This window comes from Drancourtella sp. An12 (assembly GCF_002160935.1).
Classification (GTDB): Bacteria; Bacillota; Clostridia; order Lachnospirales; family Lachnospiraceae; genus Sellimonas; species Sellimonas catena.
On record NZ_NFLO01000001.1, the window covers coordinates 345,316 to 402,986 of the forward strand.

The 57,671-nt window shown below is 45.7% G+C and carries 56 protein-coding genes (2 of these 56 only partly in view); 39 read left to right on the plus strand and 17 right to left on the minus strand.

Going from position 1 to position 57,671, the window contains the following annotated elements:
• The 4 genes from B5E64_RS01705 to B5E64_RS01720 form a co-directional block, all read left to right on the plus strand.
• A protein-coding gene (locus B5E64_RS01705; RefSeq protein ID WP_087166786.1) for a PRD domain-containing protein crosses the window boundary here: on the plus strand, positions 1-441 show its 3' portion. 399 nt of this gene lie to the left of the window's left edge; only the last 441 of its 840 coding nucleotides appear in the window; its start codon lies beyond the left edge, outside the window; it ends in the stop codon at positions 439-441.
• A 144-nt stretch (positions 442-585) separates the two neighbouring features.
• Positions 586-2,499, plus strand: a complete 1,914-nt coding sequence (locus B5E64_RS01710; protein ID WP_087166787.1) for a beta-glucoside-specific PTS transporter subunit IIABC — start codon at positions 586-588, stop codon at positions 2,497-2,499.
• A 24-nt stretch (positions 2,500-2,523) separates the two neighbouring features.
• Positions 2,524-3,981: a glycoside hydrolase family 1 protein gene (locus tag B5E64_RS01715; RefSeq protein WP_087166788.1), complete on the plus strand. Its 1,458-nt coding sequence runs from the start codon at positions 2,524-2,526 to the stop codon at positions 3,979-3,981.
• 114 nt (positions 3,982-4,095) lie between these two features.
• Positions 4,096-5,181: a Xaa-Pro peptidase family protein gene (locus B5E64_RS01720; protein ID WP_087166789.1), complete on the plus strand. Its 1,086-nt coding sequence runs from the start codon at positions 4,096-4,098 to the stop codon at positions 5,179-5,181.
• A 73-nt stretch (positions 5,182-5,254) separates the two neighbouring features.
• On the opposite strand, the gene B5E64_RS01725 is transcribed toward B5E64_RS01720, so the two are convergent.
• From B5E64_RS01725 to B5E64_RS01745, 5 genes are all read right to left on the minus strand, one after another.
• On the minus strand, positions 5,255-5,902 hold the full coding sequence (locus B5E64_RS01725; RefSeq protein ID WP_087166790.1) for an ABC-2 transporter permease: 648 nt from the start codon (positions 5,900-5,902) through the stop codon (positions 5,255-5,257).
• On the minus strand, positions 5,899-6,762 hold the full coding sequence (locus B5E64_RS01730; protein WP_087166791.1) for an ABC transporter ATP-binding protein: 864 nt from the start codon (positions 6,760-6,762) through the stop codon (positions 5,899-5,901). Before B5E64_RS01730 ends, B5E64_RS01725 begins: the two co-directional genes overlap by 4 nt.
• A 4-nt stretch (positions 6,763-6,766) precedes the next feature.
• Entirely contained in the window at positions 6,767-7,141 is a 375-nt protein-coding gene (locus B5E64_RS01735) for a GntR family transcriptional regulator (protein WP_087166930.1), read from the minus strand.
• Positions 7,142-7,212: 71 nt separating this feature from the next.
• On the minus strand, positions 7,213-7,944 hold the full coding sequence (locus B5E64_RS01740) for an ABC transporter permease (RefSeq protein WP_242958913.1): 732 nt from the start codon (positions 7,942-7,944) through the stop codon (positions 7,213-7,215).
• On the minus strand, positions 7,941-8,792 hold the full coding sequence (locus B5E64_RS01745) for an ABC transporter ATP-binding protein (protein WP_087166793.1): 852 nt from the start codon (positions 8,790-8,792) through the stop codon (positions 7,941-7,943). The genes B5E64_RS01740 and B5E64_RS01745 overlap by 4 nt, the downstream gene beginning before the upstream one ends.
• Before the next feature lie 180 nt (positions 8,793-8,972).
• On the opposite strand from B5E64_RS01745, the gene B5E64_RS01750 reads away from it, so the two are divergent.
• Genes B5E64_RS01750 through B5E64_RS01765 form a run of 4 tightly spaced genes read left to right on the plus strand, consistent with a single transcriptional unit; the run spans position 8,973 to position 13,575 of the window.
• Entirely contained in the window at positions 8,973-10,982 is a 2,010-nt protein-coding gene (locus tag B5E64_RS01750; RefSeq protein ID WP_087166794.1) for a TIM-barrel domain-containing protein, read from the plus strand.
• Positions 10,983-10,996: 14 nt separating this feature from the next.
• Positions 10,997-11,638, plus strand: coding sequence for an endonuclease III (nth, locus tag B5E64_RS01755; RefSeq protein WP_087166795.1), 642 nt, complete (start codon positions 10,997-10,999; stop codon positions 11,636-11,638).
• A 17-nt stretch (positions 11,639-11,655) separates the two neighbouring features.
• On the plus strand, positions 11,656-12,597 hold the full coding sequence (locus B5E64_RS01760) for a putative ABC transporter permease (protein ID WP_242960055.1): 942 nt from the start codon (positions 11,656-11,658) through the stop codon (positions 12,595-12,597).
• A gap of 18 nt (positions 12,598-12,615) precedes the next feature.
• The gene (locus tag B5E64_RS01765) at positions 12,616-13,575 is read left to right on the plus strand and encodes a DMT family transporter (protein WP_087166797.1); all 960 of its coding nucleotides are present in this window, start codon (positions 12,616-12,618) and stop codon (positions 13,573-13,575) included.
• 59 nt (positions 13,576-13,634) lie between these two features.
• Here B5E64_RS01765 and B5E64_RS01770 read toward each other — a convergent pair whose 3' ends face one another.
• On the minus strand, positions 13,635-14,498 hold the full coding sequence (locus B5E64_RS01770) for an AraC family transcriptional regulator (protein ID WP_087166798.1): 864 nt from the start codon (positions 14,496-14,498) through the stop codon (positions 13,635-13,637).
• Positions 14,499-14,661: 163 nt separating this feature from the next.
• Here B5E64_RS01770 and B5E64_RS01775 point away from each other — a divergent pair, with 163 nt between their 5' ends.
• The 8 genes from B5E64_RS01775 (at position 14,662) to B5E64_RS01810 (ending at position 23,739) form a co-directional block, all read left to right on the plus strand.
• A complete protein-coding gene (locus B5E64_RS01775) occupies positions 14,662-17,946 on the plus strand; it encodes a DUF5107 domain-containing protein (protein WP_087166799.1) in 3,285 nt (1,094 codons plus the stop codon).
• Between the two features lie 13 nt (positions 17,947-17,959).
• Positions 17,960-18,373: an ureidoglycolate lyase gene (locus B5E64_RS01780; RefSeq protein WP_087166800.1), complete on the plus strand. Its 414-nt coding sequence runs from the start codon at positions 17,960-17,962 to the stop codon at positions 18,371-18,373.
• A gap of 277 nt (positions 18,374-18,650) precedes the next feature.
• Positions 18,651-18,863: a FeoA family protein gene (locus B5E64_RS01785; protein ID WP_087166801.1), complete on the plus strand. Its 213-nt coding sequence runs from the start codon at positions 18,651-18,653 to the stop codon at positions 18,861-18,863.
• A 47-nt stretch (positions 18,864-18,910) separates the two neighbouring features.
• Positions 18,911-19,129, plus strand: a complete 219-nt coding sequence (locus B5E64_RS01790) for a ferrous iron transport protein A (RefSeq protein ID WP_087166802.1) — start codon at positions 18,911-18,913, stop codon at positions 19,127-19,129.
• A gap of 59 nt (positions 19,130-19,188) precedes the next feature.
• Positions 19,189-21,375, plus strand: a complete 2,187-nt coding sequence (gene feoB, locus B5E64_RS01795; RefSeq protein WP_087166803.1) for a ferrous iron transport protein B — start codon at positions 19,189-19,191, stop codon at positions 21,373-21,375.
• A 127-nt stretch (positions 21,376-21,502) separates the two neighbouring features.
• Positions 21,503-21,679 (plus strand): FeoB-associated Cys-rich membrane protein, encoded by a 177-nt coding sequence (locus B5E64_RS01800; RefSeq protein WP_087166804.1) that lies wholly within the window; start codon positions 21,503-21,505, stop codon positions 21,677-21,679.
• A gap of 260 nt (positions 21,680-21,939) precedes the next feature.
• Positions 21,940-22,302 (plus strand): heavy-metal-associated domain-containing protein, encoded by a 363-nt coding sequence (locus B5E64_RS01805; protein ID WP_087166805.1) that lies wholly within the window; start codon positions 21,940-21,942, stop codon positions 22,300-22,302.
• 234 nt (positions 22,303-22,536) lie between these two features.
• A complete protein-coding gene (locus tag B5E64_RS01810; RefSeq protein ID WP_087166806.1) occupies positions 22,537-23,739 on the plus strand; it encodes a class I SAM-dependent rRNA methyltransferase in 1,203 nt (400 codons plus the stop codon).
• Between the two features lie 288 nt (positions 23,740-24,027).
• Here B5E64_RS01810 and B5E64_RS01815 read toward each other — a convergent pair whose 3' ends face one another.
• A complete protein-coding gene (locus B5E64_RS01815) occupies positions 24,028-24,246 on the minus strand; it encodes a helix-turn-helix transcriptional regulator (protein ID WP_076780376.1) in 219 nt (72 codons plus the stop codon).
• A gap of 80 nt (positions 24,247-24,326) precedes the next feature.
• Here B5E64_RS01815 and B5E64_RS01820 point away from each other — a divergent pair, with 80 nt between their 5' ends.
• The 11 genes from B5E64_RS01820 (at position 24,327) to B5E64_RS01870 (ending at position 35,646) form a co-directional block, all read left to right on the plus strand.
• On the plus strand, positions 24,327-24,575 hold the full coding sequence (locus B5E64_RS01820) for a hypothetical protein (protein ID WP_087166807.1): 249 nt from the start codon (positions 24,327-24,329) through the stop codon (positions 24,573-24,575).
• Positions 24,576-25,325: 750 nt separating this feature from the next.
• Positions 25,326-28,481, plus strand: a complete 3,156-nt coding sequence (locus tag B5E64_RS01825; protein WP_087166808.1) for a hypothetical protein — start codon at positions 25,326-25,328, stop codon at positions 28,479-28,481.
• A gap of 163 nt (positions 28,482-28,644) precedes the next feature.
• Positions 28,645-29,625: a nuclease-related domain-containing protein gene (locus B5E64_RS01830; protein ID WP_162610114.1), complete on the plus strand. Its 981-nt coding sequence runs from the start codon at positions 28,645-28,647 to the stop codon at positions 29,623-29,625.
• 176 nt (positions 29,626-29,801) lie between these two features.
• Positions 29,802-30,017 (plus strand): hypothetical protein, encoded by a 216-nt coding sequence (locus tag B5E64_RS01835; protein ID WP_087166810.1) that lies wholly within the window; start codon positions 29,802-29,804, stop codon positions 30,015-30,017.
• A 14-nt stretch (positions 30,018-30,031) separates the two neighbouring features.
• A complete protein-coding gene (locus B5E64_RS01840; protein ID WP_087166811.1) occupies positions 30,032-30,229 on the plus strand; it encodes a hypothetical protein in 198 nt (65 codons plus the stop codon).
• 4 nt (positions 30,230-30,233) lie between these two features.
• Positions 30,234-30,452, plus strand: coding sequence for an HNH endonuclease (locus tag B5E64_RS01845; RefSeq protein ID WP_087166812.1), 219 nt, complete (start codon positions 30,234-30,236; stop codon positions 30,450-30,452).
• 598 nt (positions 30,453-31,050) lie between these two features.
• Entirely contained in the window at positions 31,051-31,683 is a 633-nt protein-coding gene (locus B5E64_RS01850; protein ID WP_087166931.1) for a CHC2 zinc finger domain-containing protein, read from the plus strand.
• Positions 31,610-32,977 (plus strand): phage/plasmid primase, P4 family, encoded by a 1,368-nt coding sequence (locus B5E64_RS01855; protein WP_087166813.1) that lies wholly within the window; start codon positions 31,610-31,612, stop codon positions 32,975-32,977. Before B5E64_RS01850 ends, B5E64_RS01855 begins: the two co-directional genes overlap by 74 nt.
• Before the next feature lie 240 nt (positions 32,978-33,217).
• Positions 33,218-33,418, plus strand: coding sequence for a helix-turn-helix domain-containing protein (locus B5E64_RS01860; RefSeq protein WP_140398806.1), 201 nt, complete (start codon positions 33,218-33,220; stop codon positions 33,416-33,418).
• Between the two features lie 91 nt (positions 33,419-33,509).
• Entirely contained in the window at positions 33,510-34,652 is a 1,143-nt protein-coding gene (locus B5E64_RS01865; RefSeq protein WP_087166933.1) for a site-specific integrase, read from the plus strand.
• A 121-nt stretch (positions 34,653-34,773) separates the two neighbouring features.
• Positions 34,774-35,646: an aldose 1-epimerase family protein gene (locus B5E64_RS01870; RefSeq protein WP_087166814.1), complete on the plus strand. Its 873-nt coding sequence runs from the start codon at positions 34,774-34,776 to the stop codon at positions 35,644-35,646.
• Positions 35,647-35,813: 167 nt separating this feature from the next.
• On the opposite strand, the gene B5E64_RS01875 is transcribed toward B5E64_RS01870, so the two are convergent.
• From B5E64_RS01875 to B5E64_RS01890, 4 genes are read right to left on the minus strand one after another with little or no spacing between them, the layout of a single operon-like run.
• Positions 35,814-36,362 carry a DUF308 domain-containing protein gene (locus tag B5E64_RS01875; protein ID WP_087166815.1) on the minus strand — a complete coding sequence of 183 codons (549 nt, stop codon included), beginning with the start codon at positions 36,360-36,362 and terminating at the stop codon, positions 35,814-35,816.
• Entirely contained in the window at positions 36,363-37,307 is a 945-nt protein-coding gene (locus B5E64_RS01880; protein WP_242960056.1) for a radical SAM protein, read from the minus strand.
• Between the two features lie 48 nt (positions 37,308-37,355).
• Positions 37,356-38,126: an HAD family hydrolase gene (locus B5E64_RS01885; RefSeq protein WP_087166816.1), complete on the minus strand. Its 771-nt coding sequence runs from the start codon at positions 38,124-38,126 to the stop codon at positions 37,356-37,358.
• Positions 38,127-38,139: 13 nt separating this feature from the next.
• Positions 38,140-38,841 (minus strand): helix-turn-helix transcriptional regulator, encoded by a 702-nt coding sequence (locus tag B5E64_RS01890; protein ID WP_087166817.1) that lies wholly within the window; start codon positions 38,839-38,841, stop codon positions 38,140-38,142.
• Between the two features lie 209 nt (positions 38,842-39,050).
• Here B5E64_RS01890 and pepT point away from each other — a divergent pair, with 209 nt between their 5' ends.
• The 12 genes from pepT to B5E64_RS01950 all read left to right on the plus strand — a co-directional run bounded on the left by pepT (position 39,051) and on the right by B5E64_RS01950 (position 51,364).
• Positions 39,051-40,271 carry a peptidase T gene (pepT, locus tag B5E64_RS01895; RefSeq protein WP_087166818.1) on the plus strand — a complete coding sequence of 407 codons (1,221 nt, stop codon included), beginning with the start codon at positions 39,051-39,053 and terminating at the stop codon, positions 40,269-40,271.
• A gap of 13 nt (positions 40,272-40,284) precedes the next feature.
• The gene (locus B5E64_RS01900) at positions 40,285-41,790 is read left to right on the plus strand and encodes a YfcC family protein (RefSeq protein ID WP_087166819.1); all 1,506 of its coding nucleotides are present in this window, start codon (positions 40,285-40,287) and stop codon (positions 41,788-41,790) included.
• A 57-nt stretch (positions 41,791-41,847) separates the two neighbouring features.
• On the plus strand, positions 41,848-43,224 hold the full coding sequence (gene pepV / locus B5E64_RS01905) for a dipeptidase PepV (RefSeq protein WP_087166820.1): 1,377 nt from the start codon (positions 41,848-41,850) through the stop codon (positions 43,222-43,224).
• Between the two features lie 180 nt (positions 43,225-43,404).
• Complete coding sequence (rpiB, locus tag B5E64_RS01910; protein ID WP_087166821.1) at positions 43,405-43,860, plus strand: ribose 5-phosphate isomerase B; 456 nt, start codon at positions 43,405-43,407, stop codon at positions 43,858-43,860.
• A gap of 20 nt (positions 43,861-43,880) precedes the next feature.
• A complete protein-coding gene (locus B5E64_RS01915; protein ID WP_087166822.1) occupies positions 43,881-44,303 on the plus strand; it encodes a hemerythrin family protein in 423 nt (140 codons plus the stop codon).
• Between the two features lie 443 nt (positions 44,304-44,746).
• Positions 44,747-46,201 (plus strand): aminotransferase class I/II-fold pyridoxal phosphate-dependent enzyme, encoded by a 1,455-nt coding sequence (locus B5E64_RS01920; RefSeq protein ID WP_087166823.1) that lies wholly within the window; start codon positions 44,747-44,749, stop codon positions 46,199-46,201.
• A gap of 3 nt (positions 46,202-46,204) precedes the next feature.
• A complete protein-coding gene (speE, locus tag B5E64_RS01925; RefSeq protein ID WP_087166935.1) occupies positions 46,205-47,068 on the plus strand; it encodes a polyamine aminopropyltransferase in 864 nt (287 codons plus the stop codon).
• A complete protein-coding gene (speB, locus tag B5E64_RS01930) occupies positions 47,046-47,903 on the plus strand; it encodes an agmatinase (protein WP_087166824.1) in 858 nt (285 codons plus the stop codon). The genes speE and speB overlap by 23 nt, the downstream gene beginning before the upstream one ends.
• A gap of 21 nt (positions 47,904-47,924) precedes the next feature.
• Positions 47,925-49,127: a saccharopine dehydrogenase family protein gene (locus tag B5E64_RS01935; protein WP_087166825.1), complete on the plus strand. Its 1,203-nt coding sequence runs from the start codon at positions 47,925-47,927 to the stop codon at positions 49,125-49,127.
• 9 nt (positions 49,128-49,136) lie between these two features.
• Positions 49,137-50,258, plus strand: coding sequence for a carboxynorspermidine decarboxylase (gene nspC / locus B5E64_RS01940; RefSeq protein ID WP_087166826.1), 1,122 nt, complete (start codon positions 49,137-49,139; stop codon positions 50,256-50,258).
• Between the two features lie 75 nt (positions 50,259-50,333).
• A complete protein-coding gene (locus B5E64_RS01945) occupies positions 50,334-50,927 on the plus strand; it encodes a TetR-like C-terminal domain-containing protein (protein ID WP_087166827.1) in 594 nt (197 codons plus the stop codon).
• A 14-nt stretch (positions 50,928-50,941) separates the two neighbouring features.
• Positions 50,942-51,364: a hypothetical protein gene (locus B5E64_RS01950; RefSeq protein WP_118636757.1), complete on the plus strand. Its 423-nt coding sequence runs from the start codon at positions 50,942-50,944 to the stop codon at positions 51,362-51,364.
• 89 nt (positions 51,365-51,453) lie between these two features.
• Here the strand turns inward: B5E64_RS01950 and B5E64_RS01955 are convergent, their stop codons facing one another.
• From B5E64_RS01955 to B5E64_RS01980, 6 genes are all read right to left on the minus strand, one after another.
• Positions 51,454-52,785: a hemolysin family protein gene (locus B5E64_RS01955; RefSeq protein ID WP_087166828.1), complete on the minus strand. Its 1,332-nt coding sequence runs from the start codon at positions 52,783-52,785 to the stop codon at positions 51,454-51,456.
• Positions 52,786-53,147: 362 nt separating this feature from the next.
• A complete protein-coding gene (locus B5E64_RS01960; protein ID WP_087166829.1) occupies positions 53,148-54,803 on the minus strand; it encodes an ABC transporter ATP-binding protein in 1,656 nt (551 codons plus the stop codon).
• A complete protein-coding gene (locus B5E64_RS01965; RefSeq protein ID WP_087166830.1) occupies positions 54,800-56,533 on the minus strand; it encodes an ABC transporter ATP-binding protein/permease in 1,734 nt (577 codons plus the stop codon). Before B5E64_RS01965 ends, B5E64_RS01960 begins: the two co-directional genes overlap by 4 nt.
• A 1-nt stretch (position 56,534) precedes the next feature.
• Positions 56,535-56,885 (minus strand): nitrous oxide-stimulated promoter family protein, encoded by a 351-nt coding sequence (locus B5E64_RS01970; RefSeq protein ID WP_087166831.1) that lies wholly within the window; start codon positions 56,883-56,885, stop codon positions 56,535-56,537.
• Complete coding sequence (locus B5E64_RS01975; protein WP_087166832.1) at positions 56,882-57,271, minus strand: YbaN family protein; 390 nt, start codon at positions 57,269-57,271, stop codon at positions 56,882-56,884. The genes B5E64_RS01970 and B5E64_RS01975 overlap by 4 nt, the downstream gene beginning before the upstream one ends.
• A 181-nt stretch (positions 57,272-57,452) precedes the next feature.
• Positions 57,453-57,671: the end of a hypothetical protein gene (locus B5E64_RS01980; protein ID WP_087166833.1), read on the minus strand. It continues 606 nt past the right edge of the window; the window shows 219 of its 825 coding nt (coding positions 607-825); its start codon lies off the right edge, out of view — the gene reads right to left on this strand; the stop codon is at positions 57,453-57,455.

Below are 57,671 nucleotides of genomic sequence, written 5' to 3' on the forward strand. Positions count from 1 at the left end.
CAGGCAATTGAATGGATTGAGAAAAAGACAGGGATTGATCTTGGAGAAGATGAGGCAGGGTTTATCGCCATGCATATTGTATCTTCCGAGTTTGAGACAAGTGAAGTTTCGGATGTTCAGAAGATTACGGAACTGATCAATGCAATTATCAAGATTGTAAAAATGCATTTTAAAATTGATTTCGATGAGGATTCCGTATCCTATCAGAGATTTCTGACACATTTGAAGTTCTTTTCCGCCCGGGTTATGGACGGCGAAGTGTATAAGGACAGCATGGAGGAAATCTACCGTGCCATGGTAGTGCAGAACAGCCGGGCATATACCGGCGTGGAAAAAGTGGCACAGTTTATCGAAAAGCAGTACGGGTACAGGCTTAGTATTGACGAAGAGCTGTATCTGCTGATTCATATAAAAAGAATATTGGATGAACAACAAGAGTAGTTCACAGGTTTGTTATTATTCAGTTAAGCAAGACCTGACCGCAAAAAGAGCGTACATCCCGGGAATGTACGTGCTTTTGTGGTCAGGTCTTTGTGTTTTCCGGGAAATGCCGGAGAAATAAATATTTTATGAAGAGGTGAAGACATGGATTACGCAAGTGTAGCCAAAAAAATCCTGCAGCGTGTAGGGGGAAAAGAAAATGTAATCAGTCTTGTACATTGTATGACAAGACTTCGATTCACACTGAAAGATGAGTCCATCGTAGATGATGAGGCGGTAAAAAAGACAAAAGGCGTTATGGGCGTCATGAAGAAGGCGGGCCAGTATCAGATCATTATTGGAAATGATGTAGCCAATGTATATGCAGAACTCAATAAGCTTGGCAATTTCTCAAGTGAGGCTCCGAAAAAGGCGCCGGAGAAGAAAGAGAAAAAGAATGTGGTTTCCATGCTGATGGATACGATTTCCGGCATTATGGCTCCGGTTATTCCGGCCATCATCGGCGCGGCAATGATCAAGGTACTTTTAACGCTCCTTCCGATGATTGGAGTGCTGAGTACTGAAGGAGATACCTACAATCTGTTAAGTGTAATGGGTGACGGTGCATTCTTCTTTATGCCGGTGCTGATTGCGATTTCCGCATCCAAGAAATTCGGCACCAATATGTATTATGCGGCAAGTATCGCACTGATTATGCTGCATCCGAATTTTATTTCTCTGATGAGCGAGGCAAATGAAGCAGGCGAAATAGTAAAATTTCTGGGATTCATCCCGGTAACGTATGCATCTTATTCCTACTCGGTTATTCCGATTATCCTTGCGGTGTGGTCGCTGAAATATGTGGAAAAACTGGTAGACAAGATTACTCCTGTGGTGACAAAGAACTTCTTAAAACCGATGCTGGTCGTACTGATTGAAGCACCGATTGCACTGATCGTGTTAGGACCTCTTGGGGCTATTTTCGGAAATGTATTGTCTGACGCGGTATACTTTGTTCACGACAAGCTTGGATTTATCGCAATCGGTATTGTAGCCGGTATCTATCCGTTTGTCGTGATGGCAGGAATGCACCATGCATTTACACCGATCAAGCTTGGAATGATCGCGACAACAGGATATGAAAACTTTATCTGTATCGGAGAACTCTGCTCCAACATGGCACAGGGTGCGGCGGCGCTTGCAGTATCCATCAAAAGTAAAAACAAAGATTTCAAACAGATTGCCGGTTCTTCCGCATTTTCCGCACTGTTTGCCGGAATTACGGAGCCTGCTCTTTACGGTGTAACACTTCGTCTGAAACGGCCGATGCTTGGCGCATGTATTGGAGCGGCTGTAGGAGGACTGTTCGGCGGATTCTTCCAGATGAAATGCTTTGGTATTGCAACACCGGCGATTGTAACGATTGTACAGTATGTAGAGGAAGACCGGGCATCCAGCCTTCTGATCGCAGCACTTACGATTCTCCTGACAGTTGTAGTGACATTTATTGCAACAATGATTATCGGATTTGAGGATATTGTGGATGAGGACGATGATCTGGATGAAGTGACAATGGAAGCGGATGTAAAAGAAGAAGCACTGGAAGAGAAACTCCTTGAAGAAGGAGAAGAAATTCACGTATCCAGCCCGATGCAGGGAGAATGTATTCCACTGGAAGAGGTAAAAGATGCGACATTTTCACAGGGAATCCTCGGAAAAGGAACAGCGGTGATCCCGGAAAAAGGAGAAGTGAGAGCGCCGTTCGACGGCCGGATTGACGTGATGTTTGAGACTGGACATGCGGTTGGAATGACAAGTGAAGACGGGGTAGAACTTCTGATTCACGTTGGAATGGATACTGTAAATCTGGAAGGGAAATATTTCTACCCGAAAAAGTCATCCGGAGACAAGGTGAAAAAAGGAGAAGTGATTCTGGAATTTGACAAAGATGAAATTGTCAAGGCAGGATATGACATTACGACTCCGATCATCGTCTCCAACACAGATAAATTCAAAGACGTGGAGGCTGACGTGACCGGGCCGGTGAAAGAACTGGATGAGATTTTAGTAATTAAATAAGAAAAGAAAGCAGGAGGAAAGGCAATGGAACAGATGAAAGCAGCCGGATTTCCGGAAGGATTTTTATGGGGCAGCGCATCTGCCGCATACCAGATTGAAGGCGGCTGGCAGGAAGGCGGCAAAGGCGTAACAAACTGGGATACATTCGTACGTATTCCTGGAAAGACATTTAAAGCGACGACAGGCGATGTGGCGGTTGATCATTATCACAGATACAAAGAGGATATTGCATTGATGGCAGAAATGGGACTGAAGACCTACCGCTTTTCCATCTCCTGGGCAAGAATCTACCCGGAAGGAAAAGGGGAAGTTAATGAGGAAGGCGTTGCCTTTTACCAGAATATCATTGATGAATGTCTGAAATACCGGATCGAACCAATGGTGACGATCTACCACTGGGATCTTCCTCAGGCACTTGTGGACGCTTATCAGGGATGGGAAAGCCCGCAGATTATCGATGACTTTGTCAATTATGCAAAGACACTGTTCACACGATTTGGAGATAAAGTGAAATACTGGATTACACTGAATGAGCAGAATATTTTCACTTCCCTTGGATGGCTCACTGCACAGCATCCGCCTGGAAAATTTGATGACCAGAAAATGTTTTATCAGGTGAATCACCATGCTTTCATGGCTCATGCAAAAACTGTGCTTGCCTACCGGGAGATGGGCGGAAAAGGCGAGATCGGTGCAAGTTTTGCATACACCCCGTCCTATGCGCTGGACTGTAAACCCATCAATGCCATGGCAAAAGCAAATTACGATGATCTGAAAAATTACTGGTGGATGGATGTTTATGCATATGGACGTTATCCGATTGCAGCTCTTACTTATTTAAGAAAGAAAGGATTCGCACCGGACATGGCTGAAGGCGATGAGGAGATCTTAAGAAAGGCGGCCAAAGAGATCACCTTTATGGGCGTAAATTACTATCAGAGCTGTGTCTGCGAATACAATCCGATAGATGGGGTAACACCGTATGGAACGATGAATACAAGCGGTGTCAAAGGCTCTGCTCAGGAAGTGGGAATTCAGGGAATCTATAAGAATCCGGCAAATCCATATCTTCTGACAACCGACTGGGACTGGAGCATTGATCCGTCCGGACTGTGGTTCTGCTGCCGTGAGATTACAAGCCGTTATGGACTTCCGATTATCATTTCCGAAAACGGACTAGGCGCATTTGACAAGAAAACGGAAAAAAATGAGATTCACGATGAGTACCGGATCTGCTATCTGAAAGAACATATCAAGGCGCTGGGAGAAGCGATTGAAGAGGGATGTCAGGTTCTTGCGTACTGCACCTGGTCCTTCACCGACCTCTTAAGCTGGCTGAACGGCTACCAGAAACGCTACGGATTTGTCTATGTAGATCGGGAAGAAGAGGAAGGCGGTACCCTGAACCGCTATAAAAAAGACAGCTTTTACTGGTACCAGAATGTGATCCGGACAAACGGAGTGGAGCTCTTTAAAGAGTAACGCTTTTGGTGTTCTGAAAGTGCTTTCAGGATATCCCCATGATTGACTTTTATATATGACAAGATTATAATAATATCAGCTAGATAAAAACATATTGAAAGTGGGGTATTAGCAATGGATCAAGCAAAATTAGGAAGAATCTTAACAAAGATGGAAGAGCAGGGAATGCCGCAGATGATCATTTCCGATCCTCCGACAATTTATTACTTAACAGGTAAGTGGATTCATCCGGGCGAAAGAATGTTAGCTCTTTACCTGAATGTAAACGGAAACCACAAACTTGTAATTAATAAGTTATTCCCACAGGAAAAAGATCTTGGTGTTGAGCTTGTTTGGTATGATGATGTAGAGGATGCAGTTGAAATCTTAAGCCAGTTTGTTGAAAAAGACAAACCGATCGGAATTGATAAAGTATGGCCGGCAAGATTCCTTCTCAGACTTCAGGAATTAGGCGCAGGAAGCAAATTCCTTAACGGTTCTATGATCGTTGACTATGTAAGAATGGTAAAAGACGAGCATGAGCAGCAGCTGATGAGAGAAGCTTCCCTTGCAAACGACAAGATTATGGAAGAGCTGATTCCGCTTGTAGTAAAAGGATACACAGAAAACGAACTGAACGCAAAAGTTCGCGAAATGTATGCGGCTACAGGTCATTCAGGAGTTTCCTTTGACCCGATCACAGCATACGGAAAATCCGGTGCAGATCCGCATCATGTAACAGATGATACAAAAGGAAAACGTGGAGACAGCGTTGTACTTGATATCGGCGGTATCTTAAATGACTATTGCTCAGATATGACAAGAACAGTCTTCATCGGAGAAGTATCTGACAAAGCAAGAGAAGTATACGAGATCGTAAAAGAAGCTCAGCAGAGAGGTATCGATGCTGTAAAACCAGGCGCAAGAATGTGTGACGTTGACCTTGCCTGCCGTAACTACATCACAGAAAAAGGATATGGCGAATACTTCACACACAGAACAGGACATTCCATCGGTATGGAAGACCATGAATACGGCGATGTTTCTTCTGTAAACGAAGACATCATCCAGGTTGGACAGGTATTCTCCATCGAACCGGGTATCTACCTGATGGACGAAGGAATCGGTGTTCGTATCGAAGACCTTGTTATCGTAACAGAGGACGGATGCGAAGTACTGAACCACTTCACAAAAGATCTGATCGTAGTTCCGGAAGAATAAGATTTTCATTAAGATTCTGAAAAGACAAATTGAGGCACAGGATGTCAGATCCTGTGCCTCTTGCAATAGTGTCTTATTTCAGTTTTCTTTCATAGAAATGGACGGATAAGAAGAAGCTGATGACCAGAAGAACAATGGAAATCAGAAGCCCGATCACAAACAACAGGGTTCTGTTGAGGAATAACAGGTCCAGAATGTTGAAATTTAATGCCGACATGGCATATGTCATTGCGGTAATACAGGTGACAATGACATACAGGATTGTTCCGAGCTTGGCGCCAAAGAGAAAATAACCAAAGTAGGTAACTGCCATAAAGGTGAGGGAAAGCGGGATTCCCATGGCACAGATCTGCATCCCTTCTGTAAAAGAGGCCACCTTGTAGACAGAAATATAAATCAGTGAAAATCCAAGGGAGACCAGCAGGAAAAATCCTGTACAGAGCAGTGCCAGGATATATTTGGCAAGAACAATCTGCCTCACAGTCAGCGGAAATGTACGCTGTAATTTATAAAAGTGTGCGATCTCATCCTGCTCCATGGAAAACTGAAGCATGGAAGTGCCAAGAATCGGAATCGCCATGCCGCAGAAAAGAACAAATACATATCTGGTCTGGAATACGAGGGTCAGTGCCACGATCATGACCGTGGCAAAAATCCAGTTCAGCAGGTTCTTACGTATGATAATGCTCTCATAAAAATCTTTTAATATAATTCCTTTCATTCCAGTTTCTCCCCCTTTGCGTAAAATAGCATGATTTCCTCCAGATCGGCAGAATGGATTTCCACATCCTGGAAAATCTGTTTGAGACCGTATCTGTTTTTGACAAGGACACGGTAACTGTAGTCCTCTTTCCGGTAATAGACAACGTCTTCCGGATTCAGGTTATCGAGAAAGGATTTTTTGCAGTTGATAATGCCGTACTCATTCTGAAGCTCATCATAGGACTGGAAAAAGAGCAGCCTGCCATGATGAATATAGGCCACATAGTCGGCGATTTTGTCCAGGTCGCTTGTAATATGGGAGGCGATCAGGACCGTATGATTTTCTTCCTCGCTGAATTCCCGGAGAAGGTCGAGGATTTCATCCCGGAATACCGGATCCAGGCCGTTGGTCGCTTCATCCATGATCAGAAATTTGGGAGAATGACTGAACGCGATGGCAAACTCCAGCTTGGTTTTCATTCCCCTGGAAAATGTTTTCAGGCGTTTCTTTGCGGGAAGATCGAAGCGTTTCAGATAGGAACGGTAACTGTCCGCATCCCAGTTTTTATATACATGAGAAAGAAACTTCCCGATCTGAAGAGGGGTAAAGTTTTCATCATACCCTGCATCATCAAAAATGACGGCCAGATCCTGCTTGATCAGATTCGGATGTGCGGCGATGTCTTTTCCCAGCAGCTCCAGCCGGCTGTAATCAGCTGGGATGAGGCCGAGGAGTGCATTGATCAGAGTTGATTTTCCGGAACCATTTTCACCGATGATACCGAGAATCGTACCCTGAGGAAGAGAAAAGGAGATATGGTCCAGGGTAAAGTCTTTATAGCGTTTTGTCAGATTTTCAATTACCAGTGCTTGCTGCATGGGATTAGTCCTCCTTGTAAACAAGTTCAAGTGTAGTCTGAAGCTCCTCGAGGGAAAGTCCGTTCTCTCTTCCGAGGGTGGCGGCGTCCGTCAGGAGCTCTTCGATTCTGCGCAGATTTTCTTCACGGATGAAATCCTGATTCTGGGTTGATACAAAAGTCCCCTTTGCAGGAACTGTGATGATAAATCCGTCTCTTTGCAGATCGTCGTAAGCACGCTGCGTCGTGATGACGCTGACGTGCAGGCTTTTGGCGAGCTTGCGCATGGAGGGCATAGCCTCGCCGGGTTTCAGCTCGCCTTTCATAATCATCTCCTTGATCTGAGATGTAATCTGTTCATATATTGGTTTGTCGCTGGAGCTGCTCAGTATGATCTCCACATAATCACCTTTCTTTCCATCTGTTTCACTGTCTTTGTACAGTTTACCTGATAAAAAGGCAGGAGTCAAAATCAATTTGACTCAAAGCCGTTTTTCCGGTAAAGGATGAGAAACAGCAGGATGGAAAGCAGGGCCTCCAGGACAAGTACCAGAATTCCTTTCGTATCGATCACAGACGCTCCGAGATCCAGATTGGTGATGGCCGTGTTAAGCGTTCCGGTAAACAGAAAGCCGGAAATCCGTTCGATCGTTTCGTTCAGACCGGAGAGCATCGGGATGAGCATCAGTACAATCAGAACCGGAGTGGTGATGGTGCCGGCGGTCATCTGGTTTGGTGCAAAGATTCCGAAAATCATGCCGATGATACAGCTGATCATAGAAGCAGCTGTCGAAACAGCCAGGAAAGCCATCCATTCGGAAGCGTCAAAGGTCATTCCGGAAAGGAAGACACAAAGCACATTGACGATGATAAGCAGAGCCAGTGACGGTAGAAGACTTCCGATGGAAAATTCCAGTCCGTTTACGGAGGAGGTCATCAGGGTGCGGAGTGTATGTTTTTCTTTCTCTTCGGCAAGCAGAGCGGCAACGCAGTAGATGCCGGTCATACAGATATTCATCAGTACACCCATGGACAGTGCATAGCCGCTTGTGTCAACGCCGATGTCCATATTTCCGTATATCATTTTGATCAGATAGGTAAAGGCCAGAGAAAATGCCGGCATGATAATCAGGTTTTTGCTGAAAAGTGTGCGGCCTTTTACTTCCATAATTGCGGTCAGTTTTCTAAGATGAATGGTTTTCATGATAATGTCCTCCCTGTCACAGTTAAAAATACAGTTTCCAGTGTAGGTTCGCAGGAGTGAATCGTCTCAATCACGTTCTGCGAAATCCAGCCGGCGAGTTTCCGGCTGGTTTCTTCACTTTGTTCCAGCTCATGCCGGCTTCCGTCCTGTAAACGGACCCGGTACCTCTTGAGGGTATTATATTTCAGGCAGATGGATTCCGGTGTGCCGTACTCTACGATGGTGCCTTCGTTTAGCAGGGCAACGTGGTCGCAGAGTTTGGAGGCCTCTTCCATATTGTGAGTGGTCAGGAAAATGGCCATACCGGATTCTTTCAACTCAAGAAGCATCCGGTGGATTTCCAGAGCGGTCGTCGGGTCCAGTCCGCTGGTCGGCTCATCCAGAAAGAGTACTTTGGGGCGGTGAAGGATGGCCCGTGCAAGGATGAGGCGCTGTGTCTGGCCTTTGGAAAGCCTGCCGGCAGGTTTCTTCCGGTGATCATACAGCCCGATCCGCCTCAGAAGAGGGCCAATATCCTTGAGCGGTACATTCAGAAGCCTTGCAAAATATTTCAGATTGTCATAGACGGACAGCCGCTCATAGATTCCGCTTTGATCCGTAACAATTCCGATCTGTTCATAGATGGACTCATCAATGTCCTGACAACGTTTTCCAAGCACTTTGGCTTCCCCGGAAGTAGGGAGAAGCTGTCCGGTCAGGATTTTGATGGTTGTGGTCTTCCCAGCACCGCTAGGGCCAAGAAAACCGAGAATTTCGCCTCGGTGAAGGACGGCGCTGATATCTTTCAGAACGAGGTCATTCTGAAACTTTTTGGATAGATGGTGAAAGGAAATATATTCGTTGTTCATAAGCTTACTCCTTTTTTGTTAATACTGTACTTGTTCGATAAGTACAGTCTAGCACGAACTGACACTACTGTCAATATTAGATATATACAGTTTGAATTTTTTTTCAGGTTTCGTTTGACAACAGGAAAAAACAGTGATTAGATAGGAGTATGCAATTATGAGAAGAAAGGAAGAAAGAGTATGATCAGCAGATATACATATGGAAGTTGCATTGAAACCGGTGCGGTGCCGGAAAAGCCAGAGATCGAGGCGGGAGCGCTTCCTTTTTTTGTGGTAGATGAAGAACAGATGACTTTGACATACCGGATGGCGGAACACGACCGGGTATACGGACTGGGGGAAAATCTGCGCGGAATCAACAAGCGTGGATGGATCTATGAAAGCAAATGTACGGATGACCCGAATCATATGGAAGAAAAGCGTTCTCTTTATGCTGCCCATAACTTTTTTGTAGTGGACGGTTCGGAGACGTTTGGCGTTTTCGTGGACTATCCGGGAATTGTAAGTTTTGATATTGGATATACGAAGATGGAGGAACTGAAAATTCAGGCATCGGACTGGAATCTGGATGTTTACGTGATTACAGGCATGGATGTGAAAGATATTGTAAAGCAGTTCCGGAAAATGATCGGACGCAGTTATATTCCGCCGCTGTGGGCATTTGGATATGGACAGAGCCGCTGGGGATACCGGAGTGAGGATGATGTCCGGGAAGTGGTGAAAGCGTACCGGGATCTTCAGATTCCGCTGGACAGCGTATATCTGGATATCGATTATATGGAGCGGTATAAGGATTTTACCCTCAATCAGGAAACATTTCCGGATTTTCCGGACTTTGTAGAAGAAATGAAGAAGGAAAACATTCACCTGGTACCGATTATCGATGCCGGCGTGAAGGAAGAAAAGGGATATCCGGTATATGAAGAGGGAATCGAGAAGGGATACTTCTGCAAAAAAGAAGACGGGACTCCGTTTGTGGCAGCAGTCTGGCCGGGCAGAGCCTTATTCCCGGATATGCTCAATACCGAGGCGCGGAACTGGTTTGGAGATCAGTACCGTTTTCTTCTGGATCAGGGGATCGAGGGCTTCTGGAACGACATGAATGAGCCGTCCATCTTTTATACGGAGGACAGCCTGAAGGCGGTCATGGAAAAAATCGACACCTATAAAGGGAAAAATCTGGATCTGGACAGTTTCTGTGAATTCCAGGGGCTTGTGGGAGGCCTTTCCAACAATCCGGAAGACTATAAAGCATTTTACCATGATATGGACGGTGTCCGGGTGCGCCATGACCGGGTGCACAACCTGTTTGGATACAATATGACAAAGGCGGCAGGAGAAGCGTTTGAACGTCTGGAACCGGACAAGAGAATTCTCATGTTTTCTCGTTCTTCCTATATCGGTATGCACCGGTATGGCGGAATCTGGCAGGGTGACAACAAGTCCTGGTGGTCCCACCTGCTTTTAAATATCAAGATGATGCCGTCTTTGAATATGTGCGGTTTCCTCTATACAGGAGCGGATCTGGGCGGATTCGGCGCAGATACGACAGAGGAACTTCTGATGCGCTGGCTGGAGTTCGGCATTTTCACGCCGCTCATGCGGAACCATTCCGCCGCGGGAACAAGGGAGCAGGAAGTCTACCGGTTTGGAAATACAGCAGGATTCCGGCATGTGATCGGACTGAGATACCGGCTTATCCCGTATCTTTACAGTGAATATATGAAAGCGGCGCTCCGCGGCGAAATGATGTTCCGCCCGCTGGCCTTTGATTATCCGGACGATAAGTATGCCGCTCAGGTGGAGGATCAGCTGCTTCTTGGCAATGAGCTGATGCTTGCCCCGGTCTATGAGCAGAACGCGAGAGGGCGTTATGTTTACCTGCCTGAGACGATGAAGATGGTACGCTTTAAGGAGGACGGAACGATGGAGACAGAGATCCGTCCGGCAGGACATCAGTACATCGATGTGGAACTGACAGATGTTGTATTTTTCATGCGTCCGGATACGCTGATTCCGCTGGCAAAACCGGCACAGTGTACGCAGGACATTGATTTTGAGCATCTGGAGCTTTTGAAATTTGTGCAAAATGAGATGGCATCTTATGAATATTATCATGATGACGGATACAGCAAGGATTATGAAAATCCGGAACATCTCTCTCTTCTTTTTTCAACGACAGAAGAATAAAATGGAGTGAAAAAATGACCAAAAAAGAGCTGACATTAGAAGTAATTGAAAGATTGAGAAAAGAATATCCGGACGCGGACTGCACGCTGGATTACAATGAGGCGTGGAAGCTTCTGATCAGTGTCCGGCTGGCGGCACAGTGCACCGATGCGAGAGTCAATGTGGTGGTGCAGGATCTGTATGCCCAATATCCGGATATCAACGCAGTGGCGGATGCACCTGTGGAAAAGATTGAAGAAATTGTGCGTCCGTGTGGATTAGGAAAGAGTAAGGCAAGAGATATCAGCGCCTGTATGAAGATCCTGAGAGACGAGTACGGCGGACAGGTTCCGGACGATTTTGACGCCCTGTTGAAACTCCCGGGTGTCGGCAGAAAAAGTGCAAACCTGATTATGGGAGACGTCTTCGGAAAACCTGCCATTGTGACCGACACGCATTGTATTCGTCTGGTAAACAGAATCGGTATTGTGGATGGCATCAAGGAGCCGAAAAAAGTAGAGATGGAGCTCTGGAAACTGGTGCCGCCGGAAGAGGGGAGCAGTTTCTGCCACCGTCTTGTTTACCATGGGCGGGATGTCTGTACAGCAAGAACAAAGCCGTACTGTGACAAATGCTGTTTAAGTGATCTGTGCGGAAAAAACGGGGTTGACAATTAATAAGGAGGAAAATGCGATTGACCTATCAATATACCTTTATTCAGTGGCTGCTGTTTTTCTTCATTTACTGTTTTCTCGGATGGGTATGGGAGAGCTGCTATGTTTCCATAAAGAAGAGGGAATGGATTAACAGAGGATTCCTGCACGGACCGATGCTGCCCATTTATGGAAGCGGTGCGATTATCGTGCTTTTATGTACAATTGGAGTGAGAGATCAGGTGATTCTGATATTTATTTTCGGAATGACAGGGGCAACCATTCTGGAATACGTGACAGGGGCCTGCATGGAGCGGCTTTTCCGGGTACGGTACTGGGACTACAGCCATATGCCGCTGAATCTGAAGGGCTATATCTGTCTCCCGGTTTCGCTTGGCTGGGGTGTGTTTTCTGTGCTTCTTGTGCGGGTGATCCATGTACCGATTGAAAATCTGGTTCTCCAGATTCCGGAACGGATTGCAGAAGTAGTATCTGTTGTCTGTTCCTCCGCGTTTGCTGTGGACTTTACTCTGTCCTTCAGCGAGGCAATGGACCTGCGGGATATGCTGATCCGGTTAAGCGACAGCAACGAAAAGATCCAAAGACTGCAGAAGCGTCTCGAAGTTGTTTCCGCATTTGCGGAGGATGGACTGATGCAGTATCAGATGAAACGGGAAGAACGAAAGATGTCCCGGAAAGAATTCCTGGAAGGAATGATCGAACGGCAGAGAGAAAACCGTCGTATGATGCTTGTGGAGCTTATTGACAGAGTCAACGAGTCCATAGATGCCGGTCTGGAGAAGCGGGAAGAGCTTCAGAAAATTAAAACACAGATCGAGCAGGAATTTAAGAACATCGGATCGCTGACGAACCGGGCGGCAAGACGTTCCGCAAGACTGCTGCACCGAAATCCGAATACGGTATCGAAGAGATATGCCGAAGCGTTAAAGCAGGTACAGGAAATGCTGAAGAAAAAGAAATAGGAATGAGGAAAAAACAACATGAAAAAAGAAAAGCTTTTGACCAACGGATGGGTGGTGGCCATCGGGGCCATCATCAGCTGTGCGTTGTGGGGAAGTGCTTTTCCGTGCATTAAAATCGGATATAAGCTGTTGAATATCGCCGCGGATGATGTCAGCACACAGATTTTATTTGCGGGGGTGAGATTTACACTTGCCGGCGTGCTGAGCATTGTATTTGAAAGCATCATAGAAAGAAGAGTACTGCTTCCGAAAAAAAGTTCCATTGGAAATATTCTGAAGCTGTGTATGATGCAGACGGTCATCCAGTACCTCTTCTTCTATGTTGGACTGGCACACTCAAGCGGAGTAACCGGATCGATCATCACGGGAACAAACAGTCTTCTGACGATTCTGATTGCCTGCTTCATCTTCCGCCAGGAAAAAATGACGCTTCCGACCATGATTGGGTGTGTGGTCGGTCTTGCCGGTGTCGTTGTAGCAAATCTTGGAGGGGGTTCCATCGGAACACAGATGCACCTTAATGGAGAGGGATTTGTCTTTATTGCGGCATTATTTTATGCGCTCTCATCTATCTATCTGAAGAAATATTCGCAGCAGGATGATCCGGTCATGTTAAGCGGCTATCAGTTCCTTGTGGGAGGACTGATCCTTTCCGTGCTTGGATTTGCAACAGGCGGACGGTTGTCAGGATTTACCTTACAGTCATCCCTTCTGCTTTTGTATCTCGGATTTTTATCCGCCATGGCTTATGCGCTCTGGGGCATTCTTCTGAAATACAATCCGGTGTCCCGCGTAGCGATTTACGGCTTCACCAATCCGGTGATCGGGGTACTCTTATCAGCGTTGCTTCTTGGAGAAGGTGGCCAGGCATTTTCCGCAAAAAATCTGCTGGCACTGTTGCTGGTATGTACGGGAATTATTGTCGTGAACCTGTGGAAAAAGAAAGCAGGGGAACAAAAGGTGCCTCAGGCAGAATAAAATAAAGAAACTTTATTAAATCGGGAATGGTTTATTGGAATCATTCCCGATTTTTATGTTCAGAAGGCGGAAGGGGAGAGGGTGCCGCTTGAGCGATACTGGCTTGGAGTGCATCCTTCCCATTTTTTGAAGGTATTACAAAAACTGGTTTCGCTCTGAAATCCTGTACGAAACGCAATTTCTTTTATGGAAGTGCCGGAAGATTTTAAAAGAAATTTTGCTGCGGAAATCCGGGTGGCGATCAGATAATGGTGGGGTGTCATCCCGGTTTCTTTTGCGAAGATCCTTGTGAAATGGTATGGACTGACATTCGCCTGTTTTGCAAGTGTAGTCAGCGTGAGGGATTCATGAAAGTGTTCATTTATATAGGTGATGGTATCCGCAATAGAGGAAGTGCGAAGGGCGCTTCTCTTTTTGCTCTGCCCGGAAAAGAGAAGACTGTTTAAAATACGGGTAATATAATCGGAGAGAGCATGTTCTTCCAGCGGAGAAGAAGTGCGGAAGATTTCATAAATCCGGGAGAGCAGGCCGCCTGGAACTTCCGGATGCGCAGGGGCAATAACAGGACCGCATTCAGACAGAATTTCATCATGGTAAGCGCGGGCGAGAGGACCGTCAAAATGCAGCCAGACAGCCTCCCAGGAATCCTCACTGCCATAGCTGTGAGGGTGGTAGCAGTCCAGCAGAACAAACTGTCCGGCTGAGGCGGTATAGGATTGTGAGCCAGCCGAAACAGTGCAGGTTCCTTTTGAAATATACATGATCAGAAAATTGTCAAAATGATTTCTTTCTATGAAATAACCCGGCTCATAGATAAAATATCCGGTCAGGAGCGGATAGAGGTAGAGCTTTCGGGCAAGGGCGCTTGGGGTGTAGACATAGTAGTCTGACTGAGGTGAAACTTTGAATTCGGTAGAACGCATATGATACCTCCATTTCTTTTAATGCTATTGTAAAGCAATTATCTGTAAAACGCAAAAGAAACAGCAATTTTTTTAAATAGATGAACAAGAAACAATAATGATTTCGCGGAAAATGCATATTACAATATGGTTAAAATAATAAATGCAGACGAGGAGTATCAATATGGAGGAAGTAAAGATCTGGGAAGAAGAGGTAGTCATTCCTGCCTACGAGATTGGGGAACCGGATAAAAACCCGATGTTTCTGGAAAAGAGAGTCTATCAGGGCAGCAGTGGAAAGGTGTATCCTTATCCGACGATAGAAAAGATCAGTCAGGAAAAGACAGATAAAGTTTACAAGGCAGTATTTCTTGAGAATCAGTATATTAAAGTGATGATTCTTCCGGAACTTGGCGGACGGATCCAGAGGGCCTATGATAAGACGAACGAATATGATTTTGTATATTATAACCGTGTCATTAAGCCGGCGCTGGTCGGACTTCTGGGACCATGGATATCCGGAGGAATTGAATTCAACTGGCCGCAGCATCACCGGCCGACGACATTCATGCCGGTAGATTATCTGATTCAGGAACATGAAGATGGAAGTAAGACGCTTCTTGTCAATGATGTGGATCAGATGTATGGGACAAAAGGAATTGCAGGATTTACGCTGTATCCGGATAAGGCGTACATTGAAATCAGAGGACAGCTTTACAATCGGACCGCGCTGCCGCAGACCTTTCTGTGGTGGGCAAATCCGGCCGTTGCGGTTAACGACTACACGCAGTCAATCTTTCCGCCGGATGTACATTCGGTAATGGATCATGGAAAAAGAGATGTTTCCCGTTTCCCGATTGCCAACGGGGTGTATTATAAACACGATTACAGTGAGGGAGTTGACATTTCACGATATAAAAATATTCCTGTGCCAACTTCTTATATGGCAGAAAAGTCTGACTATGATTTCGTGGGAGGCTATGATTATCAGAAAGAGGCTGGAATTCTGCATGTGGCAGACCACCACATTTCGCCGGGCAAGAAGCAGTGGACCTGGGGATGCGGGGAATTCGGAAAAGCATGGGACCGGAATCTGACGGACGAGGATGGACCGTATATTGAGCTGATGACGGGAGTATATACGGACAATCAGCCGGATTTTACATGGTTAAAGCCGTTTGAAGAGAAGACCTTCTGCCAGTATTTCATGCCGTACAAAAAGGTCGGACCGGTAAAAAATGCGTCGATTCATGCAGCTTTAAATATGGAAGTACGAAAAGAGGGCCTGTATGTCTGCGTATATGGTACACAGCCATATGATGACGCGGAAATTGTGGTGACAAAACAAGGAGAAAGAATCTATTCGGAACGTTGTATGGTCTCGCCGGTAGATATTTATGAGAAGGTGCTGGACATTACGGTGGAAAAAGAATCAGATCTCAAAGTACAGGTATTTTCAGGAGAAGAGCTGCTTGTTGAGTACCGGCCGGAAGATGCTGGAATTCCGGAGCTTGCAAAGCCGGCGGAGGCGGCAAAAGATCCGGAAGAGATTATGACAAATGAGGAACTGTTCCTCACCGGACAGCACATTGAGCAGTACCGGCATGCGACGTATCTGCCGGATCCATACTATCTGGAAGGATTAAAAAGGGATCCGGGTGATATACGAATCAATAACGCATATGGACTTCTGCTGATGCGAAGAGGATGTTTTGAGGAGGCTGAATCCTGTTTCCGGAAGGCGTTGCAGAGGTTGACCTGGAAAAATCCGAATCCATATGACAGTGAGCCGTACTATAATCTGGGACTGGCATTGTTTTATCAGGGGAAAATGGAAAAAGCTTTTGACGCATTTTATAAGGCAACCTGGTCAAATGAACAGCAGGAAATGTCCTTTTATTATCTGGCGGCGATTGAGTCGAGAAGAGGGCATTATGAGGCTGCGTTGGAGTTCGTCAACAAGGGGCTGGTGAAAAATGTGCATAATATCAAAGCAAGAGGTCTGAAAGCAGTGATATTGCGAAAGCTTGGGAAACAGGAAGAAGCAAAGCGGCAGATCGAAGAAAATCTGAAGGTGGATCCGTTCGACTTTGTGTCTATGTTTGAGAATGCTTTATTGGAAAAGGACAGTCCGGATGCACTCGCTGAGATGAATAAGCGGATGAGAAACTTTGGGGAATCCTATTTGCAGGCAGCCAGAGACTATGCAGAATCCGGAAATTATGAGGAAGCGGTTGCGATTCTGGCACAATGTACGGAAGAAAAGCCGATGCTTTACTATTACAAAGGGTATTATCTGCACTGCATGGGCAGTACCACGGAAGCGAAAGCGGTTTATGAAACAGCTGAAACATGCAGTCCGCTTTACTGTTTCCCGAACAAGCTGGAAGATATTGCAGTATTGAAGGATGCGATCGCAGCCTGCAGTGATGGAGCAAAAGCATACTATTATCTGGGAAATCTTTATTATGACAAGCTGCAGTTTGACCGGGCTGTTGCTTTATGGGAGGAATCAGAAAAGCGGGATGACAGTTTCCCGACGGTTCATAGAAATCTGGCGATTGCTTATTATAATAAGAAAAAGGATCCGGCGAGAGCACAGGAAGAGCTGGAGCGGGCATATGAACTGGACGAGACAGATGCACGGGTGTTCCTGGAACTGGATCAGTTATATAAAAAGCTGGAAGTCCCGTTTGAACAGCGGATCCAGAATTATGAAAAGCATCCGGAAGTCATAGAAGAAAGAGATGACGTACGGATTGAATATATTACATTACAAAATCTGCTCGGAAACTACAAGAAAGCATATGAATCAATTATGTCCCACACATTTCGTCCATGGGAAGGAGCAGAAGGAAAAATTACGACTCAGTATAAGATTGCACTTCTTGAGATGGCAAAAGAATGTATTGATGTAAAAGAATACGGACAGGCAAAGGACTATCTTGAGAAGGCGCTCAGGTATCCTGAAAATCTTGGAGAAGGACGTCTGGAGGGAACGAAAGATAATCATATTTACTATTATCTGGGAATTTGCAATAAGGCGCTTGGAAAAGAGCAGGAGGCGCACGGATACTTTGAACGGGCTTCTCTGGGAGACATCGAACCTGCCGGAGTAATGTATTACTATGATCAGCCGGCGGATATGATTTTGTATCAAGGACTGGCAAAACGGGAGCTGGGTAAGGAAAAGGAAGCCAGATCACGGTTCTTTAAGCTGCTTGATTACGGGGAACAACATCTGAATGATGAAATGCGGATTGAGTATTTTGCGGTTTCCCTTCCGGATTTTCTGATTTTTGAAGATGACCTGAACAGGAAAAACAAGGCTCACTGCTGGTATTTAATGGGGCTTTCTTCTCTGGGACTGGGCGAACTTCAAAAGGCAGAAGGATTTTTTGACAAGGCGCTGTCATACGATGCCAATCATCAAAATGCACGGATGTACCGGAAAATGACCTTGAAATAGAAGGAGGAGAAGAATGAAAACATTACAGTATGTTCAAAGAGAAACATTTTTACCATATGGAGAGGTCCTGGAATTTCCGGCCGGCATAGAAGAAACATTCTGTATTATTACTACAGAAGAGAAGGAACCATGGAGGCTTGCCGTGTTCCGGTATACAAACAAAGAAATCCAACGGATGGAGTGTCACCCGACATCCCGGGAAAGTTTTGAACCGCTGCATGGGCTGACAGTTCTTGTGGTAGCAACGCATGAAAATCCGGAAGAATACGAAGCATTTATACTGGACAAGCCGGTATGCCTGAAGAAAGGGATCTGGCATCAGGTGCTGGCACTGACAGAGGAAGCACAGGTTAAGATTGTGGAGAATCTGGAAGTACAGTCCGAATTTTATGATCTGGAAAAAGCGATCCACGTTTTGGTAGGATAGATACCGCAAAGAAAACAGACACAGTGGAAAAGGCGTTGTAATCATGGACAGGAGTCTGTAATTACAGCGTCTTTTTGATAAATACCATGTATTTGACAGCCCCGAAGAGAAAGCGGATTCATGACCGATTGAACAGGAAACATAAAATTCTTAAATTATTAAAAAAGTATAAACACATGCTTGACAAAGGAAGTTAGTGGTAGTAAACTTGATAACAGTTAGAAAATGCTAACCATTTTCCGGAAGGAAAAAGATTCTAATAAGCGGAGGGGATTCTATGCAGCCATTGATTTTTTTACAGCAGGGTGATAAGGCCTGGATTAAACGCGTGGGCGGAGCCGAGGAAACAAAAAGATTCCTGGCCGGACTTGGGTTTGTCGAAAATGCGGAAGTCAGTGTGATTTCTAAATTAAATGGGAACCTGATTGTAAATATCAAGGATTCCAGAGTCGCAATCAATGAAGACATGGCTAAACGTATTATGGTATAGCTGGCGGAAAACACCGGCTGTTTTAACCTATAGGAAGGAGAAGACAGATGACATTAAAAGATGCAGAAGTAGGTTCAACAGTAGTAGTAACCAAAATTGAAGGAGACGGGGCGTATAAGCGCCGGATCATGGATATGGGAATTACAAAAGGGAGCGAAATTTATATCAGAAAAGTGGCGCCTCTTGGAGATCCTGTAGAAATTACTGTGAGGGGATACGAACTCTCTGTAAGAAAAAATGATGCAGAGTGCGTACAGGTTAAGTAAAACTAACAAAATTTTTTTAAACATAAGTTAATAGTAACTAACTTGAGGAGGTAGGATTTATGGCAGTAAAAATTGCGCTCGCCGGAAACCCGAACTGTGGTAAGACGACGATGTTCAATGCCTTGACGGGAGCGAATCAATACGTTGGGAACTGGCCTGGCGTTACCGTTGAGAAAAAAGAAGGAAAGGTGAAGAGCAGAAAAGGGAAGGAGGAAGTGATCGTAACAGACCTTCCTGGAATCTATTCTCTTTCACCATATACACTGGAGGAAGTTGTCAGCCGTGATTATCTTTTGAATGAAGATCCGGATGTCATTATTGATCTGGTAGACGCGACAAACATTGAGAGAAACCTGTATCTGACAACACAGCTCATCGAGACAGGAATTCCGGTTGTAATCGCGTTAAACATGAGCGATCTTCTGGCAAAGAACAATATTAAAATCGACGTAAAAAGACTGAGCATGCTGATTGGCTGCCCGATTATTGAAACATCCGCCTTAAAAGGCACAGGATTGAATGAAGTGATTGACGAAGCCGTGAAAGTTGCGAAAAAGTCCGAACACAAGCTTCCGGGAGAAATCTTTGAAGAAGATATTGAAAAAGCGGTTTCTGACGTGCAGGGAATGCTGCCGGATTCTATCAGTGAAAACAAGAAAAGATGGTATGCGGTGAAACTTCTGGAGCGCGACAGCAAAGTCAAAGAAAACAAGAAGTTTCCACATGCAGTATTAAATCAGGCAGAGACAGAGGCAAAAGAACTGGAAAAAGTACACGATGATGATATGGAAAGTATCATTACCGATGGACGCTATAATTACATACAGAAGCTTGTAGCATCTACTGTGAAAAAGGCAAAAGGACAGCTTACTGTCTCTGACAAGATCGACCGGATTGTGACAAACCGTATTCTCGGTATTCCGATTTTCCTTATAGTTATGGCGGTTGTGTACTACATTTCCGTTACGACAATCGGTACGATTGTAACAGACTGGACGAATGACGTTTTTGTAGTGGCAATTCAGGATGCGGTTTCATCCGGGCTTGGCGCGATCGGCGCAGGAGATCTTGTGACAGGGCTTGTTGTAGACGGCATTATCGGCGGTGTCGGCGCGGTACTCGGATTTGTACCGCAGATGGCAATTCTCTTCCTGTTCCTGTCTCTCCTTGAGGACTGCGGATACATGGTTCGTATCGCATTCGTTATGGACCGTATTTTCCGTCACTTCGGACTTTCAGGAAAGAGCTTTATTCCGCTTCTGATCTCTTCGGGATGCGGTATCCCGGGAATCATGGCCTCCAAGACTATCGAGCAGGATAATGACAGACGACTTACTATTATGACAGCAACCTTCATCCCATGCGGAGCAAAACTTCCGGTTATTGCCCTTATGGGAGGCGTTATGGCAAGCTATGCGACAGGAAGCTATGTGGCAGGCGGATTTGTTGCTCCACTGATGTACTTCATCGGAATTCTGGCGGTACTTGTATCCGCAATCATTTTAAAGAAGACAAAACCGTTTTCCGGAAAGCCGGCTCCGTTCGTAATGGAGCTTCCACAGTACCACATTCCGTCTGCAAAGACAGTACTGATGCATGTATGGGAAAGACTGAAAGGCTTCATTATTAAAGCCGGAACGATTCTCTTCCTCGCATGTGTAGTGATGTGGTTCCTCGGAGGATTCGGATTTGCAGACGGAGGATTCGGAATGGTAGAGGACAGCAACAACAGTCTCCTTGCGGCAATCGGCGGCGTGATCGCTCCGCTTTTTGCACCACTCGGCTTTGGGGAATGGCAGCCGGTGGCAGCATCCCTGTCCGGATTCACAGCAAAAGAAGCGATCGTATCCACGATGGGTGTTCTTGCGAACGTAGCAGGGGATACCGAAGATGCAGTTAACGTTGCACAGGGCGTGGCAGCATGGTTCCCGACAACCATCGCGGCATTCTCTTTCCTGCTGTTCAACCTGCTTGACTCTCCGTGCCTTGCAGCGATTGCCACAATGGCGCAGCAGATGCAGTCCAGAAAATGGTTCTGGTTTGCAATCGCATTCCAGAATATATTCGCATACCTTGTATGCTTAAGCGTATACCAGATCGGAAGCTTTGTAATGGGTGGAGCATTCGGAATCGGAACAGCAGCCGGATTTATCGTAGCAATCATTTTCCTGGTTTTACTGTTCAGACCGGATCCGTACAAAAACCAGAAAGTCTATACCAAAACTTCTGTTCAGGCAGCAAGATAAGAGGTATAATAAAGAAAGCTGGCTATGATTTACCATGGCCGGCTTTCATGAACATTTCAAGAAATTATTATTAAACAATTCAGAAAGAACATACAAACACATATGAATAGAAGGAGGGAACAAAACCATGATAGCAGGTATTGCCGATATCATTATCCTTGCACTGGTACTTGGATATTGCGGATATATTATTTACAGAAAACATCAGGATAAAAAGAGCGGGAAAGGAGGCTGCGCAGGATGCAGCGGCTGCTCCGGTTCCTGCGCGGGCTGCAGCGCTTCCCTCTATCAGAAAAAGAAATAAACAGCCGAATGAAAACAGCCCGATTGTTCAGGAAAGAAGGTAGAAAAATGGGCGATACAAACTCCATGCTCTATGCCATCGGCGCATTCATTCTCATCTATCTCATTGCGATGGGAATTTACCAGCTGGTTCTCTGGATCAGAAAAAAACGGAAAAACCGATAGAACAGACAGCAGATTACAGATATTCAGTACGGATATTTAAAGTTATTACGGAGATTTTTTCCCAAAATGTAAAAGAAGAAATAAAGGAGTAAAAATATGGTAGACATCATTATCTTACTCATCGTATTAGTTATCATCATTTTCGCAGTCAAAGGAACCATTAAACACTTCAAAGGCGAAGGAGCCTGCTGCGGAGGAGGAAGCAAAGGACTGATCAAAACCGAAGAAAAGAAACTGCAGCATCCAAAAATCGGAGAAAAAACAGTAAAAATCTCCGGCATGCACTGCGAACACTGCGCAGAAAACGTGACCAGATCCATCAACAGAATCGACGGCGCAGCCGCCAAAGTAAGCTTCAAAAAATCACAGGCCATCGTATCCTACGACCGTCAGATCTCAGACGACGACATCCGGAACGCCGTCAAAAAAGCAGGCTACGAAGTAGTAGAAATTATATAATTTTTCATTAACGGGGACGTGTTCCGATGCATCGGAACACGTCCCCGTTGGCGAAATTGTAGAATGTTTTTGAAAGTGTTGTGTTTTCTGGGATTGGGGTGGTTTTTAATGGATTTTGACCTGTCCCCGATGGTGAATTTTCAGAAGATTCGGAATATATGGAAATGGGAGACGGGAGCAGGGGGATGTGATATGATAAGGGAGAATTGAAAGTGAAAGATGGGAGATTGAGATATGAGTTTTGCTGTTGTGACGTTGAAAAAAGGGGAGGGCCGGATGTTGAAGTCCGGTGGTGCCTGGATTTTTGATAATGAGATCGATAGTGTATTGGGTGAGTTTGATGATGGGGATATCGTGCTTGTCCATGATTTTGACGGGTATCCGATGGGCAGGGGATTTATTAACCGGCATTCAAAGATTCGTGTGCGGATGCTGACGAGGAATATTGATCAGGAGATTGATGAGGAGTTTTTCCGTATGCGCCTGAAAGATGCATGGGAGTATCGGAAGAAGACGGTGGATACATCGAGCTGCCGGATTGTGTTTGGCGAGGCGGATTTTCTTCCGGGCATGGTGATTGATAAGTTCTTGGATGTGCTGGTGTTTCAGGCGCTTGCTCTGGGAATTGACCGATATAAGGAACTGTTGATTGAGCTGCTCCGGGAGATTCTTTTGGAGGATGGTATCAGGATCCGCGGTGTGTATGAGCGCAGTGACGCGAAGGAGAGAGAGAAGGAAGGACTGAAAAAGGTGAAAGGATTCCTCGGAGAGGAATTTGATACGAATGTTGAGATCGTGGAGAATGGTGTCCGTTATATTGTGGATGTGAAGGATGGCCAGAAGACCGGATTTTTCCTGGATCAGAAGTATAATCGTCTGGCGATTCAGAAGCTCTGTAAGAATGCAAAGGTGCTGGATTGTTTTACACATACCGGATCGTTTGCACTGAATGCGGGAATTGCGGGTGCGGAGAGTGTGCTTGGTGTGGATGCGTCGGATCTGGCGGTAAATCAGGCCAGGGAGAATGCGGATCTGAACGGGCTTTCCGACCGGGTGAAATTTATCAGCCGGGACGTGTTTGAACTGCTTCCGGAGCTGGAGAAGCAGGGAGAAAAGTATGATGTTGTGATTCTGGATCCGCCGGCGTTTACGAAGTCCAGAAGTTCGATTAAAAATGCGGTGAAAGGCTACCGGGAAATCAACCTGCGTGGCATGAAGCTGGTAAAAGACGGTGGTTTTCTTGCAACCTGTTCCTGTTCTCATTTCATGGACTATGAGCTGTTTACGAAGACAATCGCTCAGGCTGCGAAAAATGTGCATGTAAGGCTCCGTCAGGTGGAATTCAGGACGCAGTCTCCGGATCATCCGATCCTGTGGGCGGCGGATGAATCGTATTATTTGAAGTTTTATATTTTTCAGGTGTGTGAGGAGAAATAGGGGACAGGAGTGCCCGGAAAGCCTTGATCTGCAAGGGATAGGAGCGACAGGGGATGATCGGGAAAGTATCATAACTTATCGCAAAATGGTGTAGTTTTTTAGAAAAATGGTGTAGTAAATGGTGTAGTGCCAGGATACAAAAATAAAAATGGTGTAGTACATGGACAGGAACCTGAAACCATATAATCGAATTACTGTTACAAAAGCATAAGTTAAATATTTTCAAAATAGAAAGCCCTGGCAGTTATCAGAAAAACTGTCAGGGCTTTTTCGCCGGTAAAATGAATTTTATAATGACTGGTCTGTATCACTTGGAATATATCTGCAAATCTCCTGAATATCACAATCCAGAATACGGCAGAGATCATTCAGCGTTGTAGTATTCAACGGTTTGTTCTTCCGCAGCTTATCAATCGTAGAACTGGAGATATGGTGCTTGTTGATCAATGTATATGTTGACTCGTTTGATTTCTTTAATGTTTCCCAGAAAGGACTGTAATCAATCATGGCATACCTCCTATGGTTAAAGGATAGTATGTGGTTGTTTTATTGACTATAGTCGCTAAAAAGACTACAATATTAGAGAAATGAAATGGACAAAAGAACAACAGGAAAGATTTGAAAAGTTCATACTGGGCGATGATATGGATTTCTACGAGGAGTACACAATCCATCTGACAGATGAGGAACAGGAAAAAATTTTTGCGGAGGATCCGGAGTTTATGTCAGAATACCCGATCAGCCGTGACATGATACATCTGTTAAGGGATCCGATGTACAGAGGTTTGATGAGAAAGATCAAGAAATATGAAACGGGTGGAAGAGAAAAATATTGATTGCAGCCTTCATTTTGTGTCATCGCGATGGGCTTTTTTGAAGTTCAAGTGAGACAAACGATAGAAATATTGTCTTGATGAATTCAGGGTCCAGTTGGATGATCTGATCAGCCGTTTGGATCATTGCGGGGATTTCAATCACAAGCCGGATATATGCAGGTATGGGAAGGCAGAGTTCCCAGCAAGAGTACTGCCACGTGAAATGCAAATAACAGATTTTCTGTTTTGGTATTACCGGGGTGGATCTTGCTCTGCTGAAAATTTAACCTGATATGAAATGCAAATGCCTTTTAAAATAATCCATAATTGCAAGAAGGGAACAATGCGGAACTGGTTGTACATTGAGTCGGGATAAGCTTTCTGTCTGAATGTATCTGATGCGAACGACTGCTGTCGGGAGCCAAAATGTTTTCCGTGTTTGAATGATCGCGTAATCTGAAAACATAAAGAAAACACCGAGGGTATGGGAAGCGGAATTCCCATCAAGAGCAAGACCACGAAAAATGCAAAAGACAGAAATTCTGCTTTTGTATTACGGGGTGGATCTTGCTCTGATTACTCTGAATTTTTAGTATCACATCATGTTGAAAATACAACGTGAAATAAAAAGATGATTGGTAGACGTTTTGGGTTGATAGACGTATAATTAATTCATAGGTATACTTAATAGTATGATGCCATGGGATCTTAATAAGGTTTGATTAATGACGCATTGTATGGTAGTGCTAGAATGAACTGAGGATATGATTTATGAAATATTATTTTACAGATAATTGTTATTGGGATAGTGAATTAAAGGAAGTTATTCGCAATGAAATTGCTGTGCATTTACCAAGTTCACATAAAAAATTACTTGAGTGTCTCTTGAACAGTAATAGGCATTTTGTTTCCCATGAGACCTTATATTTTGTTATGACCGGTGATGGAAATCCATACGGAGACTGGAAAGCTTCATTAAGCAATAAATTCACAAGAAATAAAGCGTCCGAAAAGGGCCTCTTGGTACGAGTGCCTGAAATAGCGCCCCTTTTTGAAAAGTCCAAAAGTCAAATTGGTGGTGGATACAAAATTTCTGTTCCTGATGAAAATATCGTCGATATAATTGTTGACCATGCAAGTTTATGGGATGAATATCGAGATATTTGGCATTCCAAGAAGTATTGGAAAAGTCAGCAAAAGAAAGCTCGTGCTTTTGATCAAGATTGGCTTTCTAAAAAGACAAAACTGTATTTACAGGGGGAGCAATGCAGTTGGCCACTGGTGTTTGCATCTTCTCAATATGCTCCAGTAAAAAGAGATGTTCTTGAGGAACTGATAAGCGCTATTGAAAATGAAATCGGTGCTATTGTTTTAACTGGAGCAGGAGGCGAAGGAAAGACTACCATTTTAATGCAATTATGTGCAAAACTGTATAGTGCAGACAAGAATGTACTTTATCATGCGCCTACATATAAATACGATGTCCCCGACAATGTGATCGATGGTATTTTTATTGTGGACAATCCCGCCAACACACCAGAGTTCAAAAGTTTCTTAACAAAGGCAACAAAGGAAGGGCTTACTGTTGTAATTGCTTCAAGAAGCAATGAATGGGCAACATTAAAAGAAACGCTTTTCGATGATACGCAGAGAAGCATTAGAGAGATTGAAGTTCCCCAAATTTCAGCATCCGAATCCAAAGCGTTTGCACAGTATCTCAAGACACATATCCACTGGATAAAACGAAGTGCTGTTGAACTTGAGCAACTTTTCTTTAAGGATTCATATGGCTTTCTGTATGCTTCGATGCTCATGGCAATATACAATACCGATTCTTTAGAGAAAATTGCAGGGCAAATTATTGCAAGAATCTCCGAATTCGAAAACGGTGCGACAACCTTAAGGATTTTGGCTGCCATTGTTTTTGCAGAGCAAGCAGGAACCGCCATCGGGACACGTGCATATAGAACTTTGTGTAAACACTTTTCTGTCGATGACAGGAATATAAAATACTACTTGCGAAAAGAAGTTGTGTTGAACGGAACCGTGTATCAAACAAGACACGAATCTATTTCTCGGTTGTTCTATAAATATCTGTTCAAAGATGGCGATTGGAGGAGCTACTTAAATGAAGAAGAACGAGAAGATGTAATTATTGCCATTCTTGATGTTTATTTAGGTGAAGTAGAGAAAGCTACAAAAGATTATAGACCCACAAATCCAAAAGCTATAGAAATATCAGGGCTTTTTGTGCAGGCTCTCAAAGTAGTTGATAATGAAGAAACACAGGATTTTATAATTCAGCGGCTTACGGAGTCTTGTCAACAACACGGACACACAATCATAGACCGCTTCTATCATCATTTGGATAATGATGTTGTCAAAGACGCTCTGGCAATGAGGTGCTTTGAACGAAAACTTCCTGTATGGGAAATTTACAATCATTGGATAAGATACCTTCTTAATACATCAGAGCATAATATTTCGCCCTTTGAGCTTCTTAGAACACTGTGCGTCGAGATGAGTGCACCGGTTAACTTATGGATAACATGGGTGAATGCTAAAAAGAATTCCGCAACCCCTGACGAAGTTGGCACCGTACGAGATATTTATCTTTTAGGTACTGAATATTTGCCAGATAATTCGAGTTGGTGGGGACATTGGGCATCTTTTGAAGCACAAAATGGAAATATCGGCGATGTTGGTGACGTGTATACCGCCAGATGGATATTTGACCAAGGGTGTGAACAAAAGGGGTGTGATTCCCATCTGTGGCTTAAATGGGCTCGATTCGAACGCAATCTCGGTAATTACGGCGATATTGAAAAGAAATATACTGCAAGGTGGATTTTCAAGGAAGGCTGTAGCCGTGATGCTCACAATCCTCATCTATGGCTGGAGTGGATTGACTTAGAGTGCCAAACCGGAAACTACGGAGATATTAGCTTGCCTTATACTGCACGATGGATTGCAAAGGAAGGATGTGAACAAACTTCCAGTACTCATATCTGGATAAAGCGAGCAGAACTTGAAATAATGTCAGACAATATAGGGGATATTTCTTCAGAAGGCTCTGCTCGTTGGATCTTATACACTGGAGTTAGCAAATATCCTAAAGCTTCTCATATTTGGATTAAATGGGCGGAATTAGAGGAAAGCGTAGGTAATACCGGAGATTATGAAACAGCACGCAGCGCAGCCTGGATTTACCGAACTGCTTGTATACAAAATGGAATCGTAACCGATGCGGCAATATGGTTAAAGTGGACGAATTTTGCAACGAAAAATAATATGACTATGAGTTGTCCTATTGTTGATGAATTCACTCCATCCAAAATTCTGAAGTGTGCTTGCATAGAACACAATATACCAAATTCTCAAGTATGGATGAAATGGGCAGCTACAGAAGAAAACATTGGTAATGTTGGTAGCTATAATATTCCGTATAGCTCTGCTTGGATATACAAGGAAGCATGTATGCGGAATATCGATGAAGATGAACAAGTTTGGGTGGCATGGGCGCACTTTATAGATCGTAACAAAGAAGATGCGGAATTGTTGTCGGATTATTCTCCTGAATCGGTTCTGAGAAACAAATGCTGTTCTGGAACAAAAGAAGTATCGCCTTGGATTGCATGGGCAGTTGTTGAAGAAGCAAAAGGGAATATTGGTGATTATTCTACAGCATATTCAGCCGCATGGCTTTATCAAGAAAGCTGTGTAAATCAGAACCCAACAGGAAATTCTACCTGTTGGCTTAAGTGGGCAAGATTTGCATACAAGCACCCTTTATGCAATGAACATGGAGTGCTGATTACCGCTGAATATGTGCTTGAAAATGCTCAAAGAACATGTGATGCTTTCAGTAACCAACTATGGATTGATTTAGCTAATTTTAAAGAAGAAATAGGATATCAAAAATCGTAACTCGGATCATAGCCTCAGCAACAAAACAGTTGCTGGGGCTATGATTTTTTGATTTCCCATGTTTCTTCTAAAATCCCCAAGTTTCTTATATTGTTGTCCCCAAGATAGATTCTTACAATATAAACAGTCAAAGGGTACAACAAAATTTAAGGAGGAATTAAGAATGAATACAAACAGAGTAACTGAAATCGCAACCAGCTTTAAATCTTTTACCAAGGAGGCTTATCATAAGACAGAGGTTCTTCCGGAACTCTTTGAACTTCAAGCCGAACTTGTGGAGAAAACATTCACTGAAAGCTCAAACACGGCAGAACTCAAAATTTGGGATGTCGAGAGACGCTTGGATGAAATGAATTCCGAATGCGGTGGTATTGTAACCGAACAGCTTGAGGCTTTCAAAAAGGATTGCAAATATATTTGCAATCTAATCAAAGCTGAAATTTCCGGCAATCGTGGAGAGATAAAGGCATTTGACAGCCTTTCCCGTATTCACGGCGAACATATCATCTTGAAGAATATCGAGCTTTCTAACAATGAGATGCGTAGTGAACTTGATGCTGTAGTCATTACTCGAAACGGTGCCTTTATTGTAGAGGTAAAGAACACAAGCCGAAATATCTTTATTGATGAAGACGGAAATTACTACAGAACCGGTGAATTTCTTAGATGGGACTCTCACATTGGAGAGAAAATGCAGGTCAAAGAAAGCCTTCTTCGTGAGGTGCTTAATGCGAAGGGGCTGGCAGATATTCCGATTTATGAAATCGTTGTTTTTACCAATAACAGAATCGAGGTGCAGAATAAGTGCAGACCTTTGAAGACTTGTTTCCTCAGTCAACTGCCTTATATCATTGATAAATGCCGTGACACCGTTATCTCTTTCACGGAGATGAATTTGGTTGCACAAGCAGTGTCTGAAGCTGATATCGAGAAATCTTATCCATTTGAGTTCGATGTAGACGTATTTAAAATGAATTTTGCTAATATTCTTGTTTCTCTGGAAGAAGCAAAGGAAGCTAAGCAAAGCAACTGGTTCAAGACCGTCATTGCTTTCTTCAATCAGAAGACAGTAAAGTATGCACATACGGCTGCGGCACTTGCAGTTGCAATTATTACGGCTTTTGGTTCAGTCAACGGTCACTAAATTCGGAGGGTTGAGATGAGTGGAGTTCTCAAAGGAATGTTGGTGATATTGCTTATCATTTACATAGTCTCACCGCTGGATTTCTGCCCCGGACCGGTTGACGACATTATCCTGTTATTATGCGCCATAGGTGGAGGCGCGTTAAGTTCCACCTACGATGATTAAGGAGGTCAAATATGAGAATCAAAATTTTACAAGACGGCGACAAAGTAATCGGCGTAACAAGTGACTTTATAGTCGTGGAGAGAATCAGCGGTGAGGTGGATATCATTCCTCTCGGCAAAGATGAATCGGGCATTTGGGTTGATACAGAACATATCACTACTATTGGTTATGGCGACAATGTTGTAGAAGTCGAAACTGAAAACGGTGTAAAAATCACAAATTTTTAAGGAGGATAAAATATATGGCTGGTAAGAAAGATAGAGCCGTTGTAGCGGTTATTTCAGAATTGACACAAAATCAGGCAGCACAAATTTCAAAAGATATTATGAAGGCAAAAGCAAAATATGCTCCTCTTGGCAGAGGTACTATAGCTTCTGGCCAAAAGAGCAATGTCGGTTCGCTTATTCAAGGCGGTATTAGAAAAATGATTGGAGGTTAATATTATGGCGAAACGTTCATCAGTACACATTAAGGCACAAAGAGCAGGCCGAGCAAGAGATTATGAAACCTGTCAAGCTTGTGGCTCAAAACAGAAAGTCCAAGGACATCACATATTTGACCATCAGTTTTCAGGAGCAGCAACAGCAGAAAATATCGTATCGCTCTGTCACGACTGTCATAAGAAGGTTCATAGCGGTAAATTGGATATCTGTAAATTTTAACAAGAACAGAGTTAGAAAAATGTCAAGAGTTAAGGTGTTATTTGATGGCGAGTACGAGGATGAAGTTTTTGATACGGAAGAAGATGCAGAAGAATATGCTTTGTACTTATGCTTGCGCACCGTGAAGGTGTGGAAATTCTACATATAGTAAACACCATTAACCAGTATTTTGGCGAAGTATTTGCTTTGCCTAGCTATTTTATTAATACATTTCAGTGTCATTAATGGTGCATATGTCCATGAGTTTATTAAATAACACGATAAAATGATTCAATACAAGGGAATTAGACGACAAATAAATTATATTTTGGTGATATCACATATACCGTCATCAGTCATACCAACCTGATGGCGGTATTTTTTTGCCCTAAATTTTCAACGCACATTGTATAACCATCCATTTTCTGTGTGAGAGATGAAGGAGAAAATATTCAGATGTCAGCTGTAGGAATATTTTTGTAAGAAGTCCAGTGAACTTTTCATAAAAATAAACTTTTTGTAATTCCACGCTGTAAAATCGTCCGTTTTCCTTTCTATAGGTGAAGGGGCAATTATTTCCCTTCAAAGACTGTTGCAGAGCGAAAGGCAGGGATAGGAAATGAATGTGTATGAAGCAGTCAAAAGCACAGTGACCACCAGGCAGGCGGCGGAATATTACGGGATCAAAGTGACAGGCAGGGGCATGGCACGCTGTCCGTTCCATCATGACCGGCATCCCAGCATGAAGCTGGATCGAAGATTTCATTGTTTCGGGTGTCAGGCAGACGGGGATGTGATTGATTTCGTGGCGGGATATTTTAGCCTGTCCGTTCGCGAAGCGGCCCTGAAACTGGCAGATGATTTCGGGATTCGGTATGAGAAACAGCGGCCGCCGGATCGGGGGAAACGAAAAAAGAAGATGAAAGCAGCGTCATTGGAACAAAACTATAAAAAACTGGAAAGACAGTGCTTTTCCATACTTGGGCAGTATCGGGATCAACTTTTGTTTTGGAAAAAACAGTATGCACCAGGAAAACCGGATGCAGACTGGGATCCCAGGTTTTGTGAAGCGCTGGATCGGATCTCCAGAGTGGAGTATCTGATGGATATTCTGTTGTGCGCTCCTCTGGAAGAACGGGTGGAACTTCTGCTGTCCGCCGGAAAGGAGATCCTCGGGTATGCAGGAAGACTTCAAGAGCCTGAAACCGGAACAACTGGAAGCCCTGAAGCAGTTGCTGGGCGAAGCAGATAATGCACAGCCTCCTGATGTTTCGGACTGGTTTGACGGGAAGCGGATCGATGAGATTGACTTCTGTGAGTATCTGCTCCAGAAGAAAGAACGGAAATGCATCCACGGCAAACTTTATGATCTGGACGGAGAAATCAGTGATGAGGTGATCCGCAAAGAGATCCTGGATGAGATCCGGCCCTATCAGAAAACCAATGTGGCAAAGATGGTGGATCGGATCCTGGGGACATTGAAGCTGATGTGCCAGTGTGAAATGCCTCCGTTAAAAGAAGACCGGATTCATTTTTCCAATGGAACGTATTATCTGGACGGAACTTTTACAGAAGAAAAAGAATGGACGATGAACCGCCTCCCGATTCGATATGATCCGGACGCACCAAAACCGGAGAAATGGCTGGCATTTCTGAATGATCTGCTGGAGAAAGAGGATATCCCGGTTCTGCAGGAATTTATGGGGTATACGATGATCCCCAGCAACCGGGCTCAGAAAATGCTCCTGCTCATCGGAAAAGGCGGCGAGGGGAAAAGCCGGATCGGACGGGTGCTGCGTGCGATCCTGGGCGATAACATGAACACCGGAAGTATCCAGAAGCTGGAGAATGACCGGTTCAACCGCGCCGATCAGGAAGGGAAACTTCTGTTCATGGACGATGATATGCGGATGGAAGCATTGCCATCCACCAACAATATCAAGAGCATTGTCACGATGGAAGATAAGATCGATCTGGAACGGAAGGGAAAACAAAGTGTGCAGGGCTATCTGTTCTCTCGAATCATCGGTTTTGGCAACGGATCATTGAAATCTCTTCACGATCAATCCTATGGGTTCTATCGCAGACAGATCCTTCTGACGACAAAAGACCGGCCTGCCGATCGGAAGGATGACCGGTATCTGGGGGATAAGCTGATCCGGGAGACAGAAGGGATCGTCTTGTGGTGTCTGGAAGGACTGCACAGACTGGTCCGGAACGGATTTGAATTCAGCATCAGCGACCGGGCAAGGAAGAACCTGGAAGATCTGATGGAAAATGAGAACAATATCATTTCATTCCTGAATTCTGCCGGATACGTGAGAAGGGAAGAAGGAACCTATGCCAGCTCCAGACGGCTTTACGCTGCCTACCGGAAATGGTGTGAGGACAATCTGGAAAGACCCAGGGCAGAAAATACCTTCAAGAAGTATCTGAATGAGAATGCAGAAACACTGGGGCTGACCTATGATAAGAATCTTCCCGGCAGAAATGGGAAGACCGTGCGTGGCTTCCGCGGGATCCATGTGGAAGTCCGTACAGAGTAACAGAAATGATCCAGGCGTTTCAGGCGGCTCAGGCGGGTAAAAATGACTTCTTTTTTTATTTTATAATTTATTTCTATTTAAGAAGTGAAATAAACTGCCTAAACTGCCTAAGTCCTGAAAAATAAAACAAAAATAATGTTTATAGACTGCCTGAGGGATGCCTGGAAAGTGCCTGAAAATATATGGATTAAAACAACCTCTTCCTGTCAGGCAGCTCTCAGACGGAAAGGAGTTTTGTTTATGAGTAACGTCCCTGTTAGGGAAAGAAAAATAGAAAAACAATTGCTGAATATTAAAGAACTCTGTCTTTATCTTGGAGTCGGGCAGACGAAAGCCAGAGAACTAATAAGAGGAAATAATGGTTTTGGCGTCCAGATTGGAAACAGGTGGTATGCCAATAAAAAAGAGCTGGATAGATGGCTTGAAAAAAATACTGCGTAAATATTGCCAATTCAGACAAATAAACGGGAACCTGTGGTATAGTAAAGTATGGTAAACAGGTTCCTGTTCAATGTATGGAAGGGAGATATTTGTGGGAAAATCATTGAACGGGAAAGAACTTGGAAAAGGAATCACACAAAGAAAAGATGGGATATATCAGGCCCGATTTACAAACCGATTTGGAAAACGTCAGACATTGTATGCTTCTACAGTGACGGAAATTACAAAGAAGCTGCGGGAAGAACAGTTCAGGGATGATAAACAGCTCAATGTAATTTCAACGGGTATGACTTTGGATGAATGGTATGAAAAGTGGATCACTACCTGTAAGAAACACTGTAGAGATACAACAAAAAGAACCTATGCGATCCAGTACAATCGTCTTCGGGAGACTCTGGGATGGAGAAAGCTGACTCGATTAAATCTGATTATCCTTCAAGATGCATTTAATCAGCTGGCTACAGATGCTATGCGGTGCGATTGTAAAGCACTTCTCGTAGATATGCTAAACAGGGCTGTAGAAGCAGATTTACTAAACAAGAATATTGCAGTTGGCATCAACCCGATTATAGAAAATGAGTTGAAAGAAGAAAAGCGGATTCTCAGCGAAGAAGAAATACATATGATTCTTGGAGAGTCCAAAGGCGGACAGTTGTATCCGTTTTTCGTGGTTGCCCTGAACACTGGAATGCGCATGGGAGAAATCCTGGGATTGACATGGGATTGTGTCGATATGGAAGGAGGTACGATACTGGTGGATAAAACACTGTGTTATCTGCCGGAAGGGGGAAGGGCCCTTTATGAATTCCATCAGCCAAAAACAAAGGCCGGGAAGCGAAGAATTCCGATGACAGTAGAAGTGCGGAACGTATTTATGGAAATGCAAATACGCAAAGATCGCATTGCAACCCGCCATAATCCGAGACCTGGAATGGAAGATCTTGTGTTTTGCAGCAAGACTAACAATCCTGTGAATGAAGCTAATATCAGAAGTGCGATTCGATACCTGGTTAGAAAAATAAACAGGAAATATCCGGGACTGGATTTTGAGCCGTTTACTCCACATGGACTTCGGCACACCTTTGCCACAAAAGCGATTGAAAAAGGAATGCGCCCCAAAACATTACAGAAAATTCTGGGACATAATTCTCTCCAGATGACGATGGATCTTTATTGTCATGTGGAAGAACATACCTTAAAAGAAGAGATGGCGTTGATCGGAAAAGTGGTGTAGTAGTGGTGTAGTAAAGGATGACCGTATCCGGGAAAGCCTTGATATATGTGGGGTCCAGGGCTTCAGCCTGAAGTTTTATATTTTTCAGGTCTGTCGTGACCGGTAAAAGGAGGAACAGTCTATGTTTTGTTTGAAAAATGAAGAACTGACACTGGAAATCGCTTCTCATGGAGCGGAGATGAGGTCTTTAAAGGACAATCAGACTGGACAGGAGTATCTGTGGGATGCGGATCCGGCTTTCTGGAAACGGACGTCCCCGGTGCTTTTCCCTTTGGTTGGAAACTACCGGGATAAGGAGAGTATCTATGAGGGAAAGACGTATTCGATGTCGCAGCATGGCTTTGCCAGGGATATGGATTTTACTGTGACGGAAGAAGCAGAGAATGAAATCTGGTTTGAGCTGCATGAAACACCGGAAACAAAGGAAAAGTATCCGTTTGATTTCTGCCTGTCCATTGGCTACAGACTGGAAGGCAGAAGCGTGAAAGTGATGTGGAAAGTGGAAAATACAAATGAGAAGACAATGTATTTTTCCATCGGCGGCCATCCGGCGTTTGTCTGTCCGATTTCCGGGAAGGGAAAACAGACAGATTACCGGTTACGTTTTGACGCGGAAGGTCCGGTGGTCTCCAGCCTCATCGGAGAGGGCGGCCTTCTGACAGAGGAAAAGGCCGAATATCAGCTGGAAAATGGAGAAATGCAGATCGCAGAAGACCTGTTTTCAAGAGACGCGCTGGTTATTGAAAACGACCAGGCACACAACGTAGCTCTTGTAGATCCGGAAGGAAATGCCTATGTGACAGTTGAGTTTGACGCACCGCTCTTTGGAATCTGGGCCCCGAAAGGCGGCAAGGCTCCGTTTGTCTGCATAGAACCGTGGTACGGAAGATGCGACCGGGCGGACTTCAGTAAGAAGCTGGAAGAAAGAGAATGGGGAAATATGCTGGAACCGGGCAGAATCTTTGAGAAATCCTACACGATCACAGTAGGATAAACCGCAAAATAGAACAATAAACTCAGCAAATCAAAAATAGAAAACAGAGGTGCCGGAGCTTTTCTGTACGTAATACCCGTACGAAGAAGTCCGCACCTCTGTTTTTCTATTGTGATGAGAAACTATCCCGAATTTCAAATCGTTCTAAATTTTCAGAATATTTCAAATTAGAGATATTTTCGATACAGATAAATTCCCCACAGATCGAAGCATCCGTCTGCCAGCAGTGTAAATCCGAGAAAACGGACAAAGAGAATCGTCGTCTCAAACGGATTGGCAATCAGAATAAGTCCGAAAAGTGCCAGCACAAGTGCCAGAATCAGGGAAATCCACCATCCGTCATAGTCAAGTCTCCGCAGTCGAAGTGACCGCTGAAGGATTCCGATGGCATCCAGCAGAATAATGATCCCAAGGACAAATGGCAGAATGGAAAGAATAATCCGCGGCTGTACCAGGCAGACGACTCCGACGACAATCAGAATCACGCCAAGAATCAGATCCATCTGAAAGGCGGATTCATATTCTTTTCTGCGCAGATAGGAGAACAGTCTGATTCCGCCGTAAAGCAGAGCTGCAATGCCGAGAAAGATGCAGAACAGACGGGTCAGTTCGGTTGGCTTGATCAAAAGTACAATTCCAAGTACAACATAGAGAAACGCCAGTATGTTGTGGCTGAAATGGAGCGTATACTCGTCTCCGGAATGTTTATATTTCATTTAAATTCTCCTTTCTATTCCTTCCAGATCAAAAGCGGGGGTGTACTCCTCCTTTGCGCTGGACTTTTCCTGCATATATCCATCAGTCATTCCGAGGCGGACGGCCTCGTCCAGAACCTTTTCGTATTCGTATGTTGTGATCCGCCGGTTGATTTCCGGATAATCGGATGCGTGGTAAAAAGGTGTATACTGGCTCATCAGGCTTAAAAGGAAGCTGCCCTTTTCCAGATGGTCCGCCATCCAGTGCAGAAGACGGATCGAATCAGCTTTTTGTCCCGGAAGAACCATATGCCGCACAATGACGCCTTTCTCCAGAACTCCCTGCTGGTTAAACCGGGGAATGCCGGTCTGGCGGATCATTTCCGGAATGGCCCTGGATGCATAGAAAAAATAATCTCCTGCACGGGAATATTTCTGCGCAATGCCTGTATCATAGTATTTCAGATCCGGAAGAAAAATATCAATATAACCGGAGAGAAGCTGAAGGCTTTCCAACCGTTCATAGCCGCTGCAGTTATAGACAACAGGAACCCGGATCCGGTCTTTGACCAGGTCTAATGCAGAAACGACAGAAGGCAGGTACTGGTCTGCAGTGACCAGACTGATATTTTCAGCCCCCTGTTCCTGAAGATCCAGAAAAATCCGGGCAAGTTCTTCCGTGGAAACCTTTTTCCCAAATCCCTCCTGACTGATCTGATAATTCTGGCAAAAGCAGCATTTTAATGTACAGCCGCTGAAAAATACAGTTCCGCTTCCTCCGGATCCGCTGATACATGGCTCTTCCCAGAAATGAAGGGCGGCTCTGGCTGCCGTGATTTCATCGGTACATCTGCAGAAACCGGTCTTGCTGGTCCGGTCGGCATGGCACATTCGGGGACAGAGCGTGCAGTCCTGATACATGAGCTTCAAATCCATCCCGGAGGATGGATGCGGTACAGTCGTCATAATATATTCCTCTCTTTTTTGCAAATTCCGGTAACTGTGCAGACAGGTTTATAAAAGGGTTCGGATGACCTCTTCTACCGAAGAAGTCTGATGTGCGGCGTAGCGCTCCACCCCTTTTGCACAGGTATCCATCGCATAGCTGTTTGGAGTGAATGCAAGCATCTCAATATCATTATACTGATCGCCGAACGTCATACATTCCTCCGGACGAATTTCAAGAGCAGAGGCGATAGCCGCAAGTCCGGTTCCCTTATCTGCATTCGGTGCAATAAAATCAAACCAGATATTTCCGGAGGTGACAATTTTAATACGATCCTGATACTTTTCGCGGAAATATCCGAACGAACGGTCTGCACCGTCAAAGTTACAGATTGCAACTTTCAGGCACAGAGCATCCAGCTGTGTCAGATCATCTGCAAGCTCCACATCATAGTGGACATGATTTTTAATATGGTCGTAAAGACGGTCATTTCCTTTTTCAACGTAGCACTTTTCCGGGCTGGAATAAAGAAGCGAGCAGTCCGGCTGACGGCGTGCTTCCAGAATAATTTCGTTGGCAAGATCCCGGTCAATCTGGCCGGAAGCAACCATTTTTCCCTCATGCATACAAAGAGAACCGTTTTCCGCAACATAGGAAATTTCATCCTGAAGCGGCGCAAAGAGACGGCGGATATTGGCGTACTGGCGGCCGCTTGCAGCGACAAAATGAATGCCTTTTTTCCTGAGGGCAGGAAGCAGTTCAAAAACTTCCGGAGATAGAGCCTGCGCTCCGTTTTTCAAAAGCGTACCGTCAAGGTCGCTGGCGATTAATCGTATCATGACAAATTCCTCCTTATCTGACATTACGGACCACAAGACAGTGTGACTGCTTCAGTTCCCGGAAATCTTCTCTGGAAAATGTTAAAAGGTCCATTAAATGTTTTCTGTCCGTAAGTTCGCTCCGGGACAGAACCGTTTTAAAAACAACAGGGAGCATAGTATAGTTTGAAAGCCCGGAGACAAGTCCAAGCTGCTGGTTCGAGTTGACCAGATTTTTTACGCAGGAAATCATAACATGTTCAGTAGAAGAAATCTGGTTGTGAAGGATATAGGTTCCGAGGAATCCGTTTTCAGAGTAGTCTCCGGTATAAAAGCCGCTGCAGCTTCCGGGATTTTTAAAATCGCGGACATCATTATAAAGATGAACGCGGTAAGGATCATCAGGAGAAACCGGAGGATACTGTTCAATAAGGCTGCGGACAATCTCCTTTTCAGAACCGCTGTATGTATACATATATATAACCTCGGCATTATGATCAGTCTCAGAATGCTCATTAGAAAGAACCGAGGTGCCGGAAAGAAGGGCAGACGGTGAAATACGGAGAATTTTTGCCGTTTCAAGAAACGTTGTCATATCCAGGGAAATCTCGCCTTTTTCATATTTGGAAATTGTTGAGATGCTTTTATGGAGTTTATCGGACATCTCTTTTAAAGTCATATTATAGGCGGTACGATATTTTTTTATATTTTGTCCGATGATTTTATTGACATCCATATCAAAAACCTTTCATAATAATCGATTATTTTATGAAAAATGCACAAAGAGCTTGGCGCCGAAAAAATTAAGCAGGAATCTTTGTGCTTTTTCGACTGAGCCTATAATATCACGAGAAAAATTTTCGTGTCAAGAAAACGAAGAAGATTTGCAGGAAATACGTTCAGCTTATAAAATAGTTCCAGATAAAAACGGAAGGAGAAAAAAAGATGCAGGTAGAAGAGAGGCTTATGAGGTACATTGCAGTCAAGACGCCGTGTGATGAAAATGCAGACTGTGTACCGACAACAACATGTCAGTTTGAACTTGCAAAGATTCTTGTTGAGGAACTGAAAGAGCTCGGAATCGAAGATGCAAAAGTGGATGACCACTGCTTTGTATATGGTACATTAAAGGCAACGAGCGGATATGAAAACAGGAAGAAAATCGGGTTTATCGCCCATATGGATACTGTATCCGAATTCTGTGAAGGAGAAATCACCCCGGTCCGTATCGAGAATTACGATGGGGAAGACGTAAAGCTGAAAGAATGCGGACGGGTAATCAGCACAGAGGATTTTCCTCACCTGAAAGAGTGGAAGGGAAGAACCCTGATTACTTCAGACGGACATACCATTCTTGGGGTGGATGACAAGGCCGGAATTGCTGAGATCATGGAGATGCTCCGAATCATCATTGAGGAGGAGATTCCGCACGGACAGATCAGTGTGGCCTTTACTCCGGATGAGGAGTGCGGAGCAGGGGCGGCATACTTTGATTTTGACGCCTTTGATGCCGAAGTGGCTTATACGCTGGACGGAGATGGAGAAGGAGAAATCCAGTATCAGAATTTCAATGCCTGTGAAGCAAGATTTTCAGTAGAGGGGAAAAGCGTCCATCCGGGATCAGCCAAGAACGTGATGATCAATGCGGTACTTCTGGCAGCAGAAATCAATCAGATGCTCCCGAAATATGAAACGCCGAGATATACAGAAGGATATGAAGGCTTTTATCATCTTCTGACCATTCACGGAGATGAAAGCCATGCGGTAATGGAGTATATTGTACGTGACCATGATGAGACAAGTTTCCGTGCAAGAAAGGAAACACTCCGGCATATTGAAAAATCCATGAATGAAATCTGGGGTGAAGGAACTGTTTCCCTTGAACTGAAAGATGAATATAAAAACATGGAATGTATTGTAAAAGATCATTTTTATCTGATCGAAAATGCAAAAAAAGCATGTGAGCTGGCAGGAGCCGTGCCTGTCATCTGCCCGATCAGGGGAGGTACGGATGGATGCAAGCTTTCTTTTAAAGGGCTTCCTTGTCCGAATCTTGGAACAGGAGGACATGGATATCATGGACCGCTGGAGCATGTATCGGTAGAAGGAATGGAAAAAGCGGTACAGATTATTGTAGAACTTGTAAAAATATTTGCAGAAAAGTAGAGGAAAACAGGATATGGAAAAGAAAAAGAAAAAGCTGTCGTTCCCGTCAGCATTGACCGTGTTGTTTATTGTGTTGATTTTTGCGGCGATCCTGACAGCGGTTGTGCCTGCGGGTCTGTATTCCAAGCTGGTTTATAACGCACAGACGGAAATGTTTGAAGTTACAAACCCGGAGGGCGAAATCACGGAAATGGATCCTACCCAGGAGACGCTGGATGAACTGGGAGTTACCGGAAATCTGGACAAATTTCTGGATGGAACCATCAGCAAACCGGTTGCGATTCCGGGAACTTATGAAACAGTAGAACAAAACCCGCAGGGAGTTTTTGAAATTCTTCTGGCACCAATCAGCGGGGTATATGATTCGATTGATATCATTCTTTTTATCTTTGTTCTTGGTGGATGTATCGGTGTCCTGAATTATATGGGAGCATTCAATTCGGCGATTGCGGTTCTGTCAAAGATTACAAAGGGAAAGGAATACATTCTGATTGTCCTGATTACGATTATTATTGCGGCAGGAGGAACAACGTTCGGACTTGCGGAGGAGACGATCGCTCTGTATCCGATTCTGGTTCCCGTCTTTTTGGCGGCGGGGTATGATGTCATCGTGTGTATCGCAGCGATCTATATGGGATCATCGATCGGAACCATGTTCCCGACGATTAATCCGTTTTCAGTAGGAAATGCATCCAATGCGGCGGGAATCAGCCTGGCGGACGGAATGGGATTCCGTTTCGCGGCATTGATCATCGGTGTGATTATTACACTGGTTTATATTCTGCGCTATGCGAAAAAGGTAAAAGCGGATCCGACAAAATCAATCTGCTATGATCAGTACGAATATCATATGAAAAAGTTCGGGCATCAGGGGGAGGTCCCGGAATTTACAGGACGCATGAAACTTTCTCTGGCCGTGTTTGGAATTACTTTTGGAGTGCTTGTATGGGGACTGGTTGCAAAGCAGTGGTGGTTTGACAGCATGACCGCACTCTTTCTGGCGTGCGCGATCATTCTTGCCTTCACCTCCGGAATCGGAGAAAAGAACTTCATGGATCAGTTCATCGGCGGAGCAGCCGACCTGATGAGCGTTGCACTCGTTGTCGGTGTTGCCCGCGGAATTAATATCATTCTGGAAAATGGGATGGTGTCGGATACAATTCTGGCATTCTTCTCCGGAGCAATCAGCGGAATGAATCCGGTTATCTTTATCATACTGATGATGCTTGTATTTATCGTACTTGGATTTTTCATTTCCTCTTCATCGGGACTGGCAGTACTTTCCGTGCCGATTATGGCACCGCTTGCGGACACGGTGGGTGTATCCAGAGCGGCAATTGTTTCTGCTTATGCATACGGGCTCGGACTGATTTCCTTTATCACGCCGGCCGGACTGATTCTGGCTTCTCTTGCCATGGTAGATGTAACATACGATAAATGGCTGAAATTTATTATGCCGCTGATGGGAATCATGGCAGGATTCAGTGCGGTAATGCTTGTAATTCAGCTGTTCCTGTAGCGGATGACCAAGTCAGGGGACAGCAAGAGTATCCCCTGATGGAATAGGGAGGACAAGATGGATTTTGAAAAAAAGATCAAAGATGACAGAGAAAGTCTGATCCGGGATATTATGAAGCTTGTTTCCATAGACAGTGTGGAAAGTAAACCGGCAGAGGGAATGCCGTTTGGAGAAGGTCCTGCAAAGGCACTTCAATGTTATCTCGACCTGGCGGAGGAAGCAGGTCTTCAGACAGAAAATTTTGATAATTATGCAGGACATGCGGACTATGGAAACGGGGAAGAAACAGTCGGAATTCTGGGACATGTGGATGTTGTCCCGTGCGGGGAAGGATGGATCTGTGATCCCTTCCGGCCTCGGATTATAGATGGAAAACTATATGGAAGAGGTGTGCTGGATAATAAAGGACCAATGGTGGTATGTCTCCATGCAGTAAAAATTCTAAAGGAAATGGGGATTCCTTTGAGCAAAAAGATCCGTCTGATTGTAGGAGCGAACGAAGAGACAGACTGGAAATGCATGGATTATTATTTTGGAGTAAAGAAAATGACTCCTCCGCAGATTTCATTCACGCCGGATGCGGAGTTCCCTTTGAATCATGCGGAAAAAGGGGTGTTCCAGTACCAGCTTGTGACAGACCTGAAGGAAAAGATCGAACTTTCCGGAGGCAATGCATACAACTCGGTAGCGGAATCAGCATCGGCTCTCCTTCCGGCAGGTTTGGAAGAAACGGTGCGGGAGCGGATGCCAAAGTGGGAAGAAGCAACCAGCTGTAAAATCAGCTGTGAGACAGAAAAGCAGGGTGTGAGGCTGTCTGTCCGGGGATTTGCGGCCCATGCGGCCAGCCCGGCTAAAGGGATCAATGCGGTCAGCGGGATGATGTACATGATTGCCGATCTGGGACTGGAAGGGGAACTTTCAGAGATTGCCCGGTGGTATATGAAAAATATTGGATTTGACCTTCAGGGAAAAAGTCTTGGAATCGATCTTTCAGACGAGATCTCAGGGGCTCTAAGCTTTAATGTGGGGAAAGTGGAAGTCATTGATGGAAAACTGATCCTGTCCATTGATAACCGGGTTCCGGTTACATACAAATGTAAAGAAGTGCAGGATCTGCTGGAAAAGAATCTGGAAGAAAGCCGGTTCCGGTTTGAAAATCCTCAGATTACAGAAGCAATCTATGTGCCAAAAGACAGCTTCCTTGTAACCACACTGATGGATGTTTACCGGGAGATAACACAGGATTATGATGCAGAACCACAGGTGGACGGAGCGTGCTCCTATGCGAGAGCACTGGAAAACTGTGTAGCGTTTGGGGCTATTCTTCCTGGACAGCCGGATCTGATGCATCAGAAAAATGAATATCTGGAACTGGACAAACTGGATCTGTGGATGAAAATCTATCTGGAGGCAATCTACAGACTGGCACAATAAAGCTTCATGAAGACAAGAGCTGCACGGAAAAGATACGTGCGGCTCTTGTCGGGTTTCGGGAGAGTTATGAAATTTCGAGTTTTAGGAAGAAAAGATAGGACGGTACAGTTGTCAAAAAAATACAAAACAAGTATAATAAAACCAGAGTGAGGAAAATCACCAGAACAGAAAGGAACGAGTATGAAAATAGGAATTGCAAATGACCACGCATCTGTAGAGATGAAACAGCAGGTTGTGGCATATTTAAAAGAAAAAGGATATGATGTAGTAAATTATGGTACAGACTCCACTGAGAGCTGTGATTATCCGGTCTATGGTGAGAAAATCGGACATGCGGTGGTATCCGGGGAAGTGGATTTTGGAATCGCGATCTGCGGTACCGGACTTGGAATTTCCCTTGCGGCAAACAAGGTCCACGGAATCCGGGCTGCCGTCTGCAGCGAACCGTACACCGCCAGACTGTCAAGACAGCATAACGATGCAAATGTTCTTGCGTTTGGTTCCCGTGTAATTGGAATTGAACTTGCTAAGATGATTATCGACGAATTTCTTGGCGCTGAATTCGAAGGAGGCCGCCACCAGAGAAGAGTCGATATGATCATGGATGTAGAAAGAAGAGAGTCCAAACTGGATTAATCAAAAAGGAGGAAAAAAAGATGTATGCAGTATTTGATGAAACTCTTGTAACCGGAAATGAGATGATTGACGCTCAGCACAAGGAGCTGATCGGAAAGATCGCAGACCTGGAAGAAGCCTGCGAGACACACAGAGACAAGGCGACAGCAGTGAAGCTTCTTAATTACCTTGCTGACTACACAGATTTCCACTTTGCAGCGGAAGAAAAGCTTCAGGAAGAGATCGCTTATCCGGGGCTGGAAGAGCACAAGGCAAAACACGAGGAATTCAAGCATGCGGTAGAAGATCTGCATGAAATGCTGGAAGAAGAGGAAGGCCCGACAGATGCGTTTGTCAAAGCGCTCAATGAGACCGTGACAGACTGGCTGTTCCGCCATATCAAGGGATTTGACCGCTCCGTGGCCGAATACAAAAACATGAGACAGAACAGTGAAAATTTATAAAAATAACTATTGTATATTCAGATTTAGCGTGTTAGAATAAACGCGTATGGAAAGCAGATATTCGTAAAGTTCTCCATGCAAATATTTTCTTAGCGGCCGGAGGCTGCATTATTGATTGAGTTAGAAGCTCAAATTTTATAAGTTGGTTACTTTATAACCGGTGTGCAACAGCATACACAACTTGTGAAACGGTCAATAAGAGTAGTAAAAGTAAAAATATTTGCTATATAGACTCTACGCCAATATCTGTCTGAATATGCGATAAAACTGTATATGTATCCGCACAGTTTCTTTGACTGTGCGGAAAGAAGATAGAGAAGACACAAGTAAATGGTATGTATGCCGTCTGCCTGTGTCTTTTTGTTTTGCGGAAAACTTTCTCTCAGAAGGAGTTCCGACCTGGATCAGGGCAGGCATATCAATACGTAAGGGAGTAAGTGGAAATGGAGATGTTATCACAGAAGAGAGCGCCGATCTACGAGGCGCTGGAACGGTTCCGGAAAATGAGAATCGTGCCGTTTGATGTTCCGGGACACAAACACGGACGGGGGAACCCGGAACTGGTGGAGCTTTTGGGAAGCAAGTGTGTCGGTATTGACGTCAATTCGATGAAGCCGCTTGACAATCTCTGCCACCCGGTTTCTGTCATCAAGGAGGCGGAAGAGCTGGCAGCGGATGCATTTGGAGCGGCGCATGCCTTTCTGATGGTCGGCGGGACGACATCGGCAGTGCAGAGCATGGTGCTGTCCTGCTGTAAAAAGGGCGACAAGATTATTCTGCCGAGGAATGTCCACCGCAGCGTCATCAATGCGCTTGTGCTCTGCGGAGCAAAGCCGGTATATGTGAATCCGGATGTGGATCATCATCTGGGGATTTCTCTTGGAATGAAGGTATCCCAGGTGGAAAAGGTTATCCGGGAGAATCCGGACGCGGTGGCAGTGTTTGTGAATAATCCGACCTACTACGGTATCTGTTCGGATCTGCGCACGATCGTAAAGCTTGCCCATGAATACAATATGCTCGTACTTGCCGACGAGGCACATGGAACCCATTTTTATTTTGGAGACGGACTTCCGGTTTCTGCCATGGAAGCGGGAGCGGATATGGCGTCGGTCAGTATGCATAAATCCGGCGGAAGCCTGACGCAGAGTTCCTTCCTTCTGACAGGACCGAATGTCAATGCAGGATATGTGCGCCAGATCATCAATCTGACCCAGACGACAAGTGCGTCCTATCTGCTTCTTTCAAGCCTCGATATTTCCAGGAGGAATCTGGCGCTTCGCGGGAAAGAAGCATTCGCAAAGGTGGCGGAGCTTGCCGAGTATGCGAGAAAAGAGATCAACCAGGTCGGAGGATACTATGCGTTTGCAGGAGAGATGAAAAACGGAAGCAGCGTGTTTGATTTCGATCCGACCAAACTTTCGGTACATACGCTGGACATCGGCCTTGCGGGGATCGAGGTATACGACATTCTGCGGGATGAATATGATATTCAGATTGAATTCGGGGATCTTGGAAATATTCTGGCATACCTTTCCATCGGAGACAGGAAGCAGGAAGTGGAGCGGCTTGTCAGTGCCCTTGCGGACATTAAGAGACGGTATCAGAAAGACAAGACAGGAATGCTTTCACAGGAATATATTCCGCCGAAAGTTGTGATGACTCCGCAGGAATCCTTCTATGCAGAGAAAGAATCCCTCCCTCTGGAAGAGACGAGAGGACGGATCTGCAGCGAGTTTGTGATGTGCTACCCTCCGGGAATCCCGATTCTCGCACCGGGTGAGGAGATCACCGATGAGATTATTGACTATATTGTCTATGCCAAGGAAAAAGGATGTTCCATGACCGGGCCGGAGGATGAGAAGATCGAGCGGCTCAACGTACTGAAGGAGGAATAAAAAATGGAAATGTGGTTTTCAGATGAACATACGGACCATGCCAGACTGTCCCTTCGTGTGGAACGGCAGCTGTTCAGTGCCGAGAGCGAGTTCCAGCGGATCGATGTGCTGGAATCGACGGAATTCGGCAAGGTTCTTGTGGTGGACGGAGATCTGATGCTGACGGAAAAGGACGAATTCATCTATCATGAGATGATTACCCATGTACCGATGGCAGTCCACCCGGATGTGAAAAAGGTGCTCGTTATCGGCGGAGGCGACGGAGGCGTTGTCCGGGAGCTGATTAAATACGAGACGATCGAGACCATCGATGTGGTGGAGATTGATCCGCTTCTTGTAGAGGTCTGCCGGAAATATATCCCGGAGATCGCCTGCAGCCTGACGGACCCGAGGGTGGCAATCTACCATGAGGACGGCCTGCGGTTTATCCGTTCCCGAACCGATGAATACGATCTGATTATCATCGATTCCCCGAATCCGTTCGGACCGGGCGAAGGATTGTTTACAAAGGAATTTTACGGAAACTGTTATAATGCCCTTCATGAAGACGGAATCATGATCAATCAGAACGAGAGTCCGTTCTATGCAGAAGAAGCGTACCAGTGCCAGCGGATGCACAAGCGGATTGTGGAAACCTTTCCGATCTGCCGGGTGTACCAGGCACACATTCCATCCTACCCGTCCGGACACTGGCTTTTCGGATTTGCGTCAAAACGGTATCATCCGCTGGATGACTTAAACGGCGTAGCATGGAAACTTCGGGGAATCAGCACGAGATATTATGCACCGAGGCTTCACGCGGGTGTGTTTGCCCTTCCGGTGTATGTGGAGGAACTGTTAAAAGATGTTGAAGAAAAACGTAATTAATTTTATCGGATGTGATGCGGAATATGAGGATGCCAAGGTCGTCCTCTACGGTGCGCCGTTTGACTCTACCACATCCTACCGTCCTGGAACGAGATTTGCCGGACAGGCCATCCGGAATGAGTCTTACGGACTTGAGACATACAGTCCGTATCAGGACAAAGATCTTCTGGACTGCCATGTCTTTGACAGCGGTGATCTGGAACTTGCCATCGGGGATTCCGAAAAGGTGCTTGCTGCCATTGAGGAGCGTGCAGGTGAAATTTTAAAGGACGGAAAACTTCCGTTTCTGATCGGAGGAGAGCATCTTGTGACCCTTGGAAGCATCCGGGCCGTGGCAGGGCAGTACCCGGATCTTCATATCATCCATCTGGATGCCCACACGGATCTGAGAGAGGACTATCTGGGTGTGAAACTTTCCCACGCCTGCGTCATCCGGCGCTGCTGGGAGATTTTGGGAGACGGAAGGATCCATCAGTTCGGAATCCGCTCCGGGGAAAAGGAAGAGTTTTCCTGGGCGGCAGAGGGACATACAAACCTGCATCCCTTTGATCTGGAAGGGCTGGAAGAAACGATCGAAAACCTGAAAGGGAAGCCGGTTTATTTTACGGTGGACCTGGATGTCCTGGATCCGTCGGTATTTCCGGGGACAGGAACGCCGGAACCGGGCGGAGTCGATTATATAACGCTGCAGAGGGCAGTGACCGCTGTCTGCAGCAATGTGAACCTTGTAGGGTGTGACGTCAATGAGCTGTGCCCGCCGTATGATGCAAGCGGGGTGTCCACAGCCGTGGCATGTAAAATTATCAGAGAAATGCTGCTGGCAATCGGCAGGTAAAAGTAGAAGGAGGAACTTATCATGGGAAAAGTACTTGTAATCGGATGCGGCGGTGTCGCAGGAGTAGCAATTCAGAAATGTGCGCAGAATGACGCGGTGTTTGACGAGATCTGCATTGCAAGCCGTACAGTATCCAAGTGTGACGCGCTGAAAGAAAAACTGGAAGGAAAGACAAAAGCAAAAATCACAACCGCGCAGGTGGATGCGGACAACGTGCCGGAACTTGTGGAGCTGATCAAGAAGGTACAGCCGGATGTCGTGCTGAACCTGGCGCTTCCGTATCAGGATCTGACGATCATGGATGCCTGCCTGGAAACCGGCGTACACTATGTGGACACAGCAAACTATGAGCCGGAAGATACGGCAAAGTTTGAATATAAATGGCAGTGGGCGTACCGCGAAAAATATGAAAAAGCAGGAATCACAGCCCTGCTTGGAAGTGGATTCGATCCGGGCGTGACAAGCGTTTTTTCCGCTTATGCGCTGAAACACTATTTTGACGAAATTAACTACATCGATATTCTGGACTGCAACGGCGGAGATCATGGATACCCGTTCGCAACCAACTTTAACCCGGAGATCAATATCCGGGAAGTGTCCGCAAAAGGCTCCTACTGGGAGGATGGACACTGGGTAGAAACCGAGCCGATGGAAATCAAAAGAGAGTATGATTTCCCGGAAGTAGGAAAGAAGGATATGTACCTTCTGCACCATGAAGAGATCGAGTCTCTGGCACTCAACATCCCGGGCATCAAGAGAATCCGTTTCTTCATGACATTCGGACAGAGCTACCTGACTCACCTGAAATGTCTGGAAAATGTAGGAATGACATCCATCGAGCCGATCATGTACGAAGGAAAAGAGATCGTACCGCTTCAGTTCTTAAAGGCTGTCCTTCCGGATCCGTCCACTCTGGGACCGAGAACAAAAGGAAAGACCAATATCGGATGTATCTTTATCGGAAAGAAAGACGGAAAAGAGAAGAAACTCTACATTTACAATACGTGCGATCATCAGGAATGCTACAAGGAAGTAGGTTCCCAGGCGGTTGCCTACACAACAGGTGTTCCAGCCATGATCGGTGCGATGCTTGTGATGAACGGTACCTGGCAGAAACCGGGCGTCTTCAATATGGAAGAGTTTGATCCGGATCCGTTCATGGATGCACTGAACAAATGGGGACTGCCGTGGAAGATCTGTGAGAACCCGGAACTGGTAGATTAGGGCGCGGCCATGAGAAAAGAAGAACTTCGCACGCCGTGCTATATTGTACAGAAAGAAAAGCTGGAAGCGAATCTGCGGGTATTAAAGCAGCTTCGCGAGGAGACCGGGTGCCGGATCCTGCTGGCCCAGAAGGCATTTTCCATGTATTCACTGTACCCGCTCATCGGGGAATACCTGGACGGGACGACGGCCAGCGGGCTTTATGAGGCCAGACTGGGGGCGGAGGAGATGGGGAAGGAAAACCACATCTTCTCCCCTGCTTACCGGGAGGAAGAGTTTGACGAGATTCTTTCCCTCTGCGGACATATTGTTCTGAATTCCCCGGCCCAGATCCGAAAATATAAAGACCGGGTGAAAAAAGCAGGGAAAAGTCCGGGAATCCGGGTAAACCCACAGTGCTCCACCCAGGAGGGACATGCCATTTACGATCCATGTGCGCCGGGATCACGCCTTGGAACAGTGAAGGAACAGTTGACGGAAGAACTGATGGACGGTATTGAAGGCATTCATTTCCATACGCTCTGCGAGCAGAATTCCGATGATCTGGAAGTGACGCTGCGGGCGGTGGAGGAGCAGTTCGGGGCGTGGCTTCCAAAGATGAAGTGGATCAATTTTGGCGGCGGCCACCATATTACAAGAAGCGATTATGACATTAAACGGTTAAAGCGGTGCATCTGCCATATGCAGGAAACATACGGACTGGAAGTCTATCTGGAACCGGGGGAGGCCGTCGCGCTGAATGCGGGGACGCTTCTGACGGAGGTGCTGGAGACAATGGAAAACGGCATCCGGATCGCCATTCTGGACACTTCCGCAGCATGCCATATGCCGGATGTACTGGAAATGCCGTACCGTCCGCCGCTGAAAGATGCAGGCCTTCCGGATGAGAAGCCTTACACATTCCGTCTTGCCGGCCCGACCTGTCTTGCGGGAGATGTGATCGGTGATTATTCTTTTGACCATCCGATCGCACCAGGGGAATGGCTGGAATTTCAGGATATGGCAATCTATACGATGGTAAAAAACAATACCTTTAACGGGATGAAACTTCCGGATATCGTATTGGAAGATCAGGGAGACTATCAGATCATCCGAAGCTTTGGATACGACGAATTTAAACGTAGACTCTAAAAAATAATAGACATAGTGTTGCATTTCAAGTCTTTTTATATTATAGTGAAAGAAGAAAAAGAGGAGGATGCCGGCATGACAGGACAGAAAGTGGATAAAAGAGTTGCGAGAACCAAGACAAGATTAAAAGAAGGTCTGGCAGATCTGATGACGGAAAAAAGTATTCAGGAGATTACGGTAAAAGAGCTTGTGGCCCATGTCCACATCAACCGTTCTACTTTTTATCTGCACTACTCTGATATTTCCAACATGCTTGAAAATGTGAAGCAGGAGCTGATAGAGGAGATTGCCGAAGTGATGGAAACTTATCCGCCGGAACCATTTTCCGAGCAGAGTGTTCTGTTTATGAAGGACATCTTCTTTTCTCTCGGGAGAAACCGCAAACTGTATCGATCTCTTATGGGAGAAAACGGGGATCCGGCCTTTGTTCAGGAGGTAGAGGATCTTGTCGGAGAGAAGTGCCTGACCGGACTGAAGCGCCAGTTCCCGAATGAGATGAATGTATTGAAATATTCCTACCGGTTTTGTCTGTCAGGCTGTGTCGGGCTCATCCGCTACTGGCTCCAGAAAGATCCGGAGGAATCGGAAACGCCGGAAGAGATGGCAGATATTGCATTCCGCTTTATTATGAGCGTGATCCGCGATACGCACCCAAGAGTCCGGAGATAACAGGGGGGACGAAGATGCAGATTGAGACGTTGAAACAGGCGGGAGCCATTTATCTGGAACAGATCCAGGAAGGATTTGATCAGTGCGACTGGGTAGAATTCACACTGGATGCCGGGGAAGCTGTGGATAAACTGTCCGCAGAATGGGAGGCATGTGGAAAAGAGAATGCCTGGGCGGACTTTTATTACTTCACTCTTCCCGATGAGGCGAAGGAAAAGATCAGGGAAAGCCTGACGGAAGAGGAAAACAGGTACCTAAAAGAGCTGGAAGCGGAGGAAGACGGCATCATTTTTCCGCTGGAGGAACGGCTTCTGAGGCTGCTTGCGAAGCTGAATGAGACCGAGATGCTCTTTTCCACCTTTTACTTTACTAATCCGGCAAGCACCTGGTGGGGAAATTACCGGAAAAACTATGTGGTGTTCCGGGAAAAGAAATGAAAAAGCAGCGATGAGAGTGAATAGAAAAAACAGATAAGGAAAGGACATGGAGCATTTTCCGGCTCCATGTCCTTTCTGTCTGTGACTCTTTATTCTTCTTCCGGTTCTTTTTCGACCTTTGATACAAGTGCGGACTGGATTCTTCTTCTGGAGATCGCATCTACGTGGATGTGAATATCCCCGACATCCAGATCGACAGTTGTACCATCTTTCGGGATCGTCTTCAGGTTGCTGAACACCATTCCGCCAAGTGTGGTATAGTCGGAAGATTCCGGGAGATCGATGTCCAGTTCTTTTGCGATGTCATCGACATCTGCGGTTCCGGTGACTCTCCAGAGATTTTCTTTGAGCTGTTCGATCTCCGCCGGTTCGTTTTCATCAAATTCATCGTAGATATTTCCAAAGATTTCTTCCACCAGGTCTTCCAGCGTTACAATACCGGAAGTATCGCCGTACTCGTCAACCACGATTGCAATGTGCAGTTTCTGCTTCTGCATATCACGGAAGAGCGTGGATGCATGAACCGTTTCCGGGATAAAGTATGCCGGACGCAGAAGTTTACGGATGTTCGTTTTCTCACCGTTGGCGCGGGAAAGCAGGAATGTACGCGCATTAAGTACGCCGATAATGTCGTGGAGATCATTCTGGTATACAGGGTAACGGGAAGTACCGGATTCCGTAATAAGCTGCGTGATTTCTTCATCGGTAGCATCCGCTGAGATGGCGATGATCTCAGATTCATGTGTCATACAGTTCCGGACAATGGTGTCATTAAATTCCAGCACATTCTGGATCCATTCTTTCTCATCGCTGTCAATTGATCCATTCTCTTCTCCGAGCTCTACCATGAGACGAATCTCATCCTCCGTTACGGTCTCTTCTTCCGCTTCCGTCTTCATACCAAACATCTTCAGTACAAGATTGGTAGAAAGAGAAAGAAAGGCAACTGCCGGCTTCATAATCAGAGCAACAAAAGAAACTACACGATAGACAAATTTTGCTACAGCAAAGGATTTCTGCATGGCAATCCGTTTTGGAACCAGTTCACCGAAAATCAGTGTGAAATAGGAAAGAATAATGGTGATCACGATAACGGAGAGTGTATCCAGTACTGAGACCGGGAGAGAATGAAATCCCAGGTCTTTGTATACCCAGTCTACCAGATAGCCGGAAAAGTTGTCCGCGGCAAACGCACTGCCGAGGAATCCTGCCAATGTAATTCCGATCTGGATGGTTGAGAGAAATCCGGAAGGCTCTTCCACCAGTTTCAGAAGACGGGCACAGGTTTTATCGCCGTCCTCCGCCGATTTCCGAAGTTTGGAGGCATTCAGTGAGATCACTGCGATCTCCGCCGCCGCAAAAAATGCATTTAAAAAGATAAGAATGACCTGCAGCAAAAGCTGGGGTAATATAGAATTCATAAATCAGTTCTCCTTTATTCATCATATTATTTGTAAAAATGTAAAAGCTTCAAATGCCGGTAAAATACAGGCGCTGTCATAGCCGAAGCCGGATAAAAAAACACAAAAAGGCATAGCCTGTTGTTTCATGAAACGACAGACTATACCTCATATCCGGATTTATGTTCATTTTTACAAAATTATGATGCTCAGAATCACCGTCGCTTGAGTCGTCCATAAAAATGTAATACATCCTTTCTGAAAATAATCATCTGTTACTGACAGATGTCGAGATGATTATATAGGATGGCGGTGAAAATGTCAATAGCGCAGTCTGAGAGTTCTCATACGACGCGTATCCGGAACCGGTTCAGGTTCAGGCATCAGGAAACCCGACCGGACATTTCATAGACCTTTTCGGCAGCCGCCATGGTGGACTCGCGGTGGGAGACGATGACGATTGTTTTGTCCCGGCCCAGATCTTTGAGAGATCTCAGAATGATGCTTTCGTTGAGGGAATCCAGGTTGCTGGTCGGCTCGTCCAGAAGGATGAGCGGAGCATCGTGGAGAAAGGCTCTTGCCACCCCGATCCTCTGCTTTTCTCCGCCGGAGAGAGTATCTCCGAGTTCTCCGACCATGGTGTCATATCCATTCGGAAGGCTCATGATAAACTCATGGAGAGATGCCTTTTTCGCGGCTTCCTCGATTTCAGCCCGGGACGCGCCCGGCTTTGCGACCGCGATATTGTTGGCAATGGAATCGTGGAAGAGGCTTGTCTCCTGAGTTACATAACTTTCCATATCCCGGAGATCCTTCGTGTTGATCGAAGCAATCTTTCGTCCGTCGATCTGGATGGAACCGCTGTCCGTATCATAAAAGCGCATCAGAAGTTTGAGAAGCGTGGATTTTCCGGAACCGCTCTTTCCATGCAGACCGATCCGGCTTCCCTTTGGAATGGAAATGGAATAATCGGAGAGGATCTGTTCCTCCTCGTACGCAAAGGAAAGATTCTGACATTCGACAGACCCGAATTCAGACGGTTCTTTTCCGGTGACTTCTTCAATTTCCGGTTCTTCTTCCAGAAGAGACAGAACACGTTCGCCGCTTGCAAGTGTCTGCATCAGATTATTGGAAAGTCCGGACAGCGCCACGACCGGGCCAAAGGAGCCCATCATCAGAATCGTACACAGAAAAGCGCCTTCCATATCCATCCGGCCTTCCATGCACATCCATGCGCATAAGAAGAGCATCCCGAAAGAGAAGAACAGGATCAGAAGACTTGTCAGTCCTCTCTGTTTTCCTTCCAGTTCTTTCATCACAGTCTGTTTCCGGTTGAGTTCCTTGCTCCGCGCTTCCAGTTCTTCCATCCGTTTTTTACCGCAGCCGTACTGGATTGTCTCATCCAGTCCCCGAAGGCTGTCCAGAACAAAACTGTTCAGCTCACCGAATTCATTCCGGAATGCCATTCCGGATCCGGCACCTTTCCGTGAATTCCACACCGGAATGAGAACGCCGACTGCCACATAGCCGCACAGCGCAAAGATTCCTGCCGGGATGCTGTAGCGGAAGAAAAAAACTTCCATGATCAGGCAGGTCAGCACGGCAATGGCAATCGGTGAAATGGTGTGGGCATAAAACACTTCCAGAAGTTCAATGTCCGTCGTCAGGATGGAAATCAGATTTCCTTTATCCTTCCCGTCCAGCTTTGCCGGACAGAGACGGCGGAGGGCGGCAAAGACCTTATGACGGATCAGCGCCAGCAGCTTGAACGCGATATAGTGGTTGCATGCCTGTTCACCGTAGTGGAGAATGCCTCTGAGAATGGCAGCAGCCCCAAGACAGAGAAACAGAAATCTCAGTGAAAATCCGCCCGTCAGGCCGGAAAGCTTCAGAATTCCGGCGCCGGCCATGACCGTAAGGAAAATAGCGCACAGATAGCCGGCTACGCCCAGGAGGATGGCCGCAAGCATGACATGGAGCAGAGGACGTACCAGTCCGATCAGCTGTCCCATGATTTTGATTCCGCTTCGTCGTTTCATGATTCAATCCCCCTTATTCTGCATAAATCCTGCTGTTTTTTGAACATGGCCGCATAACTGCCGTTTTGCAGCATCAGTTCTTCGTGTGTGCCGCTCTCGGAGATTTCCCCTTTTTCCATCATGTAGATGCAGTCGGATGCCGTCACATTGGCCAGACGGTGGGAAATAAAGAGAATGGTCTTTGTCTTTGCGAGTTCCCGGACCACTTCCATGATCTGGTCTTCGCTTTCTACATCAATATTCGACGCCGCTTCGTCGAGAATGTACATTGGCGTATCATGGAGAAGGGCTCTTGCAATGGCAAGACGCTGTCTCTGACCGCCGGAGAAATTGCTTCCCTGCTCCTCAAGCACCGTATCCAGTCCGTTCTGGTTTTCCAGAAATTCCAGAAGACGCACTTTCTGAAGCGCATCTTTCATCTCGGAATCGGACGCATCAGGATTTCCCATCCGGAGATTGTCCCGGACCGTTCCTTTAAAGAGATAACTGTTGTGGCGGATCAAGGTGACGGCATGCATCAGATTCTCCTCACGGATTTCGGATACCGGAATTCCGTTGATCCGGATCCGGCCGCGGAAGTTCCGGATCTTCCCGGTCAGAAGAGCGGCGGCAGTACTTTTTCCACAGCCGGAGATGCCGACAAGGGAGATAAAGCTGCCTGCCGGAATGGTCAGGGAAATATCCTTTAATACCGGCTTTTCTTTTTCATAGGAAAATTCTACGTGGTCAAAGGATGCCTGTACCGGACCGGCCTCCAGATGTTTTATTCCGCCCTGTCCTTCTTCCAGATCCAGAATCCGGAAAATCTTGTCACTTGCCGACATTCCGTTCATGGCAATGTGGAAGAAAGAACCAAGGAGTCGGAGAGGAATGAAAAATTCCGATGCCAGAAGGATAATGGTAAATGCTCCGGCAAAGCTGACGTGTCCGTCCGCGTATTCCAGTACGGTGACGATCATTCCGATGGCCGCGCCGCCGTAGGCGACAAGATCCATCACACTGACAGAATTCAGCTGCATGGTCAGTACCTTCATGGTAATCTTGCGGAAGCGCTCGGCCTCCTCGTCCATCTCACAGGATTTCATTCCGTCTGCCTGATAGATTTTCAGAGTTGTCAGTCCCTGCAGATTTTCCAGAAAACTGTCGCCGAGCTCCGTGTAGATTCCCCAGTATTTATTCAGCAGTTTTTTGGCGAATTTCTGCACCGCCACAATGGATACCGGAATCAGCGGCACACAGATCAGAAGAATGAGGCTTGCCTTGAGGCTGACAGGCGCCAGCACAAGAAACAGTGTGACCGGAGCCAGAAGGCTGTAAAACAGCTGCGGAAGATATTTTCCATAGTAGATCTCCAGCTGTTCCACCCCTTCGGTGGTTACCTGTACGACCTCGGAAGTCGGTACCTTTTCTTTATACGATGCACCGATCCGCAGAAGTTTTTCATAAATCTGACGGCGCAGTACAAGTTTGACATCGGAACTTGCCTTTCCTGAAGCGATGGCGGCCATTTTTTCGCAGCCAAAGCGGACAAGAAGCGAAAGAACCGCAATGACGGCGGTCCGGGTCCAAATTCCCTGATTCAGTGTGCCGTCCATCAGACTTTGCAGAAACGTGCCTGCCGCAAAGATAGCCGCAATCTGAAACAAAAGAGCGATCCACTGCCAGAGAATATTCTGGATAATATATTTTTCAGATCCCTTCAAAAGCTTCATGAGCCTTGTCTTGATCATATCATTGTTCTCCTTTTAGTTTTTTTTCTTTCATCGAGCAGATCATGTGATCCACTGCCATAACGGGATGGTGCAGCAGCATCCTTGGACCGGAAAACCGCATGACTTCCCGGATCCGTTCCCGCATTTCCGGGCGGTAGCAATGCACGCGGCAGTTGCTGCAAAAGGTTTTTGATTCCATGAACGGACAATGGTCCGAGCGAAGGTGCGAGTAGGAACGAAGCTCCAGACATTCCGGGCAGAGCTGTTCCTTTGCTGTATGATGCTTTTTACGGCAGTAGAGAGCGATCATCAGATCGACGACCTGCTTTTCACGCTCTCTTTTGTCTGCCGTGCTGAGATTCTTCCTCATGACTGCTCACCCTGCGGGATAGTACGGATTTTTGTAAAAAAGTAGGTGTATTTAAAGAGGATCAGGAAAACGATGAAAAGTCTGCCCGGCAGATTTGACATCATGTACATGGCGATCAGAAGCATGGCAGAAGCCGGAAGCAGAATACAGAGCTTCGTCTTCAACGTCATGGCCCGTTCCTTTACAAAACTGTCCAGATGATTCTGGTACAGACGTGTTCCCATAAACCAGCGGTGGAACCGTTCGGAGCCTTTTGCAAAACAAAAAGAGGCTACCAGAAGAAACGGTGTGGTCGGCAGTACCGGAAGTACGACGCCCACAGCGCCGAGAGCGAGTGACAAAAAGGCTGCGATCAGCCACAAAAAGCGAAAAGGATTTCGTTTCATAAATACCTCCTGATTTACTTAGTGGATAGTCTCGACTAACTTGCGAACCTATCCTAGCATAGGAGGCAACAGGATTTCAAGCAAAAAAATGTTCCGGGGACGGAACATTTTGGAAAAGGATCTGGAAAACAGTCTGTTTTCTGCGGATCCTGATTGTTCCGCCCCTGGAACAAAGGGCTGTTTATTTAAAAATCATGATCATTCGAGCGCGGCTCTTTGGCATATGCACCGGCCCGACAGAGCAGGTAAACTCCATCTCCACACTGGCCTGCAGGATTCGCTCCTCCTCCCGGTAAAAGAAATCCAGAGGCTGGATCGGAAAGACAAATGCATCCTCCCGGCGTCCGCATGGCCGGGAAACGCCGTGGATGAGACAGGAGAGGCTGTCCACCTGCCCACG

Coding starts and splice junctions, on each gene's coding strand:
- B5E64_RS01815 (WP_076780376.1), bottom strand. CDS start 24,246: ATGATTGATTACAGTCCTTTCTGGGAAACATTAAAGAAATCAAACGAG.
- B5E64_RS01845 (WP_087166812.1), top strand. CDS start 30,234: ATGGCGAAACGTTCATCAGTACACATTAAGGCACAAAGAGCAGGCCGA.
- speE (WP_087166935.1), top strand. CDS start 46,205: ATGGAAATGTGGTTTTCAGATGAACATACGGACCATGCCAGACTGTCC.
- B5E64_RS01915 (WP_087166822.1), top strand. CDS start 43,881: ATGTATGCAGTATTTGATGAAACTCTTGTAACCGGAAATGAGATGATT.
- B5E64_RS01955 (WP_087166828.1), bottom strand. CDS start 52,785: ATGAATTCTATATTACCCCAGCTTTTGCTGCAGGTCATTCTTATCTTT.
- B5E64_RS01800 (WP_087166804.1), top strand. CDS start 21,503: ATGATAGCAGGTATTGCCGATATCATTATCCTTGCACTGGTACTTGGA.
- B5E64_RS01765 (WP_087166797.1), top strand. CDS start 12,616: ATGAAAAAAGAAAAGCTTTTGACCAACGGATGGGTGGTGGCCATCGGG.
- nth (WP_087166795.1), top strand. CDS start 10,997: ATGACCAAAAAAGAGCTGACATTAGAAGTAATTGAAAGATTGAGAAAA.
- B5E64_RS01785 (WP_087166801.1), top strand. CDS start 18,651: ATGCAGCCATTGATTTTTTTACAGCAGGGTGATAAGGCCTGGATTAAA.
- B5E64_RS01855 (WP_087166813.1), top strand. CDS start 31,610: ATGCAGGAAGACTTCAAGAGCCTGAAACCGGAACAACTGGAAGCCCTG.
- B5E64_RS01850 (WP_087166931.1), top strand. CDS start 31,051: ATGAATGTGTATGAAGCAGTCAAAAGCACAGTGACCACCAGGCAGGCG.
- B5E64_RS01780 (WP_087166800.1), top strand. CDS start 17,960: ATGAAAACATTACAGTATGTTCAAAGAGAAACATTTTTACCATATGGA.
- B5E64_RS01875 (WP_087166815.1), bottom strand. CDS start 36,362: ATGAAATATAAACATTCCGGAGACGAGTATACGCTCCATTTCAGCCAC.
- B5E64_RS01740 (WP_242958913.1), bottom strand. CDS start 7,944: ATGAAAACCATTCATCTTAGAAAACTGACCGCAATTATGGAAGTAAAA.
- B5E64_RS01820 (WP_087166807.1), top strand. CDS start 24,327: ATGAAATGGACAAAAGAACAACAGGAAAGATTTGAAAAGTTCATACTG.
- B5E64_RS01790 (WP_087166802.1), top strand. CDS start 18,911: ATGACATTAAAAGATGCAGAAGTAGGTTCAACAGTAGTAGTAACCAAA.
- B5E64_RS01745 (WP_087166793.1), bottom strand. CDS start 8,792: ATGAACAACGAATATATTTCCTTTCACCATCTATCCAAAAAGTTTCAG.
- B5E64_RS01965 (WP_087166830.1), bottom strand. CDS start 56,533: ATGATCAAGACAAGGCTCATGAAGCTTTTGAAGGGATCTGAAAAATAT.
- B5E64_RS01805 (WP_087166805.1), top strand. CDS start 21,940: ATGGTAGACATCATTATCTTACTCATCGTATTAGTTATCATCATTTTC.
- B5E64_RS01890 (WP_087166817.1), bottom strand. CDS start 38,841: ATGGATGTCAATAAAATCATCGGACAAAATATAAAAAAATATCGTACC.
- pepT (WP_087166818.1), top strand. CDS start 39,051: ATGCAGGTAGAAGAGAGGCTTATGAGGTACATTGCAGTCAAGACGCCG.
- B5E64_RS01720 (WP_087166789.1), top strand. CDS start 4,096: ATGGATCAAGCAAAATTAGGAAGAATCTTAACAAAGATGGAAGAGCAG.
- B5E64_RS01900 (WP_087166819.1), top strand. CDS start 40,285: ATGGAAAAGAAAAAGAAAAAGCTGTCGTTCCCGTCAGCATTGACCGTG.
- B5E64_RS01840 (WP_087166811.1), top strand. CDS start 30,032: ATGGCTGGTAAGAAAGATAGAGCCGTTGTAGCGGTTATTTCAGAATTG.
- B5E64_RS01810 (WP_087166806.1), top strand. CDS start 22,537: ATGAGTTTTGCTGTTGTGACGTTGAAAAAAGGGGAGGGCCGGATGTTG.
- B5E64_RS01775 (WP_087166799.1), top strand. CDS start 14,662: ATGGAGGAAGTAAAGATCTGGGAAGAAGAGGTAGTCATTCCTGCCTAC.
- B5E64_RS01715 (WP_087166788.1), top strand. CDS start 2,524: ATGGAACAGATGAAAGCAGCCGGATTTCCGGAAGGATTTTTATGGGGC.
- nspC (WP_087166826.1), top strand. CDS start 49,137: ATGAGAAAAGAAGAACTTCGCACGCCGTGCTATATTGTACAGAAAGAA.
- B5E64_RS01870 (WP_087166814.1), top strand. CDS start 34,774: ATGTTTTGTTTGAAAAATGAAGAACTGACACTGGAAATCGCTTCTCAT.
- B5E64_RS01825 (WP_087166808.1), top strand. CDS start 25,326: ATGAAATATTATTTTACAGATAATTGTTATTGGGATAGTGAATTAAAG.
- B5E64_RS01750 (WP_087166794.1), top strand. CDS start 8,973: ATGATCAGCAGATATACATATGGAAGTTGCATTGAAACCGGTGCGGTG.
- B5E64_RS01935 (WP_087166825.1), top strand. CDS start 47,925: ATGGGAAAAGTACTTGTAATCGGATGCGGCGGTGTCGCAGGAGTAGCA.
- B5E64_RS01830 (WP_162610114.1), top strand. CDS start 28,645: ATGAATACAAACAGAGTAACTGAAATCGCAACCAGCTTTAAATCTTTT.
- B5E64_RS01730 (WP_087166791.1), bottom strand. CDS start 6,762: ATGCAGCAAGCACTGGTAATTGAAAATCTGACAAAACGCTATAAAGAC.
- speB (WP_087166824.1), top strand. CDS start 47,046: ATGTTGAAGAAAAACGTAATTAATTTTATCGGATGTGATGCGGAATAT.
- B5E64_RS01970 (WP_087166831.1), bottom strand. CDS start 56,885: ATGAGGAAGAATCTCAGCACGGCAGACAAAAGAGAGCGTGAAAAGCAG.
- B5E64_RS01885 (WP_087166816.1), bottom strand. CDS start 38,126: ATGATACGATTAATCGCCAGCGACCTTGACGGTACGCTTTTGAAAAAC.
- B5E64_RS01725 (WP_087166790.1), bottom strand. CDS start 5,902: ATGAAAGGAATTATATTAAAAGATTTTTATGAGAGCATTATCATACGT.
- B5E64_RS01920 (WP_087166823.1), top strand. CDS start 44,747: ATGGAGATGTTATCACAGAAGAGAGCGCCGATCTACGAGGCGCTGGAA.
- B5E64_RS01950 (WP_118636757.1), top strand. CDS start 50,942: ATGCAGATTGAGACGTTGAAACAGGCGGGAGCCATTTATCTGGAACAG.
- B5E64_RS01860 (WP_140398806.1), top strand. CDS start 33,218: ATGAGTAACGTCCCTGTTAGGGAAAGAAAAATAGAAAAACAATTGCTG.
- B5E64_RS01710 (WP_087166787.1), top strand. CDS start 586: ATGGATTACGCAAGTGTAGCCAAAAAAATCCTGCAGCGTGTAGGGGGA.
- B5E64_RS01835 (WP_087166810.1), top strand. CDS start 29,802: ATGAGAATCAAAATTTTACAAGACGGCGACAAAGTAATCGGCGTAACA.
- B5E64_RS01770 (WP_087166798.1), bottom strand. CDS start 14,498: ATGCGTTCTACCGAATTCAAAGTTTCACCTCAGTCAGACTACTATGTC.
- feoB (WP_087166803.1), top strand. CDS start 19,189: ATGGCAGTAAAAATTGCGCTCGCCGGAAACCCGAACTGTGGTAAGACG.
- B5E64_RS01880 (WP_242960056.1), bottom strand. CDS start 37,307: ATGACGACTGTACCGCATCCATCCTCCGGGATGGATTTGAAGCTCATG.
- B5E64_RS01960 (WP_087166829.1), bottom strand. CDS start 54,803: ATGAAACGACGAAGCGGAATCAAAATCATGGGACAGCTGATCGGACTG.
- pepV (WP_087166820.1), top strand. CDS start 41,848: ATGGATTTTGAAAAAAAGATCAAAGATGACAGAGAAAGTCTGATCCGG.
- B5E64_RS01975 (WP_087166832.1), bottom strand. CDS start 57,271: ATGAAACGAAATCCTTTTCGCTTTTTGTGGCTGATCGCAGCCTTTTTG.
- B5E64_RS01945 (WP_087166827.1), top strand. CDS start 50,334: ATGACAGGACAGAAAGTGGATAAAAGAGTTGCGAGAACCAAGACAAGA.
- rpiB (WP_087166821.1), top strand. CDS start 43,405: ATGAAAATAGGAATTGCAAATGACCACGCATCTGTAGAGATGAAACAG.